This is a genomic window from Fictibacillus fluitans (genome assembly GCF_030418125.1).
GTDB lineage: Bacteria > Bacillota > Bacilli > Bacillales > Fictibacillaceae > Fictibacillus_C > Fictibacillus_C fluitans.
On sequence record NZ_JAUHTR010000021.1, the window covers coordinates 1 to 56,566 of the forward strand.

A 56,566-nucleotide genomic window follows, 5' to 3' on the forward strand; every position below is an offset into this window, starting at 1 on the left:
GAGTCAGTTTGCACTGACTTTCTGGACAGCCCCGTTTTATTTTGGTGATCAAGCTTTGGATTCACGCTGTTCTCTTTTAGCCTGTTTCCTGAAAAAGAGTTCATACAATACAGGAACAATAATTAATGTGAGCAGGGTGGAGGTCGTTAAACCGCCGATTACCACCACGGCTAAGCCTTTTGAAATTAATGTTCCCGATGAAGAGGTCAGTGCCAGCGGGATGAGGGCTGCAATGGTAGCAAATGCCGTCATCAGAATCGGGCGAAGTCGGGTTTTTCCGGCTTCAAGCAGCGACTCGCGGATGGTCATGCCTTTCAGATCGCGGTTTTGTCCGATCCGGTCGACGAGAACAATCGCATTGGTGGTTACGATTCCGATAAGCATAAGAATGCCGATCATCGCACTGACAGAGAGCGGCTCATTCGCAAGGTAAAGGCCGCCTATAGCACCTACAGGTACGAAAATTAGAGACGACAGAATGATAAATGGTATGCGTGCACGGCCAAAGGTGATGAGCATCGTCAAGTAGACAAGACCGATGGCCACTGCGATGGCCAGGCCAAGTTCTTTAAAGGTTTGGGTGGTTTCTTCACTTCCGCCGCCGCCTTCGGTCGAAACATCATTCGGAAGCTCTACTTTGTCATTTACGCTTTTAATTACATCCTGAGTAACTCCCTGAACATCATTGCCGGGAATCTGTGCTGAAACCTGTGCGTATACCTTACCGTCGAGTTTCTGAATCGCGGTTACAGCATCTACATCCTGAATGTCTGCCACTTCTGAGAGGGCAACCGGGCCTTTGGTGCCAAATACTTTAAGGTCCTTAATAGCATCAAGGGATTTCGGCACTTTATCATAAGCAAGCCGGACATCACTTTCTTTTCCGCTCAGTTCAAGGTTTCCGACAGAGACAGGTTTGGTGGCATCGTTGATAATGCCGAGTACCGTATAACCTGATACTCCGGCATCCGCGGCTTTTTTCGTGTTGATTTTCACGATCCACTGACGCTGGGTATCTTTGAAGTTGTTGGTCACATATTTTAGGTCGTCACGTGATTTCATGTATTTCTCTACTGATGCTGCGCCTTTTTGCAGGTCATCAAGGTTGTTGGAGTACAAATCGATGTTAACCTCGTTATTGGATGGAGGCCCGCCGGACTGCGCTTCCTGCAGGCTTACGACAGCATCTTTGCTGTCTTCGTCCACGATGGTCTGGATTTCTTTCTCGAGTGATTTAATTTCATTATCTACATTGGTATCTTTTTTAAGATTAATAAAATAGTTGGCTACATTTTCGCGTTTCAATCCGGACTGGAAGTCACGGCTGCCGATCCCGGCGGTTACTTCTTTTATGGTATCACGCTGATCGAGCATCTTTTCAACTTTCAGTGACACATCATTTGTTTTTTCCACAGTCGTGGAGGCAGGAAGTTCAATGTTTGCTGTAATGGTCTTTTGTTCTTCATTCGGCAGAAAAACCGCTCCGAGCTTTGTGGACAGGAACAGAGAGCCGGCAAGAAGAATAAAGGATACAAACAGGACGATGAATTTATGGTTCAGAGACGAGCGGATGACTTTCGCATATGCCCGCTGAAGAGGACCATCGTTGTTTTCCGGTTTGACTTTTTTGAATGCGAACTTGGCCAGGATCGGTACAATGGTTATGGCTACAAGCAAGGAAGCCAACAGAGCAAAGACGACTGTTAAAGCAAATGGCAGGAAGAATTCTCCTGTAATTCCGCCGACAAAGCCAAGCGGCAGGAACACCACCACGGTTGTCAATGTGGAGGATACAATCGCACGGAGGATCTCCTTGGTCGAATCAATGACCAGTTCATTTTTGTTGTATTCTCCGCTGTTTTTGCGGATTCTTCGGAAGATGTTCTCAATGACGACGATACTGTCATCCACCACCCGGCCGACGGCTACGGCCATTCCGCCAAGCGTCATGATATTAAGCGTAATATCCAGCTGGTTCAGAAAAATCGCAGATATGAGAATCGACAGCGGGATGGATATAATGGCAATGATGGTTGCGCGTATGTTTCTTAGGAACAAGAGAACTGCCAATGAAGCAAAGAGAGCACCGAACAATCCTTCCTTGATCAGAGAGTTGACGGACTCTTTAATGCCGCTTGCCTGGTCGAAGCCGATGGCATAGTCAATTTTGTCTTTGTATTTGTCTTTATTTAAAACAGATATGACTTTGTCAGCGACATCGACTGTATTGGCGTCCTGTTTTTTGGTAACCGCCATCGATAAAGAACGCTTCAGGTTATAGCGCGTAATTTCGTTCACATCTTCTGACTGTTTGATTGTCGCAATATCTCCAAGCTGAACGCTTTGCGGGGCTGCAGCCGCAGATGGGGCTCCGCCTTGCTGCGGACCTTGACCAGAAGATCTGCTTTCTCCGCCGCCTTGTGAAGCTCCTGAGGGAGGTCCTCCGCTTGCTCCACCTGGACTACCTGACGAATCTTGTGGTGCTCCCTGAGAAGAAGGTGTCAGCTCAAGTGATTTTAATTCTTTAATTGTTTTTAATTGCTCCTCTACACGGACTGGCACAGAGATGTCACCAGAGGTTACATTGCCGGCAGGGAACGAGAGGAATTTTGAATTGATTTCATCCTTAATGGTGTTTAATGATAAACCAAGCTGTTGGGATTTCTTTTGGTCGACCTTGATGGATACGAAATCTTCCTTCACACCGCCGACAGAAACGTTATTGATTCCCTGGATTTTTTTAAGTTCAGGCACCAGCTCATCTTCAACAAAAGGCTGAATGTTGCCTCCCTCTTTAGGGAATAGAGAGATATTGTACACAGGGATCGTGCCGAATGAAAAGCGGTTCACTTCAACACTCGCTGTGTCAGGAAGGTCTGCTTCCTTTGCAATGGTGTTGATTTGATCCTCTATATCATCCATGTTCACGGAAAAAGGAAATTCAAGATTAATGATCGAGACACTTTCAAGTGAAGTACTTTTGACCGACTTTACGTTGTTAAGGCTTTTTAATTTTTCTTCAAGCTCATCTGTTACCTGCTTGTTGACATCCTGCGGAGACGCACCAGGATAAGTGGTCTGCACGGTGACTTGCGGAAATTCCACATTTGGAAGCAGGTCAACTTTCAGGGAGCTAAAAGAAAACAAGCCGCCCAGTATAAGCAAGAAAGAAAAAATAAAAATAGCGACTGGGTTCTTTAAGCTGAATTTCGTTAGCCAGTTCATGTTTCACGCTCCTTCAGTATTTATATGTGTATTTTCACATATGTTCAAGGTAAGTATAATAAAAGTACTACAAATATATCAAGCATTAACCTTAGTTAATTGTGAAGAATGTGTTAAAATGACATACAGATACGGAAAGAAGGAATGAAAAGATGGCGTTGAAGTATGCGCTTCTTGGCTTATTGACCAAAAATGAAGCAACCGGATATGAACTGAATCAGCAGTTTAAAGAAACCATGATTCATTTCTGGAGTGCCCATCATACACAGATTTACCGTCAGCTTGTTAAGATGGAGGAAGAAGGACTTGTCTCCTCACAAGTGGTTCATCAGGTGGATTATCCAGATAAAAAAGTATATCGGCTCGAAGACAAAGGTTATGAAATGCTGCTTCAGTGGCTTTTTAGCAAGGAAATTCTCCCTTCAACCTTAAAGGATGATCTGCTGCTCCGGGTATCGCTGTTTCAGCTGATCCCGGCTGATGAAGCGATCGCCTTTTTGGAGCGGGCAAAGGAACAGCATATGTTCGGCCTGGGTTTAATGGAAAAATGGAGAGACAGCCATTTTCCCGAAGGAGAATTTAACCAGGAAGATTTGGGAGAATACTTAACATCTGAATTTGGGCAGCGTTATATGCAGCATTGGATTGAATGGTGCGACTGGGCCATTCAAGTAATTAAGCGTACAAAAGAGAAGGGCAGTGATGTTAAATGATCTTGGAATGGACACAAAAGGCTATTGAGAAAATAGAACACAAGGTGCAGGGCGGACAGTTGTTTCTGAAATATGATACAGAGGGCTGCGGCTGTGTTGTAAGCGGTGTGTCTGTACTATGGCTTGTTGATGAACAGCCTTATGGGACAATAAAGGTGAATACCAATTTTGTTCCTGTTTATATGGAGGAAAGCAAACTGGTATTTTTTGATGAAAAGATGACGATTGAATACAAAGAGGAGCAAAATACATTTCAGTTAAAAAGCCCAAACCAGATGCTTAATCCGCATCTTCGGTTTGAAAATAAAATAGAAACAGGAAAGGGCGCTTAAATTAAAGCGCCCTTTCCTGTTTAGAGAGTAAAAACTGGCGGCTTTGAAGACCGCGGGAAACGAAGGGAGCAATAAATTCCACAGCCTCGAGCAATGGATCGAGCTGAATCCCGGTGCTGATTCCCATGCGATTAAGCATGTATACGGCATCCTCGGTTGCCACGTTTCCGGTTGCGCCCGGTGCAAACGGACATCCGCCAAGTCCGCCGGCCGATGTATCAAAACGGTCTACGCCAGCCTGAAGTGCGGAGAAGATATTGGCGAGAGCCATCCCTCTTGTATCGTGGAAATGGGCGGCAATCAGCAGAGTGGAGGGCAGATGGTGCTTAAGCAGGCTGAACAGCTCGAAAACTTCCTGCGGATTGGCAAGGCCAATGGTATCCGCCACGCTTAATTCATCCACACCCAGCGCACAGAATTCCTCAGAGAGAGCAAGGACTTCCTGCTCATCCACTTTTCCTTCATAGGGACAATAAAAAGCGGTGGAAATGCAGGCGCGCACAAAGAAGCCCCGCCGTTTCAGATCCTTAATCAGGGGTGCCAGCTCTTCCATGCTGTCTCTTGTGCTTTTATTAATATTTTTTTGGTTGAAGGTGTTGCTTACCCCGACAAAAAATGCGGCATTTTTGCAGCCGGAAGAAAGCAGGCGGGAAACGCCTTTTTCATTGGGGACAAGAACAAAATTGCGCGTACGATCATCCAGGCAGCGCTCAATGACCTGTTCTGCATCACTCATTTGCGGGACCCATTTAGGGGAAACAAAAGAGGTGAGTTCCATTTCTTGAATTCCCGAGGCTTTCAGTTTTTGAATGAATTGAATCTTTTCCTGTGCAGGAACAAGCTGTTTTTCATTTTGAAGCCCGTCGCGCGGTCCAACCTCAATGATCGAGACTCTTTGGGGTAATTCCATGGTTCCTCCTATGTATATATTTGTCATTGATTTCTTCTTTATTTTACGATTTGGACAGTTCAGATGCAATACAGAGAAGGGAAATATGATATGATAAAAGGGAAAATTCAGAAAAAAACATGGGAGTGAGAAGAAATTTATGGCGATACAGGAAGCAGTGATTGTAAGCGCTGTCAGAACACCGATTGGCAGCTTTTTAGGAGCCTTAAAAAACATACCTGCCACCGAACTCGGGGCTTTAGTAATTAAGGAGGCATTGTCGCGTGCCAATGTTTCTCCTGACGATGTGAGCGAAGTCATTATGGGGAATGTTCTTCAGGCCGGTTTGGGCCAAAACCCCGCACGGCAGGCGGCAATTAAAGCCGGGCTGCAAAACCGGGTTTCAGCAATGACGATCAACAAGGTTTGCGGATCCGGATTAAAAGCGCTGCATCTGGCGAGCCAGGCGATCATGCTTGAAGAAGCAGATATCATTGTCTGCGGCGGAATGGAGAATATGAGCAGGGCACCGTACCTTTTGGATAACGCAAGAACAGGACTGCGCATGGGAGATGGAAAAATGACAGATTCCATGATTCATGATGGTCTCTGGTGTGCATTCAATGACTACCATATGGGAATGACAGCCGAAAACCTGTGTGATGCCTATGGACTCAGCCGTGAGGAAATGGATGAGTTTGCAGCAGAGAGCCAGCAAAAATGCGAAAGAGCAATAAATGAAGGAAAGTTCAAAGACGAAATTGTATCTGTTGAAATTCCTCAGCGAAAAGGAGAGCCGCTGCAATTCTCGGAAGATGAATATCCGAAAAAAGGAACAACGGCTGAAGGGCTTGCCAAGCTAAGACCGGCCTTTAAAAAGGATGGAACGGTAACTGCAGGAAACGCATCGGGAATCAATGATGGAGCGGCTGCTTTTGTGGTGGTATCGCGAAAAAAAGCTGAAGAGCTCGGTCTTACACCGCTTGCCTCCATCGTCGCCAATGCCAGCGCGGGCGTTGATCCCAGCATTATGGGTATCGGGCCGGTGGATGCGACGAAAAAGGTGCTTGAAAAATCCGGGGTAACCCTTGAGGATATTGATTTGATTGAAGCTAACGAAGCGTTCGCCGCACAGTCACTTGCAATGGGGAGAGAACTCCAATTTTCAACTGAGAAACTGAACGTGAATGGAGGAGCCATTGCTCTCGGCCATCCAATTGGGGCAAGCGGTGCAAGAATTTTGGTCACCCTGCTGCATGAGATGAAAAGAAGAAACAGCCGATTGGGCCTTGCCACACTTTGTATCGGGGGCGGCCAGGGCGTAGCTACCATCGTAAAAAATGAAAACTTGGACTAAGGAGGGCGGCATATGATGAAAATGGTGGAAAACAGTGCACTGGATGCAGTTAAAGATATAAAGGACGGTTCAACGCTGATGGTCGGCGGATTCGGTCTGGTAGGGATTCCGGAGAAATTGATTCTTGCGCTCGTGGAAACAGGAACAAAAGACCTGACTGTCATTTCTAACAACTGCGGCATTGATGACTGGGGGCTCGGCCTTCTTCTGCGAAATAAACAGATCAGGAAGATGGTAGGCTCCTATGTGGGAGAAAACAAAGAGTTTGAGCGCCAGGTGCTTTCCGGTGAACTGGAGGTTGAACTTACCCCGCAGGGTACATTGGCTGAGCGTATCCGGGCAGGCGGTGCGGGCATTCCCGCTTTCTATACCCCGGCCGGTGTGGGTACGCCGATTGCAGAAGGGAAAGAAGTGCGAACCTTTGATGGGAAGGAATATGTTCTGGAACATGGAATGACCGCAGATTTCAGTCTCGTGCGGGCAGCCCGCGGCGACAAAGCAGGCAACCTCGCTTTTAATAAAACAGCGCGAAACTTTAATCCAATGATGGCTGCAGCGGGCAAGGTAACCATTGCAGAGGTCGAAGAATTGCATGAAATCGGGGAGCTGGACCCGGACTGCATCCACACGCCAGGAATCTATGTTCAAAGAATGATTGTTGCGCCTCAGGAAAAACGCATTGAGCGACTGACTGTTCAATCATAAAGAGAGAAAGTGGGGATAGTCTATGAATAGCAGAGAGAAAATTGCCAGAAGAGCGGAAAAAGAAATAGAGGATGGCTTTTACGTAAACCTCGGCATCGGCATGCCGACCATGGTAGCGAACTACATAAGCGAGAATAAGAGTGTGGTGCTGCAGTCGGAAAACGGGCTGCTTGGAATCGGCCCTTATCCTAAAGAAACAGAAGTGGACCCGGACCTCATCAATGCGGGGAAAGAGACTGTGACTGCCATTAAGGGAGCTTCCTATTTTGACAGTGCAGACTCATTTGCCATGATTCGGGGAGGACATGTGAATATTGCCATCCTGGGCGGTATGGAAGTTTCAGAAACGGGCGACTTGGCCAACTGGATGATTCCGGGGAAAATGATTAAAGGAATGGGCGGTGCCATGGATCTTGTTCACGGCGCACAAAAAATCATTGTCATTATGGAACATGTCAACAAAAGCGGACAGAGCAAAATTCTGAAAAAGTGCAGTCTGCCCCTTACAGGAAAGGGAGTTGTGGACCGGATCATTACAGACCGGGCGGTTATCGATGTAACAGAGCAGGGTCTGAAACTGGTAGAAATAGCCGATGGTTACAGTATTGAAGATATTAAAAACTGCACCGAGCCGGATTTGATGACCGATGAAGTGACGCTGGGTGTTTATTAAGGCATAGAAAGCGGGGGAGCAAACATGACAGAAATATATGTTGTGGAAGGGGCAAGAACGCCGTTTGGAAGTTTTGGAAAATCATTAAAAAACATCCCGCCCATTCAAATGGGCACCCTGACTGCGGTTGAAGCCATGAAGAGGGCTAATGTTGACCCGGCGCAAATTGGGGATGTGGTATACGGAAATGTCATCCATTCTAGTATTGACGCAGCCTATGCGGCGAGGCATGTCGCGTTAAAAGCAGGAGTGCCTGAGACGGTTCCCGCCATGCTGGTAAACCGTTTATGCGGATCGGGTCTGCAGGCTGTCATAAGCAGCGCCCTTGCCATTCAATCAGGCGATGCGGATCTGGCCTTGTGCGGCGGAATTGAAAATATGTCCAAAAGCCCGCATTCTTCCTTTAATCAGAGATTTCAAGGACAAAAGTTTGGAAATCTTGCGTTCGAGGATATGCTTCTCAATACGCTGACCGATCAGTATATTGGCTGTGGAATGGGTATTACCGCAGAAAATCTTGCAGAGAAGCATAATATCGGTCGGGAAGAACAGGATGAGTACGCCCTTCTTAGTCATCAAAGAGCAGCCGCAGCCATTCGTGAAGGAAGATTTGGCCAGGAAACGATACCGGTTGTTATTGATGAAAAAAAGAACCTTACCTTCACGGTGGACGAACTCGTAAAGCCTGACTCCACACTTCAGCAGCTTTCTGCCCTGCGCCCTTCCTTCAAAAAGGACGGAACCGTAACAGCGGGAAATGCGAGTGGAATCAATGATGGGGCGGTATCTCTGGTACTCGCAGGAGAGAACGCCGTGAAAAGCAGCCAGGTTAAACCACTGGCGCGAATTGTATCTTGGGGGATCAGCGGTGTTGACCCGAATATCATGGGAATCGGGCCGGTACCGTCCTCTCAAAAAGCCCTTGCCAAGGCCAATCTATCCATTGAAGACATGGATCTTGTAGAAATCAACGAAGCATTCGCCTCTCAATATCTGGCGGTTGAAAAAGAACTGGGTCTGGACCGTGAAAAGACAAACGTCAACGGAGGCGCCATCGCGCTCGGCCATCCAGTCGGTGCAAGCGGGTCCCGCCTGCTTCTCACCCTTGCATATGAACTCCGAAACAAAGGGCTGCGTTATGGCTTGGCCAGCCTTTGTATCGGTGGCGGCCAGGGGATAGCCATGATTATTGAAAATGTATCATCATAAACAAAAAGCTGCCAAACGCCGTAACAGGCGGTGGCAGCTTTTTTCTTTCTAAAGATATTTTTCTTCATCGAGCATGTGATTGAAGTTTAAGGTGCGAGACTCCTCGAAAATGAACATCGCATTTTCTTCGTGCGATGTCTTGCTGCCGCAGCGTTCCCTGTCCTGCAGGGGTAGCGTGGCAGGTGAGACCTTTAAGCGCTTGCGACTAAGGGGCTCAGCGCACGCCCTGCGAAAGTAGGCGTTTACGCCGGTAAAAGCGAGCAACCTGAATCGGAAATCAACCACTTACAGAGCAACATAGCTTTTCTTAACGTCGGTGCTGGTTGTAGACAGAAGCTTTTGAAAGGGACTGAATCAAGGCAGCTTCATCCTGTGAAAGGTCAGGGGTGTGTGCCGCCCCCACATTTGACAGCAGCTGATCAACAGAGCTTGCTCCCGGAATAACGGCCGCCACGGCAGGGTGATGCAGGCAATAGCGGATGGCCGCCTGGCTCAATGTTCGCTCACTGGACAGTTTGTCCTGCATTCCTTTGACCAGCTCCCGGATTTCTTTTCCTTCATATTCAAGATACTGTTCATCCCCGCTGCGCTTAAACGCGCGCTCGGAAAGCCAGCCTTTGGCAACCGGGCCGCGGGCAATCACACTGATATTTTTACCGTGAAGATAATCAAGCATTTCTTCTTCGGGACGGCGGTCAAGAATGCTGTATTGCATCATGACGCTTACAATCTCTGAGTGCTCGGCGTAATAGGAGATCACATTTGGCCGGATGGACGAAATGCCGTATTCACGGATAAGGCCATCCTGTTTCAATTCATTGAACGCTGAAATGGTTTCATCCATGTTATCTTCAATCGTTCCGCCGTGCAGCTGGTACAGATCGATATAATCTGTTCCCAGACGGTGGAGGCTGTCCTTTACAGCTTCTTTTATGTATGTTTTTGAAGGATCCCACTCCCAGCTTTTTTTATCGGCTGTCCAGCGGTTTCCAACCTTTGTAGCCAGGACGACTTTATCTCTGAAGGGACGGATGCTTTTCCCTGCGAACTCTTCGTTCCAGCCGAATTGATAGAGATCGGCAGTGTCAAAGTAAGTGACGCCTTCTTCATATGCCCTCTTGATTATTTCTCTTCCTTCCGCTCCATTTTCAGGCGCAAGGGACATACAGCCCAGTCCAATTTCACTGACTCGAAGCTCTGATGATCCAAGTTGGTTCTGCTTCATTGCATATCAGCTCCTTCATTTGATAGGTTAAAAAAAGAGTAGCATGAAAACGGGCAAAAAAAAACCTTCCAGCCTGAAGGGTTACTGTTTTGACCCAGGGGCGGAAGATATCCATTCTTGCACTGTGGTGTGTTCTTTCATATAACGCTTGAGCATGTACCGTATTTGCCAAGCTTTTCCCACCAGAGTCACGCTCTTGGGCTGAATATAGATCTTCATATGACCAGCTCCTTTTAAATGTGTATTACGCTTTTCCTTATGGTAGACTTTATGTAGCCAAACAAGATATAGAACCAGGAGTGAGAACAGCATGGATCATTTAAATGAAAAGACCCTTTCTACAGATTCCGTCTATGAAGGGAAAATTATAGATTTGGAAATCCAGGAAGTAGAACTTCCCAACGGAAATAAAAGCAAGCGCGAAATCATCAGGCATCCGGGCGCAGTAGCTATTATTGCCATCACCCCGGAAAATAAACTGCTCTTTGTCCGGCAGTTCCGCAAAGCGCTGGATAAAGTCATCGTAGAAATTCCCGCCGGAAAGCTTGAAAAAGATGAAGATCCAAAAAAATGTGCAGAGCGGGAACTGCTTGAAGAAACCGGCTATGAGTGTGAAAATCTGGAATACCTCACCTCGTTCTACACGTCACCGGGATTTGCCGATGAATTGATTCATTTGTTTTATACAGACTCTCTGAAAGAATGCAAAGAACAGCAGCCAGATGAGGATGAATTCCTGGATGTGATGGAAGTAACGCTTGAAGAGGCACTGGAGCTTGTAAAAAACCAGCAGATTCATGATGCGAAAACAGCCTATGCCGTGCAATATGAACAGCTGAAAAGAAAGATGGAGAATCATGCTTAACACCTATTATGCCGACCTTCATGTGCACATCGGCAGGACGCGTTCAGGGAAACCGGTGAAAATTACCGGAGCGAGAACGCTGACCCTATCCAATATTCTAGAGATGGCATCCTCAGTGAAGGGTATCAATCTTCTGGGAATCATAGATTGCCATGTGCCGGAGGTCATTGATGAGATGGAAGAGATGCTGGCAGCAGGCGAAATGATGGAACATCCGGAAGGCGGATTATGGTATGAGAATGTTTGTCTTCTTCCAGGGTCCGAGATTGAAATCTACGATGAAAACTGCCGGGGACCTGTGCATGTTCTGTCATTCTTTCCAACTGTTGAAAAGATGAAGCAGTACAGCCTGTATTTGCGCGAAAGAATGAAAAACGTTACTCTGAGCTCTCAGCGAATCTATGATTCAGCACATAACCTGCAGCGTGTCACCAAAGAACTGGGGGGCCTGTTCATTCCTGCACATGTGTTTACACCTCATAAAAGTGTCTACGGGAAAGGTGTAAAGGAATCACTTTCTGAAATATTCCTGCCTGAGCTCATTGATGCCATCGAGCTTGGTTTAAGCTCGGATACGAATATGGCGGATGGAATCCAGGAACTCCGGCAATATCCGTACCTATCCAATTCGGATGCTCATTCCCTGGAGAAAATCGGGCGGGAATACCAGACTATTCAAATGGAAAAACCAACATTTGCAGAATTTAAACTTGCTCTGAAAAATCAGGAAGGCCGAAGGATAACCGCCAATTACGGGCTTGATCCGAGGCTTGGAAAGTATTACGAAACCACCTGTGCCAAGTGCTCTGCTGTTATTCATGAGGAAACTGGCATGGTATGCGGGGAATGCGGAGGAACCACAGTCATCCGTGGCGTTAGAAACAGAATCAGCGAATTATCAGCAATCGATGTGCCTCAGATCGATAGAGGAGAAAGACCTCCTTACATCCACCAGGTGCCGCTGGAATTTATTCCGGCTCTTGGCCCGAAAACGCTGCAAAAGCTGAGAGACCATTTTGGGACGGACATGGCAGTGCTGCATGATGTGGAAGAAAAGGATTTAAGGACCGTAGCGCCGCAGTCTGTCGTAGGCCATATCCTTCTGGCAAGGGAAGGGAAGCTGTCTCTTCAGGCAGGAGGGGGAGGAACCTACGGGAAGGTCGCCCAAACGTAAATCTAGCAAATAAAAATAGCATACCTCTCTTTTTGATTCATAGAATGAATTAAGAGAGTAAGGGAGGAAAAAGAGATGGCTTCAATTAAAAGATTTGTCTGGTTCCATTTGCAGGAACATTATTCGCTTTATGTATTTGTTTCCGTCCTGCTGCTGATGGGAGTCATTTTTGGCGCTGTAATTGTAAACAGCCTGACCCTTGGTCAAAAGCAAGATTTGCTGAATTACCTGTCGCGGTTTTTTGGTGAAGTCTCCAATGGCAGTTTTGCCAATTCAAAGGATATGTTTTCTCAAAGCTACAGCCATTATATTAAATACATCATGCTCATGTGGATCCTCGGCCTGTCCGTCATCGGTCTGCCGGTCATTTTGATCATGCTGTTCATTAAAGGTGTGGTCATCGGATTTACGGTGGGATTCTTGGTGAACCAAATGGGATGGCATGGGTTCCTGCTTGCTTTTGTATCAGTGCTGCCGCAGAACATTATTCTGGTACCCGGCATCATAATTGCCGCAGCCGCTTCCATTTTATTTTCAATCAAAATGATCAGGCAGCAGTTTTTTAAAAAATCAAGCGACCCATTTTTTCCAAAGTTCTTCAAGTATTCTGCGCTCATCCTTGCTGTGGGATTGTTTTTGGGCCTTGCGTCTTTGTTTGAAGCGTACCTTTCTCCCCATTTAATGGAAGGTGTTATGAGCCTGGCTAAAAAATAAAATCTTAAAAATTATTAGATAATAATTATTTTAAACTGTATATTATAATCATTTTAAATTGACACCTTTTCTTCTCATGACTTATAATATGAATGTGAAACATAAGGGAGGATAAGGTATGGAAAGCCGTATTGACCGTATCAAAAAACAGCTGCATTCCCAGAGCTACAAGCTTACTCCCCAGCGAGAAGCAACCGTCAGAGTCCTCCTGGAGAATGAGGAAGACCATTTAAGCGCAGAAGATGTATATCTGCTGGTAAAAGAGAAAGCGCCGGAAATAGGTCTTGCTACTGTTTACCGTACTTTGGAATTATTAACCGAATTGAAAGTGGTCGATAAAATAAATTTTGGAGACGGGGTTTCCCGCTATGATCTCCGAACAGAAGGAGCCGCTCACTTTCATCACCACCTCGTCTGTCTTGAATGCGGAGCTGTGGATGAAATTCAGGAGGATCTTCTGGAAGATGTAGAAAAAGTAGTGGAAGAAGGATGGAATTTTAAAATTAAAGACCATCGCCTGACCTTTCACGGGATTTGCCACCGTTGTCACGGAAAGGAAGAAAATGATGAGACATCCGAATGAATGATGCTCATCATTTTTTTATTTATTTACAAATTCAGAGGAATAAGTTAACGTAAAGTTAAAGTGAAAATAGAAAATGTGTATATTCCTTTAATTCTTTGGCATAACCTGTATTAATAACTTGTACGGGGAGGCTTAAAGACATGGGATCTTGGCTGAAATTAAGCTGGAGTGCATTCAAGATATTTGTTTCATTTACAGCCTGCACATTATTATTCTATTTTGGCTTGCTGTGGATCAATCAGGAATATCAGAATTATCATAGATACGACGTGCCAAAAGGCAAAGCAGTGAAGGTATTCCAAAACGATTCTGCCGCCGAAAGTATGGACGAGGGCAATTGGCTTATCCGTCTGCTGTTTTTTTATGAATCCAGTGAGTGAGGAGTGCAGATATGAAAGATCATGTCCAGGATTTTATACATTACTTGATCGTCGAACGTGGTCTCTCGAAAAATACGGTTGACTCTTACCGCCGTGATCTTGAACAATATGCGCTGTATATGGAGAAGGTCGAAGGAATTGATGCGATCGGGAAGATTCAGCGTGCCAATATTGTAGGCTATCTGCTCCATTTGAAGGAAAACGGGAAAGCGGCGACCACCATAGCCAGAAACATTGCATCCATCCGGTCATTCCATCAGTATCTGCTTCGGGAAAAGATCAGTGATGCAGATCCGTCAGTACATATTGAAACACCGAAAACCGAACGCAAGCTGCCCAAGGTGCTCTCCATGAAGGAAGTGGAAGCGCTTTTAGATGTTCCCGATACCCGCCAGCCTTTCGGTATGAGGGATAAGGCGATGCTTGAACTTCTGTATGCTACGGGCATCAGGGTAACCGAACTGGTGAGCCTGGATCAATCGGATGTTCATTTGTCCATGGGATTTTTGCGCTGTCTTGGAAAGGGTAACAAAGAGCGGATCATTCCCCTTGGCAAAATGGCGGCAACTGCCATTCAGGTGTATTTGGAGACCGGAAGACCGGCTCTTCAAAAAGGAAAAAGCGGCAACGCTCTGTTTTTGAATCATCATGGCAACCGTTTATCACGGCAGGGATTCTGGAAAATCCTGAAACACCTTGCGCAAAAAGCAAACATTCAAAAAGAATTGACACCACATACGCTGAGGCATTCATTCGCCACCCACTTGCTGGAGAATGGGGCGGATTTAAGGGCGGTTCAGGAAATGCTTGGCCATGCGGATATTTCAACTACGCAGATTTATACCCATGTGTCAAAAACGAGATTAAAAGATATTTATGCTGCCTATCATCCAAGGGCGTAAGCCTTTTTTTACATCAAGAGGTCTGACTTCTGACATCATTCGATCAGAGTTTGCTGGCGGTGATGGTAGGATATAGTATCTAAAGATGAATTATTTTGTACTGGAGGTTATAAAAAATGGAATATAAACGTTTCAAACGTACGTTTTTAATTGTAATGGATTCCGTTGGGATCGGCGAAGCACCCGATGCGGAAAAGTTTGACGACAAAGGTTCTGATACGCTTGGCCATATCGCAAGGGAAATGAACGGACTTCATATGCCAAACATGGAAATGCTGGGCCTTGGCAACATCGGTGAAATCCAGGGAGTTAAAGCGGCGACGCAGCCTAAAGCGCATTATGCGAAGCTTCAGGAAGCTTCTAATGGAAAGGATACAATGACCGGACACTGGGAGATTATGGGCCTCTTTATTGACCAGCCTTTTCAGACGTTTCCAGAAGGGTTTCCGGATGACCTGATTGAACAGCTGGAGGAAAAATCAGGCCGTAAAATCATTGGCAACAAACCGGCATCTGGAACGGAAATTATGAAAGAGCTTGGCGAAGAACATGTGAACACGGGTGCGCTTATTGTTTATACATCCGCTGATTCGGTTCTGCAGATTGCCGCCCATGAAGAGGTGGTTCCGCTTGAAGAATTGTACAAGATTTGTGAAATGGCCAGAGAAATGACAATGAACGATAAATATATGATTGGACGGATTATCGCCCGTCCGTTCGTCGGTAAACCCGGAGATTTCCAGAGGACATCGAACCGCCATGACTATGCGCTTAAACCGTTTGGAAGAACGGTGATGAACGAGATGAAGGACGGTGGCTATGATGTTCTTGCGCTGGGGAAAATCTCTGATATCTATGATGGTGAGGGAGTGACCCAGGCGATCCGTACGAAATCCAATATGGACGGCATGGACCAGCTTGTAAAGTCGATGGATCAGTCGTTTACAGGTCTTAACTTTCTAAACCTGGTTGATTTCGATGCGTTATTTGGCCACAGACGTGATCCTAAAGGTTATGGACAGGCTCTGGAGGAGTTTGATGCACGTCTTCCGGAAGTGTTTGAAAAGCTGAATGAGGATGATGTACTGATCATTACCGCCGATCATGGAAATGATCCGGTTCACCATGGTACCGACCATACACGTGAATATGTGCCCCTTCTCGTGTATTACAAGGGCATCGAGTCAGGAAAACCGCTGAAAGTAAGCAAAACTTTTGCTGACATCGGAGCGACGGTAGCCGATAATTATCATGTGAAGCTGCCGGAACACGGAGTAAGCTTTTTAGATCAATTAAACTAGGGGGAAATGAGAAATGGGAGAATTGAAACCGATTCAAACGGCTGCAAATTTTATACAAAACAAACTTTCTTCCCAACCTGAAATCGGCTTGATTTTGGGTTCTGGCCTTGGGATTCTTGCTGAGGAAATTCAAAACGCTGTGGTTCTTCCGTACAGTGACATTCCTGAATTTCCGGTCTCAACAGTTGAGGGTCATGCCGGACAGCTTGTTATCGGGGAACTTGAGGGCAAGAAAGTTATCGCCATGCAGGGGCGTTTTCATTATTATGAGGGATATTCCTTGGAGAAGGTCACTTTTCCGGTACGAGTAATGAAGGAGCTTGGCGTAAGCAGTGTCCTTGTAACAAATGCTGCAGGCGGAATTAACACCGCATTTGAAGCAGGCGACCTTATGCTGATAACCGACCACATCAACAACCTGGGCGACAATCCGCTGATCGGGCCAAATGACAGCTCATTTGGGGTGCGTTTTCCTGATATGTCTGATGCCTATACACCAAGGCTGCAGGAAACAGCCCGCCAGGCTGCATCCTCGCTCGGTATCTCCCTCCAGGAAGGGGTGTATGTGGCGAACTCGGGCCCAAGCTATGAAACACCGGCTGAAATCCGCATGCTCCGTATTCTGGGCGGCGATGCAGTTGGCATGTCAACGGTTCCCGAGGTGGTTGTAGCGCGCCATTCCGGCATGGAAGTGCTCGGATTGTCATGCATTTCCAACATGGCTGCAGGAATTTTGGATCAGCCATTGACACATGATGAAGTGATGGAAACCACTGAACGGGTAAAATCGAATTTTCTTGGCCTGGTCAAAGGCATTGTTAAAACCATTTAAGGAGGAAGAAAAAATGGCTACACTTTTATCCAATATGAATGAAGCAGCAACACTTATTCAATCCAAAATAAAAGGAATGCAACCGGAAATCGGTTTAATCCTTGGATCTGGCCTTGGTGAACTGGCAGATGAAATCGAAAATGCGGTTCAGATCGATTACAGTGAGATTCCTCACTTTCCGGTTTCAACGGTGGAAGGACATGCCGGCAAGCTGGTAATTGGCACGCTGAACGGTAAGACCGTTTTAGCCATGCAGGGCCGTTTTCATTTTTACGAAGGATACAGCATGCAGGAAGTAACGTTTCCTGTACGTGTCATGAAGGGACTTGGTGTTAAGCTTTTAGTAGTGACCAATGCCTGCGGAGGAATGAATCCCGAGTTTTCAGCCGGTGACCTTATGATTATTAATGATCATCTGAACATGACAGGAGCCAATCCGCTGATCGGTCCAAACGAGTCCGAGCTCGGTCCGCGTTTCCCGGATATGAGCACAGCGTACACACCGGAACTTGTTCAATTTACAAAAGAAACAGCTTCTTCCCTGGGAATTAATGTTCAAGAGGGTGTATATGCAGGAATTACCGGGCCAACCTATATGACTAAGGCAGAGCTTCGCATGCTTCGCACAGTGGGCGGAGACGCAATCGGAATGTCAACAGTGCCGGAAGTCATTGTGGCAAGCCATATGGGCTTGAAAGTGATTGGAATCTCCTGTATCACTGACATGGCGATCGCAGACGAACTTGAACCGCTCACACACGAACAAGTGGTGGCGGTGGCAAACCGCACGAAGCCTAAATTCATCAACCTGGTGAAAGAAATCGTTAAAACTGTAACGCTGTAATCTTTTCAGGTCAGGGTTGCTTGAACAAAAAGAGAAAAGTAATTTTAAGAAAAAAGAAAGCTCAATGAGGTGGATTTAAATGAGGGCAGTCGATATTATCCTAAAGAAACGACACGGAAAAGAATTAACGAAAGAAGAAATTGGCACATTCATCCAAGGATATACAAACGGTGATATTCCTGATTACCAGGTGTCAGCTTTCTTAATGGCGGTTTACTTTAAAGGAATGACCAAAGAAGAAACGGCTCACTTAACAAACGCGATGGTTAAGTCTGGAGATGAAATCGATTTATCTAAAATCGAAGGAATCAAAGTTGATAAGCATTCTACAGGCGGAGTTGGAGATAAGACGAGCCTTATTATTGCTCCTCTTGTAGCTTCAGTGGGCGTACCTGTGGCAAAAATGAGCGGGCGCGGTTTAGGACACACGGGAGGCACTGTTGATAAATTAGAAGCAATTGAAGGCTTTCAGGTTGAATTGACAACGCAGCAATTTATCGAGAATGTAAACAAACATAAAATTGCTGTTGTGGGTCAAAGCGGGAACTTGACTCCTGCTGATAAGAAACTGTATGCCTTGAGAGACGTGACAGGCACAGTGGACTCTATTCCGTTGATTGCTTCATCCATCATGTCCAAGAAGATTGCTTCGGGGTCTAACGCTATTGTGCTGGATGTTAAGTTTGGTTCCGGTGCATTTATGAAGACGCTGGAAGATGCAAAGGCATTGGCAACTGCAATGGTTGGGATCGGTAATGAATTAGGCCGTCAAACGGTAGCTATTATTACGGATATGGACCAGCCTTTAGGCCATGAAATCGGTAATGCAAATGAGGTCCAGGAAGCTATTGCTGTATTAAGCGGGGAAGGTGACAAGGATTTAACAGAGGTTTGTTTAACACTTGCAGGCAATATGGCTGTATTGGGCGGAGCATACTCTGACTTTGATGAAGCGAAACAAGAACTGCAAAAGATTTTGGAAAGCGGCAAGGCTGTCGAGAAAATGAGGGAATTTGTTGAATCCCAGGGTGGTAACGGCAACCAGATTACCAATCCTGAAACATTGCCTCAAGCCAAGTACCATATCGAAATCAAGTCAGATGAAGAAGGCAACGTTCAAACCATCGATGCTGAATCAGTTGGGATTGCAGCGATGCTTTTGGGAGCCGGAAGAAAGACCAAGGAAGACAGCATTGATTATGCAGTAGGCATTACCTTGAAGAAAAAAGTGGGGAATCCAGTAGCAAAGGGAGAAACTCTTGCTGTATTCCATGCTAATTCTGAAGACATAGCTGAAGCAGAGAAAACGTTGAAAGCAGCCTACACATTCACGAGTGGATCCGTGGAATCACCTAAATTGATTCACGATATTATTAAATAAAAGAAGAAATGCATTTTGTAAGGGAGCTGTCCTGAAAGTCAAAAATTGACCTTCAGGCAGCTCCTTTACGCATAAAAAACTTCCATGAAAAGTTGATTGTAGTGGAAGGCGAGCGGCCTGGAACGAAAGTCAACGGCTTCCAGACTTCCTCGACAACTTCTTTTTTTCTCCTCCGCTGATATTCCTGTATAAACCGAAAATTAATGGAAAAAATAGGGGTATCACGATTGGAGGGAAATGGAATGAAACGATACATAGTGGCTGCTGTAGCAATCGCACTTCTGCTCACTGCGGGCGGAGGCCAGACCTATGCAGCTGAAAAAGCACAAAGTCTTGCTCCAAATGCATCTTCAGCTATTTTGATTGAACGTGATACGGGAACAGTACTTTTTGATAAAAACAGCCATAAAAAACTGCCGCCGGCAAGTATGACAAAGATTATGACCATGATTCTGATTATGGAAGCTCTTGATTCCGGAAAGCTCAAGCTGACTGATCCTGTTAGAGTGAGCGAATATGCCGCTTCGATGGGGGGTTCCCAAATTTTTCTTGAACCCGGTGAAGAAATGAGCGTTCACGACATGATGAAGGGAATTGCAATCGGAAGTGCCAATGATGCTTCCGTGGCCATGGCAGAAAAAATCGGGGGCTCTGAGTCATCCTTTGTGGATATGATGAACAAGAAAGCCAGACAACTGGGATTAAAAGACACATTTTTTAAAAATCCCACCGGGCTTCCTTCTGCAGGACATTATTCTTCTGCTCATGATATGGCCGTTATGGGAAAAGAACTGTTAAAGCATGAAGAAATCACCAAATATACCGGGCTGTATGAGGAATATCTCCGTCAAAACACGCCGAATAAATTCTGGCTGGTGAACACCAACCGCCTGGTGAAGTTTTATCCTGGTACAGATGGCTTGAAAACAGGTTTTACACAAGAAGCCAAGTATTGTCTCACTGCTACTGCCAAAAAACATGATATGCGGGTTATTGCTGTGGTGATGGGTGCACCCAACCCTAAACAGCGCAATCAGCAGATCACCCAATTGTTTGATTATGCGTTTTCTCAGTATGCGACCAAAAAATTATATGACCGCCATCAAATTGTAAAGCAGATAAAAATCCAAAAAGGGAATAAACAGCAGCTGGCAGTCGTGACATCCGAAAGTATTTCCTTGCTGTCCAAACGCGGGGAAAAAGAAAACAACGTGAAACCGCTCATCCAGGTGAAGCCCGATTTGAAAATGCCGATCAAAAAAGGACAGCAAGTCGGAACATTGAGCATTATGAAAGGCGGCAAGACTGTAACCAAAAGCCCGCTGCTTGCCTCCGAGAATGTAAAGAGTGCTTCGTGGTGGAGTTTGTTTAAACGCACGCTTGGACATATGGCAAAATCGTCATAAACTCATGTTTTGACTAAATGGGACGAATCCGCACTAGTTTTGTAATAGTGGAGGAATTCGTCCTTTTATTATCGAAACAATTGCATATCAAGAAGAAGGAGGAGAGACGTTTGAGTCTTAACATCGGGCTGGAGATCAAGCATACGGTATTATGCATTCGCCTGGATGGGGAACTTGACCATCATACGGCTGATGAATTGAGGTCAAAGGTTGATAATATTTTAAAGAATAAAAAAATTGAACATATCATGCTGAACCTTGAAGGGCTGGACTTCATGGACAGCTCGGGCCTCGGCGTAATCCTTGGGAGGTATAAGCAAATCAAGAGTCATAACGGCGAAATGGTGGTGTGTGCCATTTCTCCTGCTGTAAAAAGGTTATTCGATATGTCCGGTCTGTTTAAGATAATAAGACTGGAAGAAAATGAAGAATATGCGCTACAAACCCTGGGGGTGGCTTAATCATGAAAAACGAGATGAAAATTCAGTTTTCAGCACTAAGCCAGAATGAATCCTTTGCGCGGGTTACGGTTGCGGCCTTTATCGCGCAGCTGGATCCTACGGTGGATGAGCTGACCGAGATTAAAACGGTGGTTTCAGAGGCTGTAACCAACTCCATTATTCATGGCTATGAAAATTCGCCAGATGGAATTGTCTATATTGAAGTCACGCTTGATGAAGATACGGTCAAACTGACCATCCGGGACAAAGGCATCGGCATACCAGATTTGAATGAAGCAAGGCAGCCGCTTTTCACTTCCAAGCCGGAGCTGGAACGGTCAGGCATGGGCTTTACCATTATGGAAAACTTTATGGATGAGGTTGAGGTGATTTCCGAACCCTCCTATGGCACCACGATCCACTTGACAAAATTTTTGGCAAAAAATAAAGCGGTTATCAATTAAGGGGTATGCCTTATGGATGTCGAGGTTAAAGGCGGTAAAAACAAATCGTACTTTAAGGATGAGGAAATCAAGCTTTTGATCAAACGAAGCCAAGAAGGTGATCAATCCGCCCGGGATCTGATCGTTGAAAAAAATATGCGCCTGGTCTGGTCTGTTGTACAGCGGTTTATCAACCGCGGCTATGAACCAGATGATCTTTTTCAAATCGGAAGCATCGGGCTTTTGAAATCGGTTGATAAATTTGATCTGAGCTATGATGTGCGTTTTTCCACATATGCCGTTCCGATGATCATAGGAGAAATCCAGCGTTTCATTCGGGATGATGGGACGGTAAAGGTAAGCCGGTCACTCAAAGAGATGGGAAACAAAGTCAGGAAAGCAAAGGACGAATTGTCCAAAGTGCTTGGACGGACGCCGACAGTTAATGAAGTTGCCGAAAAGCTTGAGATCAGTGTGGAAGATGTTGTGCTCGCACAGGAGGCTGTAAGGGCACCGACTTCCATCCACGAAACTGTCTATGAAAACGATGGAGACCCCATTACACTGCTGGACCAGATTGCAGACAGCACAGAGAACAAGTGGTTCGACAAAATTACATTGCAGGAAGCCATTGAATCATTGGATGAGAGGGAACGCCTCATTGTTTATCTTCGTTATTATAAGGACCAGACCCAGTCGGAAGTCGCCGAGCGGCTGGGGATCTCGCAGGTTCAGGTTTCCCGGCTTGAAAAGAAAATTTTGGCTCAGATGAAAAGCCAGATGGATGAATGATCCATCTGGCTTTTTTGTGTGAAGATATGTTGCTTTTTGCCTATGGGAATTGATGGATAATAGTTGGAAGAAGAATGATACAACTTTGCCAAATCCATACTAAACAAGAATATTGAATGATCAGGAGGTGCAGCCATGAAAGAATCTGCTGTTTACATAAGGATGAGACAAAAGGTTCAGGTTGTGCTTGGGCAGCCCGTGACACTTGGAACGGCAGCCCAGATCGTGGCTTCTCCAGCCATCCAAAAAAAGCTGCAAACACTGGTGATTTATGAGGTAAAGCCAGCCGACAAGCACTTGATTGTCCTGGACGTGATGAAAGTGGTTCAACATATTCAGCACGTTTTGCCGGGCATTGAGATCCAGACAGTTGGTCCCGCTCAGTCCATTCTTGAGATCCAGTATAAAAAAAAGAAGCTGACGCCCGTCTATTTTGTGCTCGTCTGGCTGTTATTATTTATCGGGTCCGCACTGGCCATCATGAATTTCCATGAAGATGTCAGCATGCAGGTGGTTCACCAAAAAATTTATTATATGGTGACGGGCCATTATGATAACCAGCCACTGGTTTTGCAGATTCCCTATTCTCTGGGACTTGGAATAGGAATGGTTCTTTTTTTTAACCATGTCTTTAAAAAGAGGCTGAATGAAGAGCCGAGCCCGCTTGAAGTTGAGATGTTTAAGTACCAGCAGGACCTCGATCAGTATGTTGTCATTCATGAAAATAAGGAAACTGAGAAAAAAATCCATGGTGATTAAAAGCGTGTTTTTAGCCTTTATTGGTTTTGGCGGAGGTATAGCCGTGGGTTCGGGGTTTGTGGCTTTTCTGACCGTGCTTGGTATTATTCCCCGGCTGATGCAGCTCAGTAAAACCTTTTGTTATATCAGGGCGTACGAATGGAGTGTCATCCTCGGTGCTGTTCTTGGCGGATGGGTAAACCTGAAGGATGTCTGCTTTCATCTTTCTCCATTGCTGCTCGTGCCAATAGGTGCCTTTTGCGGTGTATTCGTCGGAATGCTTGCTGCCGCGCTCACTGAGGTCTTGAATGTCATGCCAATCCTCGCCAATCGCATTGGGATGGGGGAAAGGCTGCTGATTATACTCATGGCAATCGTATTAGGGAAAGTGTTGGGCTCTTTATTTCACTGGATGGTTTATGTTAACCAATAAAAAAGAAGGAGTATCAGGTAATGTCCAATAAAGAACAACAGCAAGAATATGCACAGAAAATCAAGCCGCTTCAGCCAAAACCGCCTTACGTTATCAATTGTCTGAAGGCATATTTAGTCGGAGGGCTCATTTGTGTCATTGGAGAAGCGCTCATGAAATTTTACATGACCTATTTCAATTTTAATGAAGAAACGGCCGGGAACCCGACCGCGGCCACCCTGATATTAATTGCTGCTCTGCTCACGGGCATCGGGGTGTATGACAAGATTGGACAGTTCGGAGGAGCTGGCTCGGCCGTACCCGTAACCGGCTTTGCCAACGCTGTAACGAGCGCTGCTCTCGAACATAAAAGTGAAGGCATTGTCCTTGGGATTGCAACCAATTTATTTAAGCTGGCAGGTGCGGTAATCGTATTCGGAGCGGTGTCTGCTTATATTTTCGGAATGATACGCTACGCGTTCAAAACGCTGATGTAAAGGAGTGAAGGGCATGAAACTGCAAGGAAGGCAGACATGGAAATTTGGTGATCAGGTTTATCTCAATTCAACAGGCACAGCAGTGGGCCCGATGGAAAGTGAGGGGCCGCTCGGTTCTTTGTTTGATGTAAGATACAATGATTTGCATTGTAATGAAAAAAACTGGGAGCTGGCGGAACGGCGTTTGATGGAAGATTCCATTGCAAGCTGCCTGGGCAAGGCCAAACTGACGAATGAAGACATTAACTTTTTCCTGGCTGGGGATCTTTTAAATCAGGTGGTTACAGCGAACTATGTGGCCAGGGGCAATGAAATTCCGTTTCTGGGCGTCTTTGGAGCCTGTTCCACATCCATGGAATCACTGGCAGTTGGCGCAGCGCTCGTAGATGGCGGCTTTGCCCAAAGGGTAGTTGCTGCTGTAAGTTCGCATAATGCTACGGCTGAACGGCAATTCCGCTATCCGACAGAATATGGCGGCCAGAAACCGGATACCGCCACATTTACAGTTACAGGTGCCGGTGCTGCACTGATCAGCAGTGAACCTTCACCGATAAGAATTGCATCTGCCACCATCGGTAAGGTACAGGATCTTGGCATAAAAGACCCATTTGATATGGGCTCGGCCATGGCGCCAGCAGCTGCAGATACGATTATGACCCATTTAAAAGAGACAGGCATGGCTCCGGGAGATTACGACCTGATTGTCACCGGAGACTTGTCCGGAGTAGGGGCACCAATTGTCAAGATGCTTTTAAAGGAAAAAGGCATCGATGTTTCAAATAATCACAGAGACTGTGGATTGATGGTTTACCGGCCGGACCAGGAAGTATTTGCAGGGGGAAGCGGCTGTGGATGCTCAGCGGTGGTAACTTATGGCCATTTGGTAAAAGAACTGATGTCAGGCAGCCTGAAGCGAATTCTCGTGGTAGCAACTGGAGCGCTCTTAAATCCAACAATGATCCAGCAAAAAGAATCCATACCAACCATTGCTCATGCGGTGGCTCTTGAAGGAATCAAAGGGGGAAGCAACTGATGGACTACTTATGGGCATTCCTTGTGGGCGGAGCCATTTGTGTGGTTGGCCAGCTGTTGATCGACATTTTCAAACTGACCCCGGCTCATGTAACAACCTCTTTTGTCGTGCTTGGTGCATTGCTTGATGCGTTTGGCATTTATGATAATTTGATCAAGTTTGCCGGTGCGGGGGCCACTGTCCCGATAACCAGCTTTGGACATAACCTCCTCCATGGAGCAATGGCTTCAGCAGAGGAGCATGGATTTATCGGTATCGCCATGGGAATATTCGAACTGACCTCAGCAGGTATCTCATCCGCGATTTTGTTTGGTTTTCTTGTTGCGTTGATATTTAAGCCGAAGGGGTGAATCTGGTGGGAAAAAAACGCGTCATTCTGATAACTGACGGGGATTTATATGCACTGCGTGCGGTAGAGCATGTCGCCCGCAAAATTGGAGGACGCTGCATTTCCCACTCATGGGGCAATCCTTCGAGGTTAACCGGTCAGCAGCTTGTATCCCTGATCATGAAAACACCGTATGATCCCGTGCTCGTCATGTTTGATGATTGCGGATTCAGGGGGGAAGGACCCGGGGAACTGGCCATGCGTGCAGTTTGTGAACATCCTGGAATTGAAGTATTGGGCGCCATAGCGGTGGCCTCCAAAACACGGTATTCCGAATGGACAAAAGTCCACTTCTCCATTGACCGCTATGGAAAATTCACGGAATTTGGCATTGATAAGAGCGGTCTGCCTGACATTGAAACAGGCAGGATCAACGGGGACACAGTATATATTCTTGATGAATTAGACCTTCCGATTGTTATTGGCATCGGCGATATCGGAAAGATGGCAGGGCATGATGCGGTGGAAAAGGGAGCTCCCATAACCAGCATAGCTGTGGCAACCATCCTAGAAAGGAGCGGGTATAATGCAGGAACCGAAGGAAAGACAAAAGACACGAATCAGTAAAAAAATCCAGGAAAATGAACATCAGCTGAAATCAAGGCTGGGAATCGGTGTCAGCTTTGACGTGGGCGTTAGAAAGCTTCATGTCATGAAAAAAGAAGTTCAGATTTACTATTGCACCGGGCTTTGCGACAGTCTCTTTATTATTGAAATCATGCGGGAGCTCATGGACATGGATCATGGGCACCGTGCACCTTCCAATGTCAAAGAAATATTGCATGATCATCTTTCCCATCAGCAGGTTGAGCTGACAGATAACCTGGAAATCGCGATCGACAGGATGCTTTCCGGATTAATTGCTGTATTTTTGGAAGGTGAAGACCAGGCATTCATAGTGGATGTCAGAAGCTATCCCGGACGGCAGCCGGAAGAACCCGATATTGAGAAGGTGGTCCGGGGCTCAAGGGACGGATATACTGAGAACATTATCATTAATACCGCACTGACACGCCGCAGAATTCGGGATGAACGGCTGCGGCACGAAATTATGCAAGTCGGAAAGCGGTCAAAGACCGATATTTGTATCTCCTATATTGATGACATCGCTGATCCCGGGCTTGTCGATCTGGTAAAAAAAGAGCTGCAGAATATTGATATTGATGGTATTCCCATGGCTGACAAAACAATTGAAGAATTTCTCGTGAAACAGGGATGGGATCCGTTTCCTCTTGTCCGGTATACGGAAAGGCCAGATGTTGCCGCCCAGCATTTAATGGAGGGGCATGTTCTCATTATTACCGATACGAGCCCGAGTGTCATTATTACACCAACCACTTATTTTCACCACGTGCAGCATGCCGAAGAATTTCGCCAGACCCCGATGGTCGGCGCCTTTATCCGCTGGGTCCGGTTTGCCGGCATTATCGCTTCGCTTCTCCTTGTTCCGCTCTGGTACCTTTATGCTACACAGGAAGGGCTGCTGCCCCCAGATATCGATTTTATCGGACCGAACAAGACAACCAATATCCCATTGTTCCTGCAAATTATTTTTGCGGAAATCGGGATTGAGATCCTGAGAGTAGCCGCGATCCATACACCCAGTCCGCTGTCGACAGCGATGGGATTGATTGCCGCGGTGCTGATCGGACAGATCGCCATTGATGTGGGGCTTTTTGTTCCAGAGGTTATTTTATATGTTGCCGTTGCTGCGATCGGCGGATTTTCGACGCCAAGCTATGAGCTGAGTGTGGCCAATAAAATGCTTCGCCTTGTCCTTTTGATATTAACCGCCATTTTCCATGTGCCGGGACTAGTGGGCGGAGCCACATTACTGCTCCTGTATCTCGCTTTCATTAAAAACTTGAATACACCTTATCTGTGGCCGTTTATACCGTTCAATGCCAAAGCTTTTATGCAGATTGTGATCCGGCTGGCTGTGCCATTGTCCAGAGTCCGGCCAAGCGTCGTACATCCGCAAAACAGCAAAAAGCAGCCAACTTCTTAAGAAGTGTTGCCGAATATCCAATTTTGTGATAAATTTGTTCATAACAATTGGATATGCCTCATTTATAAATAATGGGGTAGAGGCGCAAAGCGGATGAGTAGGATGATGGAGTGAATGGACATGATGAAATCATTTTAAAGGCCAATTTGCCGAAGTGTGGGAATGCTCCATCCGTTCCTATGCTGGGCCGCTGCCGAACAGACAGCGGACTGTCACTGCAATGCTTGCAGTGGAGAACTATTCCGGCAAATGGGGGTACGGATGTAGACAGCCAGTGTACCTTATACACGGGCTGTCTTTGTTTTTTCGTCGGAACAGGATCTCTGCAGGATAGAAAAGGGGAGATTAGAATGTACTTACACGGCACAAGCTCAATCAATGAAGATAATCATTTGACAATCGGCGGGCTGGACACGGTCCAGCTTGCACAAAAATACGGAACACCGCTTTATATTTATGATGTGGAACTGATCAGACAACGCGCAAGGTCGTTTAAAAAAGCCTTTGAGGAAAAAGGCATCAAAGCTCAGGTGGCATATGCAAGCAAAGCCTTTTCGTGCCTCGCACAGGTTCAATTAGTGGCGGAGGAGGGTCTTAGCCTGGATGTTGTTTCCGGAGGAGAGCTTTATACCGCGCTTGCAGCTGGTTTTCCAGCTGAGCGCATCCATTTTCACGGCAACAATAAAAGCTATGATGAGCTCCAATATGCCCTGAAGTCAGGGATCGGATGCTTTGTGGTGGATAATTTCCATGAACTGCGCATGCTTGATGAGCTTTGTGGAAAAATGAATAAAAAGGCGTCCATTCTTCTTAGAATCACTCCGGGAATTGAGGCTCACACCCATGAATACATTTTAACCGGTCAGGAAGATTCAAAATTTGGCTTTGACCTTCAGAATGGCCAGGCGGAAAAAGCAGCGATCGAAGCACTGGATTCAGAAGCCCTGACTCTTCTGGGCGTGCATTTTCATATTGGTTCGCAAATCTTTGAAACTGCCGGTTTCATCCTGGCGATACAGAAGCTGTATGAATACCTTGCCAAATGGAACAGCGAATTTTCCTTTTTCCCTGATGTTTTAAACCTGGGGGGAGGTTTTGGTATTCGTTATACAGAGGAAGATGAGCCGCTTGAGCCCAAAGAATATATTGAAGCGATGATCAGTGAAGTAACAAGCCTCTCTGCTTCAAATTCGGTTTCAGTGCCTGAAATCTGGATTGAACCGGGACGTTCGCTCGTCGGAGACGCAGGAACCACCATATATTCGGTCGGCTCGCAAAAGGATATTCCTTCCGTACGGCATTATGTGGCGGTAGACGGTGGGATGAACGATAATATCAGGCCGGCACTCTACCAGGCCCAATATGAAGCCGCGCTTGCGAACCGGGCGGGAGAAAAAGGAACAAATAAGGTGTCCATTGCAGGAAAATGCTGCGAGTCCGGAGATATGCTCATTTGGGACATTCTTCTCCCCGAGGTGCAAACCGGTGATTACCTTGCTGTATTTTGTACAGGGGCCTATGGCTATTCCATGTCCAACAACTATAATCGCATTCCGCGGCCGGCGGTCGTTTTTGCGGAAAAGGGAGAAGATCAGCTGGTTGTTAAAAGGGAAACCTATGAAGACCTTCTCAGGCTGGACCTGCCATTAAAAAACGGCGTATTGGCCGGTAATTAAGTAAACCTCACTGGACGCTCGGCCAAAAAAAGCATAAAATAAGGAAGTATGCTGAATTCAGGAGGTAATATACATGAAAAAAGGTTCAATTGAATTTGAAAACGGAGAAAAAATATCGATCGAGCTGTTTCCGGACGAAGCACCTGGAACGGTAGCAAACTTTGAAAAGCTTGCGAACGAAGGATTTTATAACGGGGTAACTTTCCACCGTGTCATTCCCGGCTTTGTAGCACAAGGCGGCGATCCTACGGGAACAGGAGCAGGCGGTCCCGGGTATACCATCAAATGTGAAACTGAAGGAAACACGCACAAGCATGTGGCTGGTTCATTATCCATGGCACACGCAGGAAAAGACACAGGCGGAAGCCAGTTCTTTATCGTTCATGAGCCGCAGCCTCATTTGAACGGTGTTCATACGGTTTTCGGGCAAGTGACTGAAGGCATGGATACCGTGCTACGAATCAAGCAAGGCGATGTTATGAAAGAAGTAAAAGTCTGGGAAGAATAAGAACAGAAAAAAAGCCTCCGCTTCAGGAGGCTTTTTTATATGCTTAAAAGTTCTTATTCCGCAGCTGTGTTTTTGCGCCTTTTTTGTGCTTCCCGTTCACGAATGATTTCGCTCCGGTCCCGGGTCCGGTGCTTATGAATAATCTGGTCATTGTCCATATCGCTCATTGCTCCCCAGGAAGAGCCATGTTTTTTTATGGATTGGCAGCATTCATTAAAAAGGCTCTTATCCGTAACGGGAAGGTTCATATCGGTGTAGGGAAAACGGCTGGTGATGTCGCTGAGCCGCTTTTTTAGCTGTTCAAGCAGCAGCGAATGATCAAGACCGAGTGCTGCAATATTTTCTTTCTGGCCGTCCAGGCGTTTTATTGCGCTTTCCATCATTCTCCTTGCTCCTTCAACGTTCCCCCTTCGCTGATGATAAAGGGAAACTGCGATCTGGATCAGACCTACCCAGACGCCATTTTGCATGCCTTCTTTTTTCCAATGTTCTTCGAGGACTTCATGGCATTCGAAGTAATCTCTTTTTCCATGAAAGTATGCCAGATAGTCGATATAAGCTTCAGGGTACATTTGCGGTCCTCCTTCGGACAGGTTCTTCTTCATTCTACTAAAAAAAGAGAAAGCAAAAAAGGAACTCCCTTTAAAATATGGTATAATTCCGATACAAGATACATTGTAGAAACAGAGGTTGCGACAATGAAATACAGCGTGAAGATAGATGCATTTGAAGGTCCTCTGGATCTGCTCCTGCATCTTATTGGTACGTATGAAATTGACATTTATGATATCCCGGTTGCTGTCATAACCGAACAATATATGAATTATATACATACCATGCAGGAATTAAAACTGGATGTGGCCAGCGAATACTTGGTTATGGCTGCGACATTGCTTGCCATTAAAAGCAAAATGCTTCTTCCCAAACAGGAAGTACTCGATCCGGATGATCAGCTTGAAATGGATGAGGATGACGATCCGCGGGAGGATTTGGTACGAAGACTTGTGGAATACAGGAAGTTTAAACAGGCAGCGCATGACCTGAAAGAAAAAGAAACGGCAAGAAGCATGATTTTTACGAGGGAGCCAATGGATCTCACTTCCTATGAAAATGAAGAGGAAGCCGCTAATCCCGTCGCCAACGTGACAATTTATGATATGCTGGCAGCCATGCAGAAAATCTTTTCGAAAAAAATGGAGAAAGTTCCAAGAAAGACGACCATCGAGCGCCGGGAAATTCCGATTGAAACGCGGATGCAGCAGATCATTCAGGACATTAAACGATCAGGCAGAAAGAAATTTTCGGATCTCTTTACCTCGTCGAGCAGGGAGTATCTCGTTGTTACGTTTCTCGCTGTCCTGGAGCTTATGAAAACGAAAGAAGTAGAATGTGAGCAGGAAGATAACTTTAGCGAAATTTTTATTTATGCACCAAAGGAGAATGAAGTTTGAATCAATCAGCAGAACAGAAAGCAGTCATTGAAGGACTGATCTTTGTATCCGGAGAGGAGGGCATTGACAAAAAGCAGATGGCCGATGTTCTTCAGGTCGGCATGCCAGAAGTGGAATCATTGCTGGACGATCTGCTCAACGACTACCGGTCGGGCCCGCGAGGAATGGAAATTATTGAAATCGCCGGTTCCTTTCAATTTGTAACAAAGCGGGAGCATGCCGCTTATTATGAGCGGCTGGTCGCCGCTCCGTCACACACAAGCCTTTCTCAGGCAGCCCTTGAAACACTGGCCATCATCGCTTATAAACAGCCTATTACCCGGGCAGAGATTGAGGAAGTAAGAGGGGTGAAAACCGAAAAACCGCTCCAGACCCTCTCATCCAAAGGATTAATCACCGAAAAAGGCAGGGCCGAGGGGACAGGGCGTGCCATTTTGTACGGAACGACCAAAAGCTTTCTTGAGCATTTCGGATTAAAGTCCATCGAGGAACTACCTCCTCTTCCTGAGCAGTTGGAAGACTCGTCTATTGAAGAGGAAGCAGATTTATTTTTTTCAAAGTTTCAGGAAACCATGGATGAATGAAAAGGAGCTGAGGATTCGTTGAAAATTCGATCTTGTGCCGGATATGAGCTGGAAAAAGCAAAATCCAATTCCCCTGAGGACTTTTTTAACCGCTCAGAAGTCATTTATGAGCATAAGGGCAAAGAGCGTTCCTTTGAATTGCTGTACGTTAGATTTCTTGAAGAACAGCTGCAGGAGGATCTCACACAGCAGCTCACATTAGAAAGTGGAGAGCACCTTGCCGTGAGGGATATTGCCGCTCTTGCCTGCCTGCTGCAGGCGGATGGTCATCTCGAACGCCGGAAAGTGTACATCAACGATCAGAATGAATTTTCCGCCCTTTTTCAGAACCTTGACTGGAATAAATTGAAGAGAATCTGGGACCGGGTTAAAGCAGCCTCTATCAGATCCTAAACGAAAGCCTCCTTATAAAGGGGGCTTTTTTCCATTTATAAGCGTAAAAGCATTGTAAAGAGGGAAAACTTCAGTAACTACGTATACGGAGGTTCATTGATGCCTAAAATTCTATCCGTCCAAACAACAAATCTGCCACATAAACTTGAACAGGAACAAACACTTGAATTTGCAAGAGGCTTGTTTCAGCGCTCATTTAAGGACATTGAACGGCTTTTGAAAGTCTTTCATAACGGAGAAATAAAAACACGCTATTTTGCCAAGCCCATAGAATGGTTTGCCGAACCCCACTCCCTGCAGGAAAAAAATGATTTTTACATAGAGAGCGCAACCCGTTTCGGCATACGTGCCATTCGGAAGTGTTTGCAGGAATCTCCGTTTTTAAACCGGCCGGTTGATTATCAGGAAATTGATGCCATTTTCTTTATTTCAAGTTCAGGCTTCGCCACACCAAGCATTGAGGCCAGAATCATGAATGAATTGCCATTCTCCCCGCATACCAAGAGAATACCGATTTGGGGACTCGGATGCGCTGGCGGTGCTTCCGGGTTTTCAAGAGCGTATGAGTATTGTAAAGCGTTTCCTGAAGCTAATGTGCTTGTGCTTAGTGTGGAGCTTTGCAGCCTGACATTCCAGCATGATGACCACAGCAAAAGCAACCTGGTGGGCACGTCTTTGTTTTCTGATGGAATTGGCTGTGCCTTGCTGTGCGGTGATGATTCCAGGGCGGGGAGTGCATCCTCCCTTGAAGCTGTTCCTGTAGTGATGGACACTATGTCAACCCTTATGCCAAATTCTGAAGAGGTAATGGGCTGGGATTTTAAGGACAATGGACTGTATGTTGTATTCTCCAGGGACATTCCAAATATCATTCGCGGCTGGCTCAAGCCTAACGTAGATCAGTTCCTTGAACGAAATGCGCTTACCGGCCGGGATATTCGCCATTTTATTGCACATCCCGGGGGGAAAAAGGTCCTGGATGCCTATGTTGATGCTTTGGACATGCCTGTTGAGAAAACGGAAGTTTCAAAGGCGGTCCTTCAGGATTTCGGGAATATGTCATCCGCTACTGTCTTTTACGTGATGGAACGCTTTATGGCAAGAATGCCCGAAAGAGGGGATATCGGTCTGATGGCAGCACTCGGACCTGGTTTTTCATCTGAATTGCTTTATTTACAATGGAAATAAAAAAGGGGGAGAATCATGCTGTTCTGGATATTTTTTGCTGTGCTGGTGATCCAGCGTCTAGCCGAGCTTTTGGTTGCCAGAAAAAATGAGAAATACCTGCTTTCCAAGGGAGCCTTTGAAGCAGGACATGAACATTACAAATGGATGGTCGGCATACATACCTGTTTTTTTGTTTCGTTTTTATTGGAAGTGCTCATCTTTCACAAGGACCCGGCATTTTGGTGGTGGATTCCTTTTTCTCTATTTCTTCTGGCCCAAGTGGCCCGCGTTTGGTGCATCTCCTCTTTAGGTCATTTCTGGAATACAAAAATTATAATCCTGCCCGGTGCCCATGTGGTGGCCAAGGGACCTTATAAATATATAAGACATCCAAACTACGTCATTGTAACACTGGAAATCATTATGATTCCTTTAGTTTTTCAAGCCTATTTCACGATGGTGCTCTTCCTTATTTTAAACGCGGTGATTCTGTCCGTACGAATACCTGAAGAAGAAAAAGCGCTGCAGGAAGCAACCAATTACAGCGCCCGATTTCAAGGGAAACGACGATTTTTGCCAGGCGATGATATCTGACTGGAAATAATTTACCAATCATAACCGTCCGTTTTTTGCATAAACTTGTACAAAACAACTAAGGACGGGATACCATGCGCTATTCAACAAAAAAATGGACAATGCTTATCTTAGCAGCTGCTCTTCTGCTTACCTGTATGCCGCCTCAGGCAACGGCTGCAGGGCCTGGTGTGTCCGCTAGAGCTGCTATTTTAATGGAACAGGAATCAGGAAGGATTCTATATGCACGGAATGAACACCGTCCCATGCGCATCGCAAGCATTACGAAGATCATGACAGCCATCATTGCCATTGAATCCGGCAAGCTTTCAGACCGGGTTACCATCAGCGATGCGGCCACCCGGACGGAAGGTTCTTCTCTCTATTTAAAACCGGGAGAGCATATCTCACTTAATGATCTTGTATACGGTCTGATGCTCCGTTCGGGTAATGATTCAGCTGTTGCCATTGCCCAGTATGTAGGTGGGAGCCTCGATGGTTTTGTTTATATGATGAATGAAAAAGCCCGTGAAATCGGAATGAAGAACACGCAGTTCAGAAATCCGCACGGCCTGGATGACCATGATGATCACTACTCATCCGCTTATGATATGGCGCTGCTTACCCGGTATGCGATGGATAATGAAAAGTTCAGGGAAATTTCATCTTCCGTTATCTACCGGTCACCACAAGAGGGTGAAAAATGGGAGCGGATCTGGCGGAATAAAAATAAAATGCTGAAGCTTTATCCTTACTCCACTGGCGGAAAAACAGGATATACAAAGCTTGCCAAACGCACCCTCGTTTCCACTGCTAAAAAAGACGGCATGGGACTGATCGCTGTCACATTGAATGATCCAAATGACTGGGAAGACCACGCGTCCATGTTCAATTGGGGTTACCGGACGTTCAAGCTGACCAGCCTTGTAAAAAAGGGAGTAGTAAACGGGATCAAGCTAAAGGCCTATCAAAATAAAATTGAAGCGGCTAGAGACCTTAATTACCCCTTAATGAAGGGGGAGGAAAAGGACATTCAACGATCGGTGAATCTTTACCAGCCGCCAAAAGGCGGTAAGTGGAAAAATGGAGCGGTGCCCAAGCCGATTGGCAAAATGAAAGTAATGCTCGGAGACCAAATCCTTGGCAGCCTGCCATTGTACTATGAGGGCAAAGGGCTGGTAAAAGAAGAAAACCATAGTATCTGGAATGTGTTTAAACATATGGTGGCTTCCCTGTTTGCCATAAGCGGTGGTTCACACCATGGTTAATTACATTTGGGTGGGTATGATGGTGACCGGTTTTATCGTCGCCATTTTCAGCGGTAATGTGGACAAGGTAAATGCTGCCGTTTTTAAAAGCGCCCAGGAAGCCGTCACCATCAGTCTGGGCATGATCAGTATTCTTGTTTTCTGGCTTGGACTGATGAAAATTGCGGAGAAGGGCGGTTTGCTTGAATTTTTGGCTCTTTTGTTCCGCCCGCTCGTTAAACGGCTTTTTCCGGATGTGCCAGAAGGCCATCCGGCACTGGGTTACATCTTATCCAATATGGTAGCAAACCTTTTTGGTCTTGGGAATGCCGCGACTCCCATGGGAATCAAGGCAATGGAACAGCTGAAAGTATTAAACGGTGGAAAGAATGAAGCCAGCCGCTCCATGATTACTCTGCTGGCGATTAACACTTCAAGCATTACCCTCATCCCTACGACCATTATTGCCATCCGGATGAACTACGGCTCGCACACTCCAACAGACATAGTAGGCACAACACTGATGGCTACAGCGGTATCCACCGTGTTTGCACTTTCGATAGACCGGTTTTTTTATTACAGGTCGGTCCGGAAGGAGAAAAAGTAGATTATGAGTTTCATAAATTCATTTTCCATCTGGTTTATTCCTTTTTTGATCGGATTTATTCTTCTATACGGCACATACAAAAAGGTGCCGACCTATGAAGCCTTCGTGGAAGGCGGAAAAGAAGGCTTTTCCCTGGCTGTATCCATGATTCCTTATCTTGTCGGCATGCTCGTTTCCATATCCGTTTTCCGTGCCTCAGGGGCGCTTGACCTGCTTCTTGATTTTGGAAAGCCTTTGTTTGATTGGCTGCATGTGCCGGGCGAAGTAGTACCGCTCGGACTGATGAGAACCATTTCAGGGAGCGGAGCCCTCGGCATGACCTCTGATTTGATCGCTTCCCATGGACCTGATTCCTTCATTGGCCGGCTTGCTTCAACCATTCAAGGAAGCACCGACACCACCTTTTATGTGCTGACCGTCTATTTCGGGGCGGTGGGCATCCGAAAAATGGGGTATGCCCTGAAGGTGGGCTTGCTGGCCGATCTCGTCGGATTTATTGCTTCTATTGTGGTTGTCAGTCTTGTATTTTCATAGAACACACCGGATGGAACAATAACATCAGGTGTGTTTTTGTTTATAAACCGGCTTTTCTGGTGAGACCTTGTGAAATGGCAGGCGAGAGAGTATGATGTTAAATGAGGTGAAATCATGGAACGTTTACAAAAGGTAATTGCCCAGAGCGGCATTACTTCGAGAAGAAAAGCAGAAGAATTAATTACGGAAGGAAAAGTTAAAGTCAACGGAACCGTTGTCCGGGAGCTTGGGACCAAAGTTACTGGAAGAGACAGGATCGAAGTCAACGGTGTACAAATCGAAAGGGAACATCCGGTTTACTTCCTAATGTACAAGCCGTCAGGAGTAATCACGGCGGTTTCAGATGATAAAGGAAGAAAAGTGGTTACCGATTATTTTCAAGAAATCGTGGAAGAACGGATCTTTCCTGTCGGACGACTCGATTATGATACATCTGGTGCCCTGATTATGACCAATGACGGTACATTTGCCAATGAGCTGATGCATCCGAAATATAAAGTGGATAAAACGTATATTGCCAAGATAAAAGGAATTCCGGAACGGGAAGCGATGAAAAAGCTTGAAAGAGGAATCATGCTCGAAGATGGAAAAACGGCTCCGGCAAGGGTGAAGTTCCTTTCGGGAGACAAGAAAAAACAAACTGCCATCATTGAACTGACCATTCACGAAGGAAGAAACCGCCAGGTGCGGCGAATGCTTGAAGCCATTGGGCATCCAGTTCTGAAGCTGAAAAGGGAACGGTATGCTTTTTTGGATGTGAAAGGGCTGAATCCTGGTGAATTCAGAGAACTGACCCCTCATGAAGTGAAGCAGCTGCGAAACCAAGCTGTCACACAACCGTCAAAAAAGAGAGGCCATAATTAAAATCCAAGGCGTTATAGTTAAGATGGAAACCTGAAAATAGAAGCAGGGATGGAGATTCTTTCCGTTAATAAGGAGGGAATCCCTTGTTTCTATTATTAATTTTGCTGACCGCTTTCATTTTTCTTTTCCCTAAGTGTATGGCATGGAACCCAGGCATACACATTCCCCGGGGATAAAACGGAAAATGTTCGGAAAAAAACAGCGTATCCATATCGAATGAGACGATTATATCGTATATGGAAATATCAAGCCGTAACGGGGTGTGCAAAATTGAAAACAATCAAATGTGAATGCGGCCATAGCAATCCGTTCGGAACCGAAATTTGTGAATCGTGCGGAAAGCCGTTAACCAATGAAAAGTCGCACGAACTGATCAACATGAGGTATGAAGGAAGCGCCGTGCGTTCTCAAACCTATAACAAAACGATTGTTGATAAAGTTTGGAATTTCTTTTCATCCGTTAAAGTTGGAATTTGGATTATTATTGTGATTTTGGTTGCCGCAGCGATTGGAACTATCTTTCCACAAGAAATGTACATACCGCCCAATGTGGATCCGACGACCTATTATAAAGAGGAATACGGAACACCGGGACAGATTTTCTTTTTGCTGGGTTTCCATGACCTCTATGGTTCCTGGTGGTTCCTTTTACTGCTCGCTGCACTTGGCGTATCGCTTATTATTGTCAGCATTGACCGTGGTTTTCCCCTGTACAGAGCGCTTAAATACCAGCGCGTGACCCGGCATGAGAGCTTTATGAAAAGGCAAAGGCTCTTTGCCATGTCCGACAGCGGAATTTCCATGGATCGTGTAAAAACTGTACTTGCCAAGAAACGTTACAAAATCAAGGAAGACAACGGCAATATTCTTGCCGAAAAAAACCGTTTTTCACGGTGGGGGCCATACGTCAACCATGTGGGTCTGATTATCTTCCTGATCGGGGCGATGCTTCGTTTTTTCCCGGGCATGTATACCGATCAGACCATATGGATCCGGGAAGGAGAGACAACGGCCGTCCCCGGAACAAAAACGGAAGATGGGCAATACTATCTCAAAAACCACAAATTTGTTATGGAACTCTATGACAAGAAGGATAAGCAGTTTTCACAGGCACTTGATAAAACAGGGAATCCTGTGCCAAAAAACTACCAAAGCAATGTAACTCTTTACCATGCTGAACCTTCTCAAGTGGTCGGGGCCCAAACAGAGCTGAAAAAAGAAAGAGACGCAAAAATTAAAGTCAATGAACCATTATCATTTAATGATTATTCTGTTTATCAAGTAGATTTCAAGTTAAATGAGTTTCATAGGATGAATCTCAAGCTGGAAAATAAAAAGACAGGAAAAACCTACGGCGAAATCAAAGTGAACCTGTTTAATCCAAAATCCTCTTATGATCTTGGAAACGGCTACAAAGTCGATATGGTCGAATACTTTCCGAATTTTAAACTCGACGAAAATGACCAGCCAACGACGGAAAACAGCATTCCCGACAATCCTGCTTTTGTTTTCAAGATGTTTACACCAGAGACGCCTAAAGGCGAAACCGCATTTATCGGCATACGGAAAAATGTGGAGGCTGGCGACAACAAATATAAAATGTCCTTTTCCGGGATTGAAACCAAGAATGTTTCCGCCTTGACAGTCAAAAAGGACAGGACACTTCCGATCATCATTATCGGCGGCATTATTTTCATGCTTGGTGTGGTCCAGGGTCTGTACTGGAACCACCGGAGAATCTGGATACAACAGAGGAACGGCCAATTATGGATCGCTGCCCATACCAATAAGAACTGGTTTGGCTTGAAAAGGGAGATGCAGAACATATCAGAAGAATCCGGGCTGGTCATGCCGATTGACCAAAGTGACGAAAAAAGTGCTTAAGCCCTGTACAGGAGGTTATTATGGCTGAACTCAGCAGTACTTTGCTTTATATCGCCTTTATTATTTATCTCATTGCAACGCTTGTCTTTGCCATGTCCCTTTCCGATAAAAAAGGAAAAGAGAACAAAGCGGCTTATACGAAAAGATGGGGAAGAGTGGGCTACATCCTTTCCATCCTTGGCTTTGCATCCCAGCTCGGTTATTTCTTTACACGATGGATGGCCAGCGGTCATGCACCGGTCAGCAACCTGTTTGAATTCACGACGTTTTTTGGGATGATGATGGTATTTGCTTTTATCCTGATTTATGCGATTTACCGCACGAATGCGTTAGGCGTGTTTGCCATGCCAATCGCTCTTCTGGTCATTGCATACGCCAGCATGTTTCCCAGAGATATCGCACCGCTGATTCCTGCGCTTCAAAGTGACTGGCTGAAAATCCATGTTACAACAGCTGCTCTTGGAGAAGGAATATTATCCATATCCTTTGTTGCGGGATTAATCTTTTTAATCCGGGTCGTTGATCAGACCGTTTCTACCAAAAAAACAAAAATGCTCGAAATCATTATGTATCTGCTATTATGCGTATTCGGCTTTGTTCTGGTCAGTGCGATTTCTGCAGCAGCCGGTTATGAAACATCATTTAACTTTACCGACAAAAAGGACCAGAAGGTGGAAGTGACCTATAATGTGCCTGCACTTGTCGGGCCGCCAAACGGTTCTCAGGCAGATGATCACTTTGGCCCGCTTGTCTCCTCACCTTCGTGGATGAACGGAGAGCAGGCGCCAAGGAAATTCAACACCTTTATCTGGTCGCTGCTGACAGGCGGTGTTCTGTATGGAATTGTCCGTCTCATTTTAAGAAAACGAATATCAGCAGCAATCCAGCCGAAGCTCTTGAACCTGAAACCGGATTTGCTGGATGAAATCAGCTACCGGTCCGTTGCCATCGGGTTTCCCGTATTTACGCTCGGGGCCCTGATCTTTGCTATGATATGGGCACAGGAGGCCTGGACGAGGTTTTGGGGATGGGATCCAAAAGAAGTCTGGGCACTCATTACCTTCCTGTTCTACGCAGCCTATCTTCATTTCCGGCTTTCACGGGGATGGCACGGCGAGAAATCAGCCTGGCTTTGCGTGATTGGTTTTGTCATCATCATGTTCAACCTGATCGCTGTTAATCTCGTAATATCCGGACTTCATTCCTACGCATAACATGAAAAAAGCGGCCCTTCATTTCAATTTTTTCTTTTGAGATGAAGGGTTTTGTGATATACAGGCTGTTCATGTATGATAGAGGTGCAGATTCAATGAAATGGAGGAACACCAGTGGAAAAAGAGGCTAAGATTTTAATCGTGGATGATGAGGATCGAATCCGCAAGCTTTTAAAAATGTATCTTGAACGCGAAAATTACGAAGTGGATGAAGCGGAAAATGGAGAAGAAGCTCTGGATTTTGCTTTAACGCTCAACTATGATTTGATATTGCTTGATCTCATGATGCCAGGTATGGACGGCATGGAAGTCTGTGAAAAGTTAAGACAGCGAAAAGCAACTCCTGTTATTATGCTGACTGCAAAAGGGGAAGAAGTAAACCGGATCCAGGGCTTTGAGTCCGGGGCGGATGATTATATCGTAAAACCGTTCAGTCCCCGTGAAGTGATTCTGCGGGTAAAAGCGCTGCTGCGGCGGTCTTCTTCCACGAAGTTCTTACAAACCGAATCCGTTGCCAAAAATATCATTGTGTTTCCGCATCTCACCATTGACCATGATGCTCACCGTGTGATCGCGGGTGGCAAGGAGGTCAACCTGACGCCTAAAGAGTACGAGCTTCTCTATTACCTGGCGAAAACACCGGACAAGGTATATGCCCGGGAACAGCTTTTGAAAGATGTTTGGAACTATGAGTTCTTTGGCGATCTTCGGACAGTGGATACCCATGTCAAACGACTCCGCGAAAAATTAAATAAAGTCTCACCTGAAGCAGCATCCATGATCGCAACGGTGTGGGGTGTCGGCTACAAATTTGAGGCTGCAGAACAAGCATGATCTGGCGGAGTGTCGTCGGAAAACTGTGGGTAACCATTTTGCTGCTGGTTTCGGTTGTTCTTTTCATACTGACCGTGATGCTGACGCAGTTTGTCGGCCGTTATTATGATAACCAGGCAGAAGAACAGCTCACCAAGCTTACGCATAAAATGGTTGAGCTTCTTGAGGATTATAACAGCAAGGAAGAGGCGCTGCGCATTTCCTCAGAGCTCGTGGATGCCTATTCCCTGAATGCCATGATCATCATGGATAAAAATGAGCACTACTCACCGACATCACGAAAACAGGAAGAAGCCGACCTTCCGGTGAGTGTCTTTTTTAAAAACAAATCCCTTGCCTCTGTTTACCAAAATGGAAAAAAGGTGGTAAAGAAAGGCGATTTTCCAGTGATGTCAAAAGGGAAGGAAATACATAACCGGCTTCTGATCGTCGGCTTGCCCTTTAAGATGGAAAATGGCAAAACCGGTGCCGTTTATGTTTATCAGTCACTGGAAAATATCGCGGAGAGCACGAATTATACCAAGAGGCTTATTTTTTTATCGGCCGGTATCGCCATTATCCTGACAACCATCTTTGCCTTCTTCCTTTCCAGCCGTGTGACCGCGCCGCTCCGAAAGATGAGGGAAGCGGCTTCTCATATGGCGCGCGGAGAATTTGACATGAAGGTGCCAATGCTCACACATGACGAAATCGGTGAACTTGCCATGGCATTCAACCGGATGGGGAGGCAGCTGAAAAATTTCATTACCGCTTTGAATCAGGAAAAGGAACAGCTGTCGGGAATTCTCAGTTCGATGGCCGATGGTGTTATTACGTTTGACCGCCGGATGAGCATCCTTGTTTCGAATCCTCCCGCTCAGCGTTTTTTGCAGGCGTGGTATTACGAGCAGGGGATGGATCCGGACAAAAAGGACGCCCTGCCATCTGAGCTTACTGAGCTGTTCCAAAATGTGGTCACATCAGAAAAGGAACAATACATCGAAATAGCTATCCAGGGCCGGAGCTGGGTGGTTGTTATGACTCCGCTTTACAATCAATCTTTTGTCAGGGGAGCGGTGGCTGTTCTCCGTGACATGACAGAAGAGCGGCAAATGGAAAAGCTGAACAAAGACTTTATCGCCAATGTTTCGCATGAGCTCAGAACCCCGATTTCAATGCTTCAGGGGTATAGTGAGGCGATCGTGGATGACGTGGCCGGCTCCAGGGAACAGGAAAAAGAAATTGTGCAAATCATTCATGATGAGTCTCTAAGAATGGGACGGCTGGTTAATGAGCTCCTTGATTTGGCGAGGCTTGAAGCCGGGCAGATGGAGCTGCGGCCGGCAACAGTTTCGGTAAACGAGTTTTTTGAGCGGGTCGTCAGGAAATTTTATGGCATCGCCAGAGAACGTGATATTGAGCTGGCCCTGAACCTGAATGCGGAAGGCACTGCCCGATTTGATCCCGACCGGATTGAACAGGTGCTGACCAACTTGATCGATAATGCCCTTCGTCATACTGCGTCAAAGGGCAAGGTTGCCATTTTGGTGGAACGGCTGCAGCAGGGGCTGAAAATCGAAGTCACAGATAATGGATCAGGAATCGCAGAAGAAGATCTACCGTTTGTATTTGAACGTTTTTATAAAGCAGATAAAGCACGGACACGCGGAAAAAAAGGCGGCACTGGCCTTGGACTTGCCATTGCAAAAAACATTGTGGTTACCCACAATGGGAGCATTTCCGTTCACAGCAAGCTGAACGAAGGCACCACATTTTCAATCTTCTTGCCGCTATCTGTTGAAGAATAGGTATTTCACCCGATTTTTCTTGTTCCATAAGAAACAAATCCAAAAACAAACGGTTCCTGCCGTTTGTTTTTTTACGTTTTTTTCTGTTGGATGATTGAGTAAAAAACTACTAAATTGTATGTTCTTAAAAAACGGCTTCTGCATAACATGAAAGGGTGATTCTAGTTTCAGGAGGAAAAGATGAAAGACTACGGAAGACGGTTTTTGGTCGTACTGGCGATCACCCTTTGTATTGGTATGCTGTTTCTTGGCGGAAAAGGCGGAGAGGCAAAATCGAAAGAAAATTTCGAAAAACACTTGAAGGAGCCCCTTTTTCATGGTACAAAAGTGGATAAGGATTTACCCAAGAAATAGGTTGTACAATCAGAGGAGGAAATGGTTTGCCGACAGACTATCACAATCATTTGGAAAAAGGGACACTCACACTGGACTACTTAAAGAAATTTGGGGATGAAGCACGCGCTAAATCTATTCCGAATTTCGGGATTTCTGAACATGCCTATCATTTTTATCAAACGAAGGATATTGTCAGCAAGCCCTGGATGGAAGAACGCAGGTACTATGATATGGAAGACTATGTGAAATTGTTTCATGAAGCGTGGGACAACGACATGGATGTGAAAATGTCAATTGAAATGGATTATACACCCGGCCGCCATAAAGAGATGGAGCAGTTTATCTCAAGCTACGATTTTGACTATATCATAGGTTCAGTCCACTGGGTGGGCGACTTCGGAATTGACCTTGCCGAATACCGTAAAGAATGGGACCGAAGGGACTTGTATGAGGTGTACAGACAATATTACGATCAGGTGGTCACGCTTGCTGAATCCAATCTTTTTGATATTATTGGCCATATTGATCTCGTGAAAATTTTTAAGTACATACCCAAGGATGAAGAATTTTTGCTTGAGCAGTATGACCGGGCCACCGATGCACTGAAGAATTCAAAAACCTGTGTCGAGATTTCTACCGCGGGTTTAAGAAAACCGGTTCAGAGGCTGTATCCTGAACCCGTTCTTCTCCAGATGTGCAAGGATAAAGGAATACCAATCGTCTTTTCGTCCGACGCTCACGAGCCTTCCCACGTTGGTGCAGATTACGATCAGGCGTTTCAACTGGCAAAGGAAACAGGATACAGCTCGGTTATGACGTTTAACAAAGGCCAAAGAAAGGAAATTTCCTTTTAATTAAAATGCAGGCAAAAAGCACGGAGTTCATATCTCCGTGCTTTTTGCTTTACAGATTTATTTTGGTTGCCGACACAACGTCCGGCAGTTCCTTGATCTTCAGGAAGATGTCCTGATTCAGCTCTTTGTCAAAGCTCAGCATCATGATGGCCTCGCCGCCTGCCATTTTTCGTCCCACCTGCATGGAGGCAATGTTAACCTCCAGATCGCCAAACAGCTTGCCGACTCTTCCGATGACTCCCGGACGATCGATATGTTCTATATAAACAAGATAGCCTTCGGGAATAAAATCTGTAGAATATCCGTTAATATTGACTACTCTCGGTCCGTAGCCACTGATAAAGGTAGCCTGAAGGCTGAAATTGTCATGTTCTCCTATAACACGGGCTTCCATCCAATTTTCATAGCCCTGAGCATCTGTGCTGTAGGTTTCCCCAAAGGTGAATCCTTGCTCTTTGGCAATCAGCGCCGCATTGATGTCGTTAACGATCCGGTCTACCCGGGGCTGTAAGAAGCCGGAAAGCAATCCTCTGGTTACGAGTCCGGTGTCATAGTCTGTTATGGAACCCGCAAAGGTGATTTTAATTTCTTTAATGGGGGAGGAAAAAGATTGGGACAGCAGCTGGCCAGACATCTTGGCGAGCTCATAAAAAGGATATATTTTTTGAAATTCTTCGTTTGAAACGGCAGGAAGATTCACGGCATTTTTAACCGGCTTCCCCTTAAAAAAGGAGGATACTTCATGAGCTACCTGTGATGCTACATTTAATTGGGCTTCAGTCGTTGATGCGGCAATATGGGGAGTGGCAATGACATTGTCCAGCTGAACGAGCCGGTTTTCAACCGCTGGCTCAGTCTCAAACACATCAAGGGCACAGCCGGCTACATGCCCGCTGGTTAAGAAGGTGTATAGAGCCTCTTCGTCCAGAATACCGCCTCTGGCACAGTTGATGAGATAAACTCCCTTTTTTGTTTTTGAAAGATTGTCTGCATTGATCAATTTTTTCGTGTCCTTTGTAAGGGGAGTGTGTACGGTGATAATATCGCTCGTCACAAGCAGCTCATCAAGAGGTAAAGAAATGACCTGAAGGGTTTTAGCTCTGTCGTTGGTCAGAAATGGATCATAGACTTGCACCTTGGCACCGAATACTCTTGCCCGTTTGGCCAATTCTGTGCCAATTCTGCCCATGCCGACAATGCCAAGCGATTTTCCCGAAAGTTCAGTTCCTTTGAAACTCGGACGGCTCCATTTTCCTTCTTTAATGGATTGGTTAGCCTGGGGAATCTTTCGTAAAAGGGCCATGATCATGGCAAATGTATGCTCCGCTGTAGAAATGGTATTGCCGTCCGGAGCATTGATCACCAGTATTCCTCTCTGTGTGGCTGCCTTGATATCAATGTTATCCACCCCTACACCAGCGCGGGCAATAATTTTCAGGTTGGAAAAACGGGACAGCAGCTCTTTTGTTATCGTGGTGGCACTGCGTACAATCAAACCATCAATCAGTTCTGGTTGGGTGATTTCGTCAATATGTCCGTATAAAACGGAAACACCGGGCTCGTTCTCAAGTTCTGCCATTCCTTCCTTTGCAATCGAATCCGTCGCCAGCACAGTATACATGGAATCACTCCCGCTCAAGAATAGTAATTGCAGAATATTTATATAATACTGATAACTTATCACAGGATTTTTTCGCTTACAAACGAAATTTGAGACCTTAGGAGTTTAATGGAATTGACAGACCGGATTATAATGTTTTTAAATGAATATAAAAAGCCCTTCCGAAAATGAAGGGCTTGATCCGTCCGATACTATTCAAATTTTAATGGGTTGCCTTCAAACGGCTCGTCTGCAACTTTGATTGAATCTGTAGGGCAGCCTTCGAACGCGTCCTGCATATCATCTTCCAATACATCTGGAATTTCTACGATACCCTGGTTTTCATCAAGGGTAACAAAAGCGATTCCTTCATCATCGTAATCATAAATATCAGGTGCGGCAGCTCCGCATGCTCCACAGGCAATGCAAGTGTCTTTGTCTACAATTGTGTACTTTGGCATATTTATAACCTCCTAATCATGGTAAAACGATACAATATATTACGTATACATGCAAATTGTTATACTTCAATATATGTGTGCTATACATATTGTAAGTTATTCTCTACCACTATTTCAATAGAAAAAATGATCGTTTATGCAAACACTCTGCCAATACTCCCGTTTTCCGTTTAAATTTTCCAATCTGTCAACGGCTTATTGGTCAGCTTTTTCATGTAAACTATAAGCGTGGTGATAAATTAATGAATATGACAGAAGGACTTCTTCTATACTTTATAAAAAAATTCAATGGCGAGCGAAGCCTTTCCGGTTTCCTGCATATGCTTAACGGAAAAAAGACATCCCAAACCCTCTCAGATGGACATTTATTCAACGTTTCTTCTTTTTTTGGAATATTGCCGGGTCTTCACAGGGATGAAGCGGAACAAACCGCGGCAGAGCTGTTGAAAGGAGGAATGATATGCCTGGAGAAGGACCGCTATACAGTAACGGAAAAAGGGGAAAAGAAATTAGAAGATTTCTTTGATTCTCATTCTTACCTTTATGCATTTGACGGAATGCGGTATAAACCGGCTGAGCAGCCTTTTTATCAAATGCTCTCTCTTTACATACAATCCCTGTCACATGCAATCAGGAATGATTATACATTTTTTCCTGTTTCGCAGGATCCGGCTGTTCTTCATTCGGTAAAAACGCGGTTTCCAAAGGGGGAGGAGAGGCAGAGAGAAGCGGATCAGCTGTACCGGGAAATGTTTGCCCTTCTTTGTGAAAGGACGGATATTGATGCGGAGGTCTTTGTCCTCAGGCTGAGCAGGCATAACCGGACAGGCTTAACGAACAAACAAGTTGCACAGGTTTTAAATATCCCGGAAGTGGAAGTGCAGCTTCGTTTTCGTTCAATGCTTCACTTTTTTCTGAAAAAAGCTAAAGAAGAGAATGGGGATTACAGGGTGCTGAACAAATTGGCTGCCGGCCTGGATTTGGACAAGCCTTTGACCCTTTCCGCACAAAAAACATGGCATCTTTTAAATGAAGGAAAAAGCATGGACCAAATCATCCATATTCGCAGGATGAAAAAAAGTACAATCGAAGATCATCTCGTTGAAATCGCCATCCATTATGAGCGTTTTTCGATTGATCCCTATGTAACCATGGAAGAACAGCACAGGATTTTAAATGCTTATACCGTTCTTCAGACAAAAAAGCTGAAAGTCATTAAAGATAAATTGGAAGATATATCGTATTTTAAAATCAGGCTCGTACTTGGAAAGGCTGGTGACGTTCTTGGAACTGCAAACCCTGTTATATGAACGATTCGGATATCGGGAATTTCGTGCCGGCCAGCGTGAAGTCATAGAGGATATCTTTTGCAAAAATGACGTGCTGGCCATGATGCCGACTGGAACAGGAAAATCCCTGTGCTACCAGCTTCCCGGATATGTTCTATCAGGAGCAGTGCTCATTGTATCGCCCTTATTGTCCCTTATGGAAGATCAGGTGGAACAATTGAAGCGGTCGGGAGAGAAAAGAGCGGTAGCCCTTAACAGCTTTATGGATTTTCAAGAAAAAAGAAGGGTTATGAAGCGCCTATCCTATTACAAATTTATTTATGTATCACCAGAAATTCTGCAAAATGATTATATGATCCGGGAATTAAAAAAACTATCGATCTCTCTTTTTGTGGTTGACGAAGCGCATTGCATTTCCCAATGGGGCCATGAGTTTCGCACCAGCTATCTTAAACTTTCTTCCATACGCTCACAACTTGGACAGCCACCCTGTCTGGCATTGACCGCAACGGCTACACCCGAAGTCAGGAAGGATATTTGTGATAAACTTGGAATTCCTACATGCACAGAGCATGTGTACAGTGTTGACCGGCCCAATATTGCACTCGTGACCGAACAGCATCAGGTTCATATTGACAAGCTGAACCGGGTATTGGAACTTGCTTCTTCGCTCGAAGGACCGGGAATCATATATGCCTCAACACGATCTTGGACAGAACAACTCTCAGAAATGCTTCGCCAGCATGGGAAGAACAGGGTGGCTGCTTATCACGGAGGACTGGAAAATGAAGACAGGCTGTTGATTCAAAAACAGTTTTTAAATGATGAGCTTGATGTGATTTGCTGCACGAACGCCTTTGGAATGGGCATTAATAAGCCAAATATACGCTATGTTATTCATTTTCACCTACCATCCAATATTGAATCATATGTCCAGGAAATCGGACGGGCCGGCAGGGATGGGAGGCAAAGCCTTGCCGTGCTTTTGTACAGCAGCGGGGATGCGGATTTGCCGGAAATGTTCATTGATCATGAATATCCAAATGAAGCTCAAGTCATTCATTGTGCTTCGCTGCCAGCCAATGATCTTCAAGGCTTTATGGAAATGCTCGATCGAATGGAGATGGGGGAAAGCGCGAGAAGATTCCTGTTTTACCAATTTGAAAAGGAAGGCTACTTTTCAAATGAGGGATATCCCTTACCGAAGGACGCAAGGGAGCGCATTTTGTCAAAAATACAGCAGAGAAAAGCCCACAAACGCAAAAAACTGAGCGAAATGGTAGAATGGACGAAGGGCGATTTTTGCAAACGGAAAAAAATCGGAGATATTTTTTGTGAAACCAGCCAGAGCATCGAATGGAACTGCTGCAGTTTTTGCAAATTGGACCTCGGTCTTTTTTACAGGAAAGAAGAAAAGGAACGCTTTTTTGATGAACCTGTGAGCTGGCAAAAGGAGCTTCGATATATTTTTAATCAGGAAAGTGATGATGTTCATGAAAAAGTGGGATCAATCAGCGCTGATCCGGCAAATGAGCGACAAGGAGCTTCGAATTAATATTTATGTGTCCCAGGGTGTTTTTCTGGCTGCGGGGACATTGATTATGCTGTTTAGCGGTTTTCATCTGGATCGGTTCAGGTGGGACGTGTTTCCTATTTTTGTGCTGGGTATCGGGACGGCTGTTGCAGTGGTGCTGGTGAATCTGCTCCTTCACTTGTTTTTGCCTGAAAGAATGCTGGATGATGGCGGCATCAATAAACGGATTTTCAGGAGGGTCCCCGTTTGGCATATTGCCATTTTGACGGCTGTGATTTCGTTTTCCGAAGAATGGCTCTTCCGCGGTGCCATCCAGCCTCTGGTGGGTTTGAGCCTGACCAGTTTACTATTTGCCGTACTCCATGTACGATATATAAAAAAGCCGGTTTTGTTCATAGCAGCGGTTCTACTGAGTTTTCTTCTGGGATATTTATATGAGAAAACCAATAATTTAATCGTACCAATGGCTGCTCATTTTTTTATTGATTTCCTGCTGGGACTGCTTATCTCAAAAGGCTGGCTGATTGTCCGTGATGACCGGGCAGAAAACGGAGGTGGTTTTTTTGAAGAACATGAGTGAGGACACTGGACTGATCCAGGATCGTCCACTGCCTTCGAGAAAAGAATTTCATCAAAGAAAAGTACAGCAAGCGCAACAATTGGACAAACAAGACGGGGAACAAATTCCCCAACCTTCATCATCCAAAAAGGAAAAACGGCTTCCGCTTACCCAGAGCCTGCTTCTCGCATTTATGCTGCTTGTTGTTTTTATACTTACTTTTAATCTTTGGTTTCCGAAAGTGATGAATCCGATCAATGGAAAAGATGATATCCAAAAGGTGCAAATCGAATCGCATAATTAAGCTGACGGCAAAGCTGCCGTCAGCTTTTTTCATGGGCAAAAACAAAAAGCCCATTCGGAATGATTTAAATAGAGGAAGCATAATTTGAAGCAGGAGGGGGCTTATATGAATGCATTGAATTATTGGAAGGTTGAGCCTTATATCTCAGACATTTGCAAAGTGGTTCTCCAAACGCTGATTGAAAAAAAGGAACGGAAAGACCAGCTTGACAAGCAAATGAAACGGTGGGCCTTTTACAGTTCGCTCATGGGATGCTTAAGTTTGATCTATTTGTATGGATTTAAGTGGAATGAGGCAGGAAGTTTGCGGGCAGCAGTGGCGTCCCTGGCAGGTGACCAAATGATTTGGTTTATTTTTGTATACTTTTTGCTCGCCGGGGTTCAATGGAAACGGATAAAAAAGAAATGCGCAAAAGCGGATGAAGAATTTGAAAGCATACGGAAAGAGATCGTAGAGCGTGGCGACGATTTATGGCCAAGGCCTGACATGTGGAATAACAGGCACCAGGTCATGGAGTTTATAAAATCAGAATATAACATCAACCTGTATTACAAGTGACAGATCAGACCGCACAAGGGCAGCCAAAGAAAAAGTGATCGGCAATCGCATGTTTTTCCGAATTGATAACGACAAAATGGTCATCCAATGTTTCAATCCGCCCGAAAGCAATGGTTTGATGGGCAAGAGGGCAATACACTTCAACGGGAAGACCCAGTTTTTCATTATATTCAAGATCTTTATTTAACACGAGAGATTTTGTCTTGATTTTTAATAAAGTCATGTTGTTCCTCTCCAATCTTTTTGAAATTTATCGGTTGTAGTTTTTATGATAAGACAATTTTACAGGATTTACAATAAGAGATTTTTAAATATTCTCATAATCTTAATTAAGACTGGCCTGCTTATGTAAATGTATAGACGTAAAACTTAACATGACGGGAGGTGAAAGAAGGATGTTTGTGAAAAGCCATATGGTTCCATTGAGAAAAACACATTTTACCCATAAGAGTGCGTCCGCACGGGAAGCGCTGGAACTAATGGAAAAGCATGACCTCGATGGAATACCGGTTGTTGAGGATAAGCATTATCAGGGGATCATCACACGCCATATCATTCATGAGGCTTGCTTCTCGAGCCCTTTGTCCAAGGAGCAATTCTTGCTGAAAACAAGGGCCGGGGATATTTCAAGGTACAAAAACCAGGCGGTATCAGAGGATGAAATGTTTGAGCGGACGCTTCTTATGGTAAACGACATGCCGATTGTTGCGGTGGAGGATAAACATAATGTGTTGCTTGGAATCATTACAAGGTATGAGGTACTTGACCAATTTCAAAGCGCATTTGGCATGAAAATGCCAGGGGTGCGGATCGCGTTTGCCTCTTTGGAAGCTGAAGGGAGAATTGCGAGGCTGTCAGAGATTACAAAACAATTTCATGAAAACATTATTTCATTAACAACTTTTGATGAGACAGATAAATTAGTCAGAAGGATGGTAATGAAGGTGGAAAAAACTCCCAACCTAGATAAATTTACGGAAAAGCTCAGCCAGTCCGGATTCAGGATTTTAAGCATACATGAAGATTGAGGCGGCCCCTAATTTAGGGCTGTCCTTTTTAGCAATTTTCAGTTAAAATGTGTTTTACCAAACAACATCTTGGGGGAAAGAAGAATAACAACTTCAGGATTAATTATTCAGTAAAATTTGGTTCCCCACTGGTTCCTGAAATTTTACACCAGTAAATCTGTCCGCTATACTAATAGGTATAATCAGCTATTGGAGGATATAGAAATGGCATCGCAGGAAGGAAAATACAATATTAAAGCCGTCTCTAAAATGCTTGGCATCCAGGCAGGAACACTTCGCGCCTGGGAACGGAGATACTCAATCATCGAGCCGAAGAGAAATGAAGCGGGGCACAGGCTTTATACGGATGAACATATCTATATTATCAAATGGCTTATGAATAAAATTAAACATGGTTTCACAATAAGCCAGGCAGTCGACCTGCTTGAACACCATGATAATAAAATATCCCAGATTATTGTGGAAAGCAGTGGCCAAACGGATGTGGCGATGCAGTTGTCGGACGAGCTTCTTTCCGCTCTTATGTCGTTTGATGAGCGCAAAGCCAAAGAAGTGATGGACAGGGCCTTCAGCCTTTTTACCATTGAAAAAGTGACCATTGATATTCTGGGTTCTTTGCTTGTTAAGGTAGGAGATATGTGGGAAAGCAAAAGAATAACAGTCGCCCATGAGCACTACGCCTCCAGCTTTTTAAAAGCGAAGATTGGCAATATCCTGTTTCATCTTCCTGTGGACAGCTATCTTCCCAAGGTTATAGCAGTATGCGGACTGAAAGAAACCCACGAGCTGGGACTTTTAATTTTTACACTTTACCTGCGTCAAAAAGGATTTGAGGTAATTTACCTTGGTGAAGGAATCCCTCCTGAGGATCTGGATGTTGTTATCAGAGAGATTGATCCTAAATTGCTATTTGTTTCCTGTACTGTGGGAGAGCACTTGCCATTAACGATTGAATGGCTTAAACAGGCAGAACACAACCATCCCTCCCTCCAAATCGGCTTGGGCGGCTTGGGACTTGAATATTTATCCAATGATATAAAAACCAAAATTAAAGACATTATAATAGGGAAGACAAAAACCGAATGGGATCAATGGATTCACCAAAAATTGAAAGAAGAAAAACGACCGCCTCTTTGGTCACAGAAGTGAAAGGATCATTAATCACCAACTGCCTTCTCACTCATATAGTGTTAGTAAAGAGATGCGGAATCGAATGTAAGGGGGACCAGAAATGCGGGTAGAGCGATTAACTTATAACAAGATCAAGATCTTCCTAACGTTTGATGATTTAAAAGAGCGTGGAATATCCAAGGATGAGATTTGGCAGGATATTCCTAAAGTTCACCAACTATTCAGAGACATGATGACCGAAGCAGACGATGAAGTAGGGTTTAAAGCAGACGGACCGATCGCTGTTGAAGTTTTTGCTTTACCGGCGCAAGGAATGGTGGTCATTGTGACAAAAGGGCACAACGAGTATGAACTTGAAGATGAATACGATGATGACTATATTGAAATGCAGGTTACTCTCGATGAGAGTGATGAAATCTTCTATGAGTTTTCGTCCTTCGAAGATGTAATTGCACTTGCAAAACGCCTGGAGCCTTTGAACCTTGATGGAGGCGTTCTCTACTCGTTTGAAGATTGCTTTTATTTGAAATTTGAAGAACATGATTTGACAGAAATTGAATTGGATACTTTGATTGCGCTGTTGGCGGAATTTGGAAATTCATCGACGATAACAAGCTACAGGGTAATTGAATACGGAAAAGCACTGATGGACAGTCATGCGATTTCGCAAATTAATAAGTACTTCAATTAAGCTCCCGTCCATGCGGGAGTTTTTTTAGTTCAAAAGGCGGTGTATGCTGTTACAACAAGCGCTAAACGTGGTATGATAGATTGGATTTCCTAAAAGAAAAGCTCATGCGGAGTTGCAGGGAATATACTGATATTACATATATTTGGGGTAGGAGTGATTCTTAACAATGAAGATTGCAGTATTATATGGCGGCATTTCTGCTGAACGCGAGGTATCCATCTCCTCCGGGAAACAAATCATCAATGCTCTGGAAAGCAAAGGGCATGAAGTTATAGGTGTGGATTTTCATCCGGACCGTCTTGATGACATTGTCCATCTTGATGTGGATGCTGTTTTTATAGGATTGCACGGCCGGTATGGTGAAGACGGCCGTTTGCAAAGCTTGCTGGATATGCTGAAAATTCCATATGTCGGGTCAGGCGTTCTTGCCTCTGCTCTTGCAATGGATAAAGCAAGGTCCAAGCAGTTTTTTAAGATTGCCGGTATTCGCATTGCCAGTGAGGTAGTTCTGGAGAAAAAGCTGTATAAGGAAAATCAGCTGAATGTGCCGTTTGGTTTCCCTTTGGTTGTTAAACCCAACCATGAGGGATCAACCATCGGTTTGACGATTGCAAAGGACGAGGAAGAAATGCTGAAGGGAATTTCTACAGCGATGCTTCATGATCAGACGGTCCTGGTTGAGGAGTTTATTTCTGGAAAAGAAGTGACTGTAGCGGTCATGGGAGACAAAGGAGACGTCAAAGCTCTCCCTGTCGTGGAAATTGTTCCAAAGAATGAGTATTACGATTATGAATCCAAATATGCTGCAGGCGGCAGTGTCCATTACGTTCCTGCCCGTTTGGATGAAAAAACAACCGCGCTGCTTCAAAAGCAAGCTGTGCTTGCTCATGAGGTACTGGGCTGCGAGGTTTATTCCCGTGTCGATTTTATCGTCCCTGAAGACGGAAGCGATCCGGTCATTCTTGAAGTGAATACTCTTCCCGGCATGACGCCTACAAGCTTGTTTCCGGATGCGGCAAAAGAAGCAGGACTATCTTACCCCAAAATGATTGAAGAGCTTGTTCAGCTTTCTCTAAAAAAATAAAATTTGCCCTTCTGTCGCAACAGAAGGGCTTTATTGCTGACTTTTTTGCGAATGGGAAAAAAGTACCGTAAGCGCTTACGTTTTTCGGGACATTCTTGAAAATTCCCTTCTCATGGAGCAAACAAAGGTGTATACTGTCTCTGAAGATTGACTAAACTTTAGAGGTGACAATAATGGGAGGTAAACATATGACTGCCCAAAACGCAGCAGATCACAAATCAGAAAATCATGAAAATAACAATGTGCTGACCGCAACACAATCCGTGATTGGGGAAGCTTTGGATAAATTGGGATACCCTGAAGAAGTATATGAGCTGTTAAAAGAGCCCATCCGTATGCTGACTGTCCGTATTCCTGTAAAAATGGATGACGGATCCACCAAAATTTTTACAGGCTATCGTGCTCAGCACAATGACGCTGTCGGACCAACAAAGGGTGGCGTGAGATTCCATCCAAGTGTAACCGAAACTGAGGTAAAAGCGCTTTCGATTTGGATGAGCCTTAAAGCTGGAATTGTAGACCTTCCATATGGCGGCGGTAAGGGCGGCATTATTTGCGACCCGAGAAACATGTCTTTCCGCGAGCTTGAACGCTTAAGCCGCGGGTATGTTCGCGCAATCAGCCAGCTGGTTGGACCTACAAAGGATATTCCTGCTCCCGACGTATTCACCAACTCACAAATAATGGCATGGATGATGGACGAATACAGCCGGATCCGCGAGTTTGATTCCCCGGGATTCATTACAGGTAAACCTTTGGTTCTAGGAGGTTCTCATGGACGCGAAACCGCAACGGCAAAAGGAGTGACCATCTGCATCCGCGAAGCGGCTGCAAAACGAGGATTTGCGCTTGAGGGTGCCCGTGTAGTCATACAGGGATTCGGAAACGCAGGAAGCTTCCTTGCGAAGTTCATGCATGATTCCGGTGCAAATGTAATCGGAATCTCCGATGCATACGGCGCCCTGCACGATCCGGATGGCCTGGATATCGACTATCTGTTAGAAAGACGTGACAGCTTTGGTACAGTAACCAAACTATTTAAAGATACCATTTCCAATAAAGAATTATTGGAGCTGGATTGCGACATTCTTGTACCCGCAGCGATTGAAAACCAGATCACAGGTGAAAATGCCCATAACATTAAAGCATCCATTGTCGTGGAAGCGGCAAACGGGCCAACTACACTGGAAGGGACTAAAATCCTGACAGAACGCGGCATTCTTCTTGTGCCCGATGTACTGGCAAGTGCCGGCGGTGTAACCGTTTCTTATTTTGAGTGGGTGCAAAACAACCAGGGCTATTACTGGACTGAAGAAGAAGTTGAAAAGAAGCTGGAAACCGTGATGGTCAAGTCGTTCAATAATGTGTACACGACCTCAACGAACCGCAAAGTGAACATGCGGCTTGCGGCCTATATGGTCGGTGTCCGCAAAATGGCGGAAGCTTCCCGTTTCCGCGGATGGATTTAATTTTTTGCAAATAACTGAGCAATCCCCTATCATTACTTTGAGATAGGGGATTTTTGTTTTTGGATAAATCAATCCTGCGATTGAATACTATGTATGATAGTACCGTACAAAAAATCCCTGCAGATAAAGACCAGGAGAGTGGAGAAATGAAGTACGATGTTGTGATAATAGGCGGGGGTCCCTGCGGTTTATCCGCAGCGATTGCCGTGAAAGATAAAGGGCTGTCTTATTTGGTCATTGAAAAGGGGAACATTGTGGAGAGCATCTATAACTATCCAACGCATCAAACCTTCTTCAGTACCAGTGAAAAGCTTGAAATAGGGAATATGCCTTTTGTGAATGAAGAAAGAAAACCAAGAAGAATTCATGCCCTGACCTACTATAGAGAAGTGGCAAAGCGCATGGAACTTAATATCCATACGTATGAAAAGGTGACAGGAGTAGAGAAAATCAGTGACGCTGAATTCACTGTTAAAACAAAGACTGTAAAAGGTGACCTGTTGGAATATTCAGCTGGAGCTGTTGTCATCGCCACAGGTTATTATGATAACCCCACATATATGAATGTGAAAGGTGAAGACCAGGGACATGTCTTTCATTATTTTAAAGAAGGTCATCCATACTATGATAAAGATGTAACCGTCATAGGCGGGAAAAATTCCGCGGTCGATACGGCTCTTGAATTGCATAAATCAGGGGCAAGGGTTACCGTTCTCTATCGCGGAGAGGACTATTCTCCCAGTGTTAAACCGTGGGTGCTTCCCGAATTTGTATCCCATGTGAATCATGGCAGAATCGGAATGCATTTTGGGGCGAATGTGATTGAAATCGGGGAAACCCATGTTATTTATGAGGAGAATGGAAAGCAAGCATCCGTGAAA

Annotated in this window: 63 protein-coding genes and 1 riboswitch (1 of these 64 cut by a window edge); of the genes, 55 read left to right on the forward strand and 8 right to left on the reverse strand. The window is 45.2% G+C overall.

Going from position 1 to position 56,566, the window contains the following annotated elements; translation table 11 throughout:
- Window positions 1-48: 48 nt before the first annotated feature.
- Window positions 49-3,225: an efflux RND transporter permease subunit gene (locus tag QYB97_RS22750; RefSeq protein WP_301168289.1), complete on the reverse strand. Its 3,177-nt coding sequence runs from the start codon at window positions 3,223-3,225 to the stop codon at window positions 49-51.
- Window positions 3,226-3,377: 152 nt separating this feature from the next.
- Here QYB97_RS22750 and QYB97_RS22755 point away from each other — a divergent pair, with 152 nt between their 5' ends.
- Together QYB97_RS22755 and QYB97_RS22760 are read left to right on the forward strand one after the other, a co-directional pair.
- Complete coding sequence (locus QYB97_RS22755; RefSeq protein ID WP_301168290.1) at window positions 3,378-3,938, forward strand: PadR family transcriptional regulator; 561 nt, start codon at window positions 3,378-3,380, stop codon at window positions 3,936-3,938.
- Entirely contained in the window at window positions 3,935-4,270 is a 336-nt protein-coding gene (locus QYB97_RS22760) for an iron-sulfur cluster biosynthesis family protein (RefSeq protein WP_301168291.1), read from the forward strand. Before QYB97_RS22755 ends, QYB97_RS22760 begins: the two co-directional genes overlap by 4 nt.
- Before the next feature lies 1 nt (window position 4,271).
- Here the strand turns inward: QYB97_RS22760 and QYB97_RS22765 are convergent, their stop codons facing one another.
- Entirely contained in the window at window positions 4,272-5,180 is a 909-nt protein-coding gene (locus QYB97_RS22765) for a hydroxymethylglutaryl-CoA lyase (RefSeq protein ID WP_301168292.1), read from the reverse strand.
- 139 nt (window positions 5,181-5,319) lie between these two features.
- On the opposite strand from QYB97_RS22765, the gene QYB97_RS22770 reads away from it, so the two are divergent.
- From QYB97_RS22770 to QYB97_RS22785, 4 genes are read left to right on the forward strand one after another with little or no spacing between them, the layout of a single operon-like run.
- On the forward strand, window positions 5,320-6,516 hold the full coding sequence (locus tag QYB97_RS22770) for an acetyl-CoA C-acetyltransferase (protein WP_301168293.1): 1,197 nt from the start codon (window positions 5,320-5,322) through the stop codon (window positions 6,514-6,516).
- 15 nt (window positions 6,517-6,531) lie between these two features.
- On the forward strand, window positions 6,532-7,221 hold the full coding sequence (locus QYB97_RS22775) for a CoA transferase subunit A (RefSeq protein WP_301168352.1): 690 nt from the start codon (window positions 6,532-6,534) through the stop codon (window positions 7,219-7,221).
- Between the two features lie 22 nt (window positions 7,222-7,243).
- Window positions 7,244-7,894: a CoA transferase subunit B gene (locus QYB97_RS22780; RefSeq protein ID WP_301168294.1), complete on the forward strand. Its 651-nt coding sequence runs from the start codon at window positions 7,244-7,246 to the stop codon at window positions 7,892-7,894.
- A gap of 24 nt (window positions 7,895-7,918) precedes the next feature.
- Complete coding sequence (locus tag QYB97_RS22785; RefSeq protein WP_301168295.1) at window positions 7,919-9,103, forward strand: thiolase family protein; 1,185 nt, start codon at window positions 7,919-7,921, stop codon at window positions 9,101-9,103.
- A 307-nt stretch (window positions 9,104-9,410) separates the two neighbouring features.
- Here the strand turns inward: QYB97_RS22785 and QYB97_RS22790 are convergent, their stop codons facing one another.
- Both QYB97_RS22790 and mciZ read right to left on the reverse strand, forming a co-directional pair.
- A complete protein-coding gene (locus QYB97_RS22790) occupies window positions 9,411-10,328 on the reverse strand; it encodes an aldo/keto reductase (RefSeq protein ID WP_301168296.1) in 918 nt (305 codons plus the stop codon).
- An 81-nt stretch (window positions 10,329-10,409) separates the two neighbouring features.
- Entirely contained in the window at window positions 10,410-10,547 is a 138-nt protein-coding gene (mciZ, locus tag QYB97_RS22795; protein WP_301168297.1) for a Z-ring formation inhibitor MciZ, read from the reverse strand.
- A 91-nt stretch (window positions 10,548-10,638) separates the two neighbouring features.
- Here mciZ and QYB97_RS22800 point away from each other — a divergent pair, with 91 nt between their 5' ends.
- From QYB97_RS22800 to QYB97_RS22910, 23 genes are all read left to right on the forward strand, one after another.
- Complete coding sequence (locus QYB97_RS22800; protein ID WP_301168298.1) at window positions 10,639-11,193, forward strand: NUDIX hydrolase; 555 nt, start codon at window positions 10,639-10,641, stop codon at window positions 11,191-11,193.
- Window positions 11,186-12,367, forward strand: a complete 1,182-nt coding sequence (locus QYB97_RS22805; protein ID WP_301168299.1) for an endonuclease Q family protein — start codon at window positions 11,186-11,188, stop codon at window positions 12,365-12,367. The genes QYB97_RS22800 and QYB97_RS22805 overlap by 8 nt, the downstream gene beginning before the upstream one ends.
- A 75-nt stretch (window positions 12,368-12,442) precedes the next feature.
- Complete coding sequence (gene spoIIM / locus QYB97_RS22810) at window positions 12,443-13,081, forward strand: stage II sporulation protein M (RefSeq protein WP_301168300.1); 639 nt, start codon at window positions 12,443-12,445, stop codon at window positions 13,079-13,081.
- 118 nt (window positions 13,082-13,199) lie between these two features.
- The gene (gene fur / locus QYB97_RS22815) at window positions 13,200-13,664 is read left to right on the forward strand and encodes a ferric iron uptake transcriptional regulator (protein ID WP_301168301.1); all 465 of its coding nucleotides are present in this window, start codon (window positions 13,200-13,202) and stop codon (window positions 13,662-13,664) included.
- Window positions 13,665-13,807: 143 nt separating this feature from the next.
- Complete coding sequence (locus QYB97_RS22820; protein WP_301168302.1) at window positions 13,808-14,047, forward strand: YqzK family protein; 240 nt, start codon at window positions 13,808-13,810, stop codon at window positions 14,045-14,047.
- 11 nt (window positions 14,048-14,058) lie between these two features.
- Window positions 14,059-14,949: a site-specific tyrosine recombinase XerD gene (gene xerD, locus QYB97_RS22825; protein WP_301168303.1), complete on the forward strand. Its 891-nt coding sequence runs from the start codon at window positions 14,059-14,061 to the stop codon at window positions 14,947-14,949.
- Window positions 14,950-15,065: 116 nt separating this feature from the next.
- Window positions 15,066-16,250: a phosphopentomutase gene (gene deoB, locus QYB97_RS22830; RefSeq protein WP_301168304.1), complete on the forward strand. Its 1,185-nt coding sequence runs from the start codon at window positions 15,066-15,068 to the stop codon at window positions 16,248-16,250.
- Between the two features lie 13 nt (window positions 16,251-16,263).
- Complete coding sequence (locus QYB97_RS22835) at window positions 16,264-17,082, forward strand: purine-nucleoside phosphorylase (protein ID WP_301168305.1); 819 nt, start codon at window positions 16,264-16,266, stop codon at window positions 17,080-17,082.
- A 13-nt stretch (window positions 17,083-17,095) separates the two neighbouring features.
- Complete coding sequence (locus tag QYB97_RS22840) at window positions 17,096-17,926, forward strand: purine-nucleoside phosphorylase (protein WP_301168306.1); 831 nt, start codon at window positions 17,096-17,098, stop codon at window positions 17,924-17,926.
- Window positions 17,927-18,005: 79 nt separating this feature from the next.
- Window positions 18,006-19,307, forward strand: a complete 1,302-nt coding sequence (locus QYB97_RS22845; RefSeq protein WP_301168307.1) for a pyrimidine-nucleoside phosphorylase — start codon at window positions 18,006-18,008, stop codon at window positions 19,305-19,307.
- A 242-nt stretch (window positions 19,308-19,549) separates the two neighbouring features.
- A complete protein-coding gene (locus tag QYB97_RS22850) occupies window positions 19,550-20,713 on the forward strand; it encodes a D-alanyl-D-alanine carboxypeptidase family protein (protein WP_301168308.1) in 1,164 nt (387 codons plus the stop codon).
- A gap of 110 nt (window positions 20,714-20,823) precedes the next feature.
- The gene (gene spoIIAA, locus QYB97_RS22855; protein WP_301168309.1) at window positions 20,824-21,174 is read left to right on the forward strand and encodes an anti-sigma F factor antagonist; all 351 of its coding nucleotides are present in this window, start codon (window positions 20,824-20,826) and stop codon (window positions 21,172-21,174) included.
- A gap of 2 nt (window positions 21,175-21,176) precedes the next feature.
- A complete protein-coding gene (spoIIAB, locus tag QYB97_RS22860; RefSeq protein WP_301168310.1) occupies window positions 21,177-21,617 on the forward strand; it encodes an anti-sigma F factor in 441 nt (146 codons plus the stop codon).
- Window positions 21,618-21,629: 12 nt separating this feature from the next.
- The gene (sigF, locus tag QYB97_RS22865) at window positions 21,630-22,388 is read left to right on the forward strand and encodes an RNA polymerase sporulation sigma factor SigF (protein WP_301168311.1); all 759 of its coding nucleotides are present in this window, start codon (window positions 21,630-21,632) and stop codon (window positions 22,386-22,388) included.
- 135 nt (window positions 22,389-22,523) lie between these two features.
- The gene (locus QYB97_RS22870; protein ID WP_301168312.1) at window positions 22,524-23,147 is read left to right on the forward strand and encodes a stage V sporulation protein AA; all 624 of its coding nucleotides are present in this window, start codon (window positions 22,524-22,526) and stop codon (window positions 23,145-23,147) included.
- Complete coding sequence (locus QYB97_RS22875) at window positions 23,137-23,559, forward strand: stage V sporulation protein AB (RefSeq protein ID WP_301168313.1); 423 nt, start codon at window positions 23,137-23,139, stop codon at window positions 23,557-23,559. The genes QYB97_RS22870 and QYB97_RS22875 overlap by 11 nt, the downstream gene beginning before the upstream one ends.
- A gap of 20 nt (window positions 23,560-23,579) precedes the next feature.
- On the forward strand, window positions 23,580-24,035 hold the full coding sequence (gene spoVAC, locus QYB97_RS22880; RefSeq protein ID WP_301168314.1) for a stage V sporulation protein AC: 456 nt from the start codon (window positions 23,580-23,582) through the stop codon (window positions 24,033-24,035).
- 13 nt (window positions 24,036-24,048) lie between these two features.
- On the forward strand, window positions 24,049-25,068 hold the full coding sequence (gene spoVAD / locus QYB97_RS22885) for a stage V sporulation protein AD (protein WP_301168315.1): 1,020 nt from the start codon (window positions 24,049-24,051) through the stop codon (window positions 25,066-25,068).
- Window positions 25,068-25,418 (forward strand): stage V sporulation protein AE, encoded by a 351-nt coding sequence (gene spoVAE / locus QYB97_RS22890; protein WP_301168316.1) that lies wholly within the window; start codon window positions 25,068-25,070, stop codon window positions 25,416-25,418. Before spoVAD ends, spoVAE begins: the two co-directional genes overlap by 1 nt.
- Before the next feature lie 5 nt (window positions 25,419-25,423).
- A complete protein-coding gene (spoVAEA, locus tag QYB97_RS22895) occupies window positions 25,424-26,023 on the forward strand; it encodes a stage V sporulation protein SpoVABEA (RefSeq protein ID WP_301168317.1) in 600 nt (199 codons plus the stop codon).
- Entirely contained in the window at window positions 25,983-27,464 is a 1,482-nt protein-coding gene (locus QYB97_RS22900) for a spore germination protein (protein WP_301168318.1), read from the forward strand. Before spoVAEA ends, QYB97_RS22900 begins: the two co-directional genes overlap by 41 nt.
- Before the next feature lie 69 nt (window positions 27,465-27,533).
- Window positions 27,534-27,712: riboswitch (Lysine riboswitch) on the forward strand.
- 102 nt (window positions 27,713-27,814) lie between these two features.
- The gene (lysA, locus tag QYB97_RS22905) at window positions 27,815-29,140 is read left to right on the forward strand and encodes a diaminopimelate decarboxylase (RefSeq protein WP_301168319.1); all 1,326 of its coding nucleotides are present in this window, start codon (window positions 27,815-27,817) and stop codon (window positions 29,138-29,140) included.
- A gap of 73 nt (window positions 29,141-29,213) precedes the next feature.
- A complete protein-coding gene (locus tag QYB97_RS22910; protein WP_301168320.1) occupies window positions 29,214-29,648 on the forward strand; it encodes a peptidylprolyl isomerase in 435 nt (144 codons plus the stop codon).
- Window positions 29,649-29,701: 53 nt separating this feature from the next.
- On the opposite strand, the gene QYB97_RS22915 is transcribed toward QYB97_RS22910, so the two are convergent.
- Window positions 29,702-30,220, reverse strand: a complete 519-nt coding sequence (locus QYB97_RS22915) for a DUF309 domain-containing protein (RefSeq protein WP_301168321.1) — start codon at window positions 30,218-30,220, stop codon at window positions 29,702-29,704.
- 126 nt (window positions 30,221-30,346) lie between these two features.
- On the opposite strand from QYB97_RS22915, the gene QYB97_RS22920 reads away from it, so the two are divergent.
- The 15 genes from QYB97_RS22920 to QYB97_RS22990 all read left to right on the forward strand — a co-directional run bounded on the left by QYB97_RS22920 (window position 30,347) and on the right by QYB97_RS22990 (window position 43,977).
- Window positions 30,347-31,099, forward strand: coding sequence for a segregation/condensation protein A (locus QYB97_RS22920; RefSeq protein ID WP_301168322.1), 753 nt, complete (start codon window positions 30,347-30,349; stop codon window positions 31,097-31,099).
- Window positions 31,096-31,683, forward strand: a complete 588-nt coding sequence (scpB, locus tag QYB97_RS22925; RefSeq protein WP_301168323.1) for an SMC-Scp complex subunit ScpB — start codon at window positions 31,096-31,098, stop codon at window positions 31,681-31,683. The genes QYB97_RS22920 and scpB overlap by 4 nt, the downstream gene beginning before the upstream one ends.
- A gap of 18 nt (window positions 31,684-31,701) precedes the next feature.
- Window positions 31,702-32,076 (forward strand): hypothetical protein, encoded by a 375-nt coding sequence (locus QYB97_RS22930; RefSeq protein WP_301168324.1) that lies wholly within the window; start codon window positions 31,702-31,704, stop codon window positions 32,074-32,076.
- Between the two features lie 99 nt (window positions 32,077-32,175).
- Entirely contained in the window at window positions 32,176-33,264 is a 1,089-nt protein-coding gene (locus QYB97_RS22935; RefSeq protein ID WP_301168325.1) for a type III polyketide synthase, read from the forward strand.
- 15 nt (window positions 33,265-33,279) lie between these two features.
- Window positions 33,280-33,837: an isoprenylcysteine carboxyl methyltransferase family protein gene (locus QYB97_RS22940; protein WP_301168326.1), complete on the forward strand. Its 558-nt coding sequence runs from the start codon at window positions 33,280-33,282 to the stop codon at window positions 33,835-33,837.
- Window positions 33,838-33,911: 74 nt separating this feature from the next.
- The gene (locus QYB97_RS22945; RefSeq protein WP_301168327.1) at window positions 33,912-35,084 is read left to right on the forward strand and encodes a D-alanyl-D-alanine carboxypeptidase family protein; all 1,173 of its coding nucleotides are present in this window, start codon (window positions 33,912-33,914) and stop codon (window positions 35,082-35,084) included.
- Window positions 35,077-35,670 (forward strand): nucleoside recognition domain-containing protein, encoded by a 594-nt coding sequence (locus QYB97_RS22950; RefSeq protein ID WP_301168328.1) that lies wholly within the window; start codon window positions 35,077-35,079, stop codon window positions 35,668-35,670. The genes QYB97_RS22945 and QYB97_RS22950 overlap by 8 nt, the downstream gene beginning before the upstream one ends.
- A gap of 3 nt (window positions 35,671-35,673) precedes the next feature.
- Window positions 35,674-36,204, forward strand: coding sequence for a spore maturation protein (locus tag QYB97_RS22955; RefSeq protein ID WP_301168329.1), 531 nt, complete (start codon window positions 35,674-35,676; stop codon window positions 36,202-36,204).
- A gap of 114 nt (window positions 36,205-36,318) precedes the next feature.
- Window positions 36,319-37,068 carry a pseudouridine synthase gene (locus tag QYB97_RS22960; protein ID WP_301168330.1) on the forward strand — a complete coding sequence of 250 codons (750 nt, stop codon included), beginning with the start codon at window positions 36,319-36,321 and terminating at the stop codon, window positions 37,066-37,068.
- A gap of 270 nt (window positions 37,069-37,338) precedes the next feature.
- Window positions 37,339-38,952: a cytochrome c biogenesis protein ResB gene (resB, locus tag QYB97_RS22965; protein WP_301168331.1), complete on the forward strand. Its 1,614-nt coding sequence runs from the start codon at window positions 37,339-37,341 to the stop codon at window positions 38,950-38,952.
- Between the two features lie 20 nt (window positions 38,953-38,972).
- Window positions 38,973-40,166, forward strand: a complete 1,194-nt coding sequence (ccsB, locus tag QYB97_RS22970) for a c-type cytochrome biogenesis protein CcsB (RefSeq protein WP_301168332.1) — start codon at window positions 38,973-38,975, stop codon at window positions 40,164-40,166.
- A gap of 114 nt (window positions 40,167-40,280) precedes the next feature.
- A complete protein-coding gene (locus QYB97_RS22975; RefSeq protein ID WP_301168333.1) occupies window positions 40,281-41,000 on the forward strand; it encodes a response regulator transcription factor in 720 nt (239 codons plus the stop codon).
- Window positions 40,997-42,787, forward strand: coding sequence for an ATP-binding protein (locus QYB97_RS22980; protein ID WP_301168334.1), 1,791 nt, complete (start codon window positions 40,997-40,999; stop codon window positions 42,785-42,787). The genes QYB97_RS22975 and QYB97_RS22980 overlap by 4 nt, the downstream gene beginning before the upstream one ends.
- Window positions 42,788-42,967: 180 nt before the next feature.
- Window positions 42,968-43,141 carry a hypothetical protein gene (locus QYB97_RS22985; RefSeq protein ID WP_301168335.1) on the forward strand — a complete coding sequence of 58 codons (174 nt, stop codon included), beginning with the start codon at window positions 42,968-42,970 and terminating at the stop codon, window positions 43,139-43,141.
- 26 nt (window positions 43,142-43,167) lie between these two features.
- On the forward strand, window positions 43,168-43,977 hold the full coding sequence (locus QYB97_RS22990; RefSeq protein WP_301168336.1) for a histidinol-phosphatase: 810 nt from the start codon (window positions 43,168-43,170) through the stop codon (window positions 43,975-43,977).
- Window positions 43,978-44,026: 49 nt separating this feature from the next.
- Here the strand turns inward: QYB97_RS22990 and serA are convergent, their stop codons facing one another.
- Window positions 44,027-45,598, reverse strand: a complete 1,572-nt coding sequence (gene serA / locus QYB97_RS22995; RefSeq protein WP_301168337.1) for a phosphoglycerate dehydrogenase — start codon at window positions 45,596-45,598, stop codon at window positions 44,027-44,029.
- A 191-nt stretch (window positions 45,599-45,789) separates the two neighbouring features.
- Complete coding sequence (locus tag QYB97_RS23000; RefSeq protein WP_301168338.1) at window positions 45,790-46,038, reverse strand: ferredoxin; 249 nt, start codon at window positions 46,036-46,038, stop codon at window positions 45,790-45,792.
- 242 nt (window positions 46,039-46,280) lie between these two features.
- Here QYB97_RS23000 and QYB97_RS23005 point away from each other — a divergent pair, with 242 nt between their 5' ends.
- The 5 genes from QYB97_RS23005 to QYB97_RS23025 all read left to right on the forward strand — a co-directional run bounded on the left by QYB97_RS23005 (window position 46,281) and on the right by QYB97_RS23025 (window position 50,282).
- Window positions 46,281-47,348 carry a YpbB family protein gene (locus QYB97_RS23005; protein ID WP_301168339.1) on the forward strand — a complete coding sequence of 356 codons (1,068 nt, stop codon included), beginning with the start codon at window positions 46,281-46,283 and terminating at the stop codon, window positions 47,346-47,348.
- Entirely contained in the window at window positions 47,323-48,882 is a 1,560-nt protein-coding gene (locus tag QYB97_RS23010) for a RecQ family ATP-dependent DNA helicase (protein WP_301168340.1), read from the forward strand. Before QYB97_RS23005 ends, QYB97_RS23010 begins: the two co-directional genes overlap by 26 nt.
- Entirely contained in the window at window positions 48,821-49,441 is a 621-nt protein-coding gene (locus tag QYB97_RS23015; RefSeq protein ID WP_301168341.1) for a CPBP family intramembrane glutamic endopeptidase, read from the forward strand. The genes QYB97_RS23010 and QYB97_RS23015 overlap by 62 nt, the downstream gene beginning before the upstream one ends.
- Window positions 49,425-49,724 carry a hypothetical protein gene (locus tag QYB97_RS23020; RefSeq protein WP_301168342.1) on the forward strand — a complete coding sequence of 100 codons (300 nt, stop codon included), beginning with the start codon at window positions 49,425-49,427 and terminating at the stop codon, window positions 49,722-49,724. The genes QYB97_RS23015 and QYB97_RS23020 overlap by 17 nt, the downstream gene beginning before the upstream one ends.
- Window positions 49,725-49,829: 105 nt before the next feature.
- Complete coding sequence (locus QYB97_RS23025; protein ID WP_301168343.1) at window positions 49,830-50,282, forward strand: DUF2663 family protein; 453 nt, start codon at window positions 49,830-49,832, stop codon at window positions 50,280-50,282.
- A 4-nt stretch (window positions 50,283-50,286) separates the two neighbouring features.
- Here QYB97_RS23025 and QYB97_RS23030 read toward each other — a convergent pair whose 3' ends face one another.
- Window positions 50,287-50,505 (reverse strand): hypothetical protein, encoded by a 219-nt coding sequence (locus QYB97_RS23030; protein ID WP_301168344.1) that lies wholly within the window; start codon window positions 50,503-50,505, stop codon window positions 50,287-50,289.
- Between the two features lie 172 nt (window positions 50,506-50,677).
- Here QYB97_RS23030 and QYB97_RS23035 point away from each other — a divergent pair, with 172 nt between their 5' ends.
- The 6 genes from QYB97_RS23035 to QYB97_RS23060 all read left to right on the forward strand — a co-directional run.
- On the forward strand, window positions 50,678-51,310 hold the full coding sequence (locus QYB97_RS23035; protein ID WP_301168345.1) for a CBS domain-containing protein: 633 nt from the start codon (window positions 50,678-50,680) through the stop codon (window positions 51,308-51,310).
- Between the two features lie 204 nt (window positions 51,311-51,514).
- Window positions 51,515-52,459, forward strand: coding sequence for a MerR family transcriptional regulator (locus QYB97_RS23040; protein WP_301168346.1), 945 nt, complete (start codon window positions 51,515-51,517; stop codon window positions 52,457-52,459).
- Between the two features lie 82 nt (window positions 52,460-52,541).
- Window positions 52,542-53,132, forward strand: coding sequence for a genetic competence negative regulator (locus QYB97_RS23045; RefSeq protein WP_301168347.1), 591 nt, complete (start codon window positions 52,542-52,544; stop codon window positions 53,130-53,132).
- A gap of 166 nt (window positions 53,133-53,298) precedes the next feature.
- Window positions 53,299-54,216: a D-alanine--D-alanine ligase family protein gene (locus QYB97_RS23050; protein WP_301168348.1), complete on the forward strand. Its 918-nt coding sequence runs from the start codon at window positions 53,299-53,301 to the stop codon at window positions 54,214-54,216.
- A gap of 188 nt (window positions 54,217-54,404) precedes the next feature.
- Window positions 54,405-55,685: a Glu/Leu/Phe/Val family dehydrogenase gene (locus tag QYB97_RS23055; protein WP_301168349.1), complete on the forward strand. Its 1,281-nt coding sequence runs from the start codon at window positions 54,405-54,407 to the stop codon at window positions 55,683-55,685.
- A gap of 146 nt (window positions 55,686-55,831) precedes the next feature.
- Window positions 55,832-56,566, forward strand: partial view of a YpdA family putative bacillithiol disulfide reductase gene (locus tag QYB97_RS23060; protein WP_301168350.1) — the 5' portion only. It continues 246 nt past the right edge of the window; the window shows 735 of its 981 coding nt (coding positions 1-735); it begins with the start codon at window positions 55,832-55,834; its stop codon lies beyond the right edge, outside the window.

Excerpts from the sequence above, each read along its gene's own strand:
- QYB97_RS22750 (WP_301168289.1), bottom strand. The coding sequence starts at position 3,225 with ATGAACTGGCTAACGAAATTCAGCTTAAAGAACCCAGTCGCTATTTTT.
- QYB97_RS22755 (WP_301168290.1), top strand. The coding sequence starts at position 3,378 with ATGGCGTTGAAGTATGCGCTTCTTGGCTTATTGACCAAAAATGAAGCA.
- QYB97_RS22760 (WP_301168291.1), top strand. The coding sequence starts at position 3,935 with ATGATCTTGGAATGGACACAAAAGGCTATTGAGAAAATAGAACACAAG.
- QYB97_RS22765 (WP_301168292.1), bottom strand. The coding sequence starts at position 5,180 with ATGGAATTACCCCAAAGAGTCTCGATCATTGAGGTTGGACCGCGCGAC.
- QYB97_RS22770 (WP_301168293.1), top strand. The coding sequence starts at position 5,320 with ATGGCGATACAGGAAGCAGTGATTGTAAGCGCTGTCAGAACACCGATT.
- QYB97_RS22775 (WP_301168352.1), top strand. The coding sequence starts at position 6,532 with ATGAAAATGGTGGAAAACAGTGCACTGGATGCAGTTAAAGATATAAAG.
- QYB97_RS22780 (WP_301168294.1), top strand. The coding sequence starts at position 7,244 with ATGAATAGCAGAGAGAAAATTGCCAGAAGAGCGGAAAAAGAAATAGAG.
- QYB97_RS22785 (WP_301168295.1), top strand. The coding sequence starts at position 7,919 with ATGACAGAAATATATGTTGTGGAAGGGGCAAGAACGCCGTTTGGAAGT.
- QYB97_RS22790 (WP_301168296.1), bottom strand. The coding sequence starts at position 10,328 with ATGAAGCAGAACCAACTTGGATCATCAGAGCTTCGAGTCAGTGAAATT.
- mciZ (WP_301168297.1), bottom strand. The coding sequence starts at position 10,547 with ATGAAGATCTATATTCAGCCCAAGAGCGTGACTCTGGTGGGAAAAGCT.
- QYB97_RS22800 (WP_301168298.1), top strand. The coding sequence starts at position 10,639 with ATGGATCATTTAAATGAAAAGACCCTTTCTACAGATTCCGTCTATGAA.
- QYB97_RS22805 (WP_301168299.1), top strand. The coding sequence starts at position 11,186 with ATGCTTAACACCTATTATGCCGACCTTCATGTGCACATCGGCAGGACG.
- spoIIM (WP_301168300.1), top strand. The coding sequence starts at position 12,443 with ATGGCTTCAATTAAAAGATTTGTCTGGTTCCATTTGCAGGAACATTAT.
- fur (WP_301168301.1), top strand. The coding sequence starts at position 13,200 with ATGGAAAGCCGTATTGACCGTATCAAAAAACAGCTGCATTCCCAGAGC.
- QYB97_RS22820 (WP_301168302.1), top strand. The coding sequence starts at position 13,808 with ATGGGATCTTGGCTGAAATTAAGCTGGAGTGCATTCAAGATATTTGTT.
- xerD (WP_301168303.1), top strand. The coding sequence starts at position 14,059 with ATGAAAGATCATGTCCAGGATTTTATACATTACTTGATCGTCGAACGT.
- deoB (WP_301168304.1), top strand. The coding sequence starts at position 15,066 with ATGGAATATAAACGTTTCAAACGTACGTTTTTAATTGTAATGGATTCC.
- QYB97_RS22835 (WP_301168305.1), top strand. The coding sequence starts at position 16,264 with ATGGGAGAATTGAAACCGATTCAAACGGCTGCAAATTTTATACAAAAC.
- QYB97_RS22840 (WP_301168306.1), top strand. The coding sequence starts at position 17,096 with ATGGCTACACTTTTATCCAATATGAATGAAGCAGCAACACTTATTCAA.
- QYB97_RS22845 (WP_301168307.1), top strand. The coding sequence starts at position 18,006 with ATGAGGGCAGTCGATATTATCCTAAAGAAACGACACGGAAAAGAATTA.
- QYB97_RS22850 (WP_301168308.1), top strand. The coding sequence starts at position 19,550 with ATGAAACGATACATAGTGGCTGCTGTAGCAATCGCACTTCTGCTCACT.
- spoIIAB (WP_301168310.1), top strand. The coding sequence starts at position 21,177 with ATGAAAAACGAGATGAAAATTCAGTTTTCAGCACTAAGCCAGAATGAA.
- sigF (WP_301168311.1), top strand. The coding sequence starts at position 21,630 with ATGGATGTCGAGGTTAAAGGCGGTAAAAACAAATCGTACTTTAAGGAT.
- QYB97_RS22870 (WP_301168312.1), top strand. The coding sequence starts at position 22,524 with ATGAAAGAATCTGCTGTTTACATAAGGATGAGACAAAAGGTTCAGGTT.
- QYB97_RS22875 (WP_301168313.1), top strand. The coding sequence starts at position 23,137 with ATGGTGATTAAAAGCGTGTTTTTAGCCTTTATTGGTTTTGGCGGAGGT.
- spoVAC (WP_301168314.1), top strand. The coding sequence starts at position 23,580 with ATGTCCAATAAAGAACAACAGCAAGAATATGCACAGAAAATCAAGCCG.
- spoVAD (WP_301168315.1), top strand. The coding sequence starts at position 24,049 with ATGAAACTGCAAGGAAGGCAGACATGGAAATTTGGTGATCAGGTTTAT.
- spoVAE (WP_301168316.1), top strand. The coding sequence starts at position 25,068 with ATGGACTACTTATGGGCATTCCTTGTGGGCGGAGCCATTTGTGTGGTT.
- QYB97_RS22900 (WP_301168318.1), top strand. The coding sequence starts at position 25,983 with ATGCAGGAACCGAAGGAAAGACAAAAGACACGAATCAGTAAAAAAATC.
- lysA (WP_301168319.1), top strand. The coding sequence starts at position 27,815 with ATGTACTTACACGGCACAAGCTCAATCAATGAAGATAATCATTTGACA.
- QYB97_RS22910 (WP_301168320.1), top strand. The coding sequence starts at position 29,214 with ATGAAAAAAGGTTCAATTGAATTTGAAAACGGAGAAAAAATATCGATC.
- QYB97_RS22915 (WP_301168321.1), bottom strand. The coding sequence starts at position 30,220 with ATGTACCCTGAAGCTTATATCGACTATCTGGCATACTTTCATGGAAAA.
- QYB97_RS22920 (WP_301168322.1), top strand. The coding sequence starts at position 30,347 with ATGAAATACAGCGTGAAGATAGATGCATTTGAAGGTCCTCTGGATCTG.
- QYB97_RS22935 (WP_301168325.1), top strand. The coding sequence starts at position 32,176 with ATGCCTAAAATTCTATCCGTCCAAACAACAAATCTGCCACATAAACTT.
- QYB97_RS22940 (WP_301168326.1), top strand. The coding sequence starts at position 33,280 with ATGCTGTTCTGGATATTTTTTGCTGTGCTGGTGATCCAGCGTCTAGCC.
- QYB97_RS22945 (WP_301168327.1), top strand. The coding sequence starts at position 33,912 with ATGCGCTATTCAACAAAAAAATGGACAATGCTTATCTTAGCAGCTGCT.
- QYB97_RS22950 (WP_301168328.1), top strand. The coding sequence starts at position 35,077 with ATGGTTAATTACATTTGGGTGGGTATGATGGTGACCGGTTTTATCGTC.
- QYB97_RS22955 (WP_301168329.1), top strand. The coding sequence starts at position 35,674 with ATGAGTTTCATAAATTCATTTTCCATCTGGTTTATTCCTTTTTTGATC.
- QYB97_RS22960 (WP_301168330.1), top strand. The coding sequence starts at position 36,319 with ATGGAACGTTTACAAAAGGTAATTGCCCAGAGCGGCATTACTTCGAGA.
- ccsB (WP_301168332.1), top strand. The coding sequence starts at position 38,973 with ATGGCTGAACTCAGCAGTACTTTGCTTTATATCGCCTTTATTATTTAT.
- QYB97_RS22980 (WP_301168334.1), top strand. The coding sequence starts at position 40,997 with ATGATCTGGCGGAGTGTCGTCGGAAAACTGTGGGTAACCATTTTGCTG.
- QYB97_RS22985 (WP_301168335.1), top strand. The coding sequence starts at position 42,968 with ATGAAAGACTACGGAAGACGGTTTTTGGTCGTACTGGCGATCACCCTT.
- serA (WP_301168337.1), bottom strand. The coding sequence starts at position 45,598 with ATGTATACTGTGCTGGCGACGGATTCGATTGCAAAGGAAGGAATGGCA.
- QYB97_RS23000 (WP_301168338.1), bottom strand. The coding sequence starts at position 46,038 with ATGCCAAAGTACACAATTGTAGACAAAGACACTTGCATTGCCTGTGGA.
- QYB97_RS23005 (WP_301168339.1), top strand. The coding sequence starts at position 46,281 with ATGAATATGACAGAAGGACTTCTTCTATACTTTATAAAAAAATTCAAT.
- QYB97_RS23015 (WP_301168341.1), top strand. The coding sequence starts at position 48,821 with ATGAAAAAGTGGGATCAATCAGCGCTGATCCGGCAAATGAGCGACAAG.
- QYB97_RS23025 (WP_301168343.1), top strand. The coding sequence starts at position 49,830 with ATGAATGCATTGAATTATTGGAAGGTTGAGCCTTATATCTCAGACATT.
- QYB97_RS23030 (WP_301168344.1), bottom strand. The coding sequence starts at position 50,505 with ATGACTTTATTAAAAATCAAGACAAAATCTCTCGTGTTAAATAAAGAT.
- QYB97_RS23035 (WP_301168345.1), top strand. The coding sequence starts at position 50,678 with ATGTTTGTGAAAAGCCATATGGTTCCATTGAGAAAAACACATTTTACC.
- QYB97_RS23040 (WP_301168346.1), top strand. The coding sequence starts at position 51,515 with ATGGCATCGCAGGAAGGAAAATACAATATTAAAGCCGTCTCTAAAATG.
- QYB97_RS23045 (WP_301168347.1), top strand. The coding sequence starts at position 52,542 with ATGCGGGTAGAGCGATTAACTTATAACAAGATCAAGATCTTCCTAACG.
- QYB97_RS23050 (WP_301168348.1), top strand. The coding sequence starts at position 53,299 with ATGAAGATTGCAGTATTATATGGCGGCATTTCTGCTGAACGCGAGGTA.
- QYB97_RS23055 (WP_301168349.1), top strand. The coding sequence starts at position 54,405 with ATGACTGCCCAAAACGCAGCAGATCACAAATCAGAAAATCATGAAAAT.